The organism is Streptomyces sp. NRRL WC-3605 (genome assembly GCF_001509795.1).
Lineage (GTDB): Bacteria > Actinomycetota > Actinomycetes > Streptomycetales > Streptomycetaceae > Streptomyces > Streptomyces viridochromogenes.
This window is the reverse complement of the sequence record NZ_LLZN01000076.1, coordinates 1-44,914: the sequence shown is the minus strand read 5'-3', so window position 1 is coordinate 44,914 and position 44,914 is coordinate 1. Positions and strand designations below refer to the sequence as shown.

General features: G+C 70.7%; 39 protein-coding genes and 1 pseudogene. 25 read left to right on the top strand and 15 right to left on the bottom strand.

All coding sequences use genetic code 11. The annotated features are described in order from the left end of the window. The 8 genes and pseudogenes from ADL34_RS25545 to ADL34_RS25510 form a co-directional block, all read left to right on the top strand. Positions 1–130: pseudogene (locus ADL34_RS25545) on the top strand (NAD(P)H dehydrogenase); the annotation flags it as partial. A 159-nt stretch (positions 131–289) separates the two neighbouring features. Continuing rightward, a complete protein-coding gene (locus ADL34_RS25540) occupies positions 290–583 on the top strand; it encodes a muconolactone Delta-isomerase family protein (RefSeq protein WP_062672972.1) in 294 nt (97 codons plus the stop codon). 86 nt (positions 584–669) lie between these two features. Continuing rightward, on the top strand, positions 670–1,041 hold the full coding sequence (locus ADL34_RS25535; protein ID WP_062672959.1) for an SgcJ/EcaC family oxidoreductase: 372 nt from the start codon (positions 670–672) through the stop codon (positions 1,039–1,041). A gap of 128 nt (positions 1,042–1,169) precedes the next feature. Next, on the top strand, positions 1,170–2,219 hold the full coding sequence (locus ADL34_RS25530) for an LLM class flavin-dependent oxidoreductase (RefSeq protein WP_062672957.1): 1,050 nt from the start codon (positions 1,170–1,172) through the stop codon (positions 2,217–2,219). After that, complete coding sequence (locus ADL34_RS25525) at positions 2,212–3,243, top strand: LLM class flavin-dependent oxidoreductase (RefSeq protein ID WP_062672955.1); 1,032 nt, start codon at positions 2,212–2,214, stop codon at positions 3,241–3,243. The genes ADL34_RS25530 and ADL34_RS25525 overlap by 8 nt, the downstream gene beginning before the upstream one ends. Before the next feature lie 19 nt (positions 3,244–3,262). Next, a complete protein-coding gene (locus tag ADL34_RS25520) occupies positions 3,263–3,979 on the top strand; it encodes an NADPH-dependent F420 reductase (protein WP_062672953.1) in 717 nt (238 codons plus the stop codon). 165 nt (positions 3,980–4,144) lie between these two features. Next, positions 4,145–4,747 (top strand): GPP34 family phosphoprotein, encoded by a 603-nt coding sequence (locus ADL34_RS25515; protein WP_062672951.1) that lies wholly within the window; start codon positions 4,145–4,147, stop codon positions 4,745–4,747. Between the two features lie 273 nt (positions 4,748–5,020). Then, a complete protein-coding gene (locus ADL34_RS25510) occupies positions 5,021–6,046 on the top strand; it encodes an alcohol dehydrogenase (protein WP_062672949.1) in 1,026 nt (341 codons plus the stop codon). Positions 6,047–6,186: 140 nt separating this feature from the next. Here the strand turns inward: ADL34_RS25510 and ADL34_RS25505 are convergent, their stop codons facing one another. Then, the gene (locus tag ADL34_RS25505) at positions 6,187–6,654 is read right to left on the bottom strand and encodes a MarR family winged helix-turn-helix transcriptional regulator (RefSeq protein WP_062672948.1); all 468 of its coding nucleotides are present in this window, start codon (positions 6,652–6,654) and stop codon (positions 6,187–6,189) included. A gap of 367 nt (positions 6,655–7,021) precedes the next feature. Here ADL34_RS25505 and ADL34_RS25500 point away from each other — a divergent pair, with 367 nt between their 5' ends. Then, a complete protein-coding gene (locus tag ADL34_RS25500) occupies positions 7,022–7,423 on the top strand; it encodes a MarR family winged helix-turn-helix transcriptional regulator (RefSeq protein ID WP_234375106.1) in 402 nt (133 codons plus the stop codon). 190 nt (positions 7,424–7,613) lie between these two features. After that, positions 7,614–8,069 carry a MarR family winged helix-turn-helix transcriptional regulator gene (locus tag ADL34_RS25495; RefSeq protein ID WP_062672944.1) on the top strand — a complete coding sequence of 152 codons (456 nt, stop codon included), beginning with the start codon at positions 7,614–7,616 and terminating at the stop codon, positions 8,067–8,069. Between the two features lie 140 nt (positions 8,070–8,209). Here ADL34_RS25495 and ADL34_RS25490 read toward each other — a convergent pair whose 3' ends face one another. Then, on the bottom strand, positions 8,210–9,094 hold the full coding sequence (locus tag ADL34_RS25490) for a LysR family transcriptional regulator (protein WP_062672942.1): 885 nt from the start codon (positions 9,092–9,094) through the stop codon (positions 8,210–8,212). Between the two features lie 203 nt (positions 9,095–9,297). On the opposite strand from ADL34_RS25490, the gene ADL34_RS25485 reads away from it, so the two are divergent. After that, positions 9,298–10,329 (top strand): nitronate monooxygenase, encoded by a 1,032-nt coding sequence (locus ADL34_RS25485; RefSeq protein WP_062672970.1) that lies wholly within the window; start codon positions 9,298–9,300, stop codon positions 10,327–10,329. A gap of 75 nt (positions 10,330–10,404) precedes the next feature. Here ADL34_RS25485 and ADL34_RS25480 read toward each other — a convergent pair whose 3' ends face one another. After that, positions 10,405–11,022: a TetR/AcrR family transcriptional regulator gene (locus tag ADL34_RS25480; RefSeq protein WP_062672940.1), complete on the bottom strand. Its 618-nt coding sequence runs from the start codon at positions 11,020–11,022 to the stop codon at positions 10,405–10,407. Positions 11,023–11,233: 211 nt separating this feature from the next. Here ADL34_RS25480 and ADL34_RS25475 point away from each other — a divergent pair, with 211 nt between their 5' ends. Beyond that, entirely contained in the window at positions 11,234–11,890 is a 657-nt protein-coding gene (locus ADL34_RS25475; protein WP_062672938.1) for a DsbA family protein, read from the top strand. Positions 11,891–12,026: 136 nt separating this feature from the next. On the opposite strand, the gene ADL34_RS25470 is transcribed toward ADL34_RS25475, so the two are convergent. Genes ADL34_RS25470 through ADL34_RS25455 form a run of 4 tightly spaced genes read right to left on the bottom strand, consistent with a single transcriptional unit; the run spans position 12,027 to position 17,191 of the window. Then, the gene (locus ADL34_RS25470) at positions 12,027–13,946 is read right to left on the bottom strand and encodes a glycogen debranching N-terminal domain-containing protein (RefSeq protein ID WP_079034408.1); all 1,920 of its coding nucleotides are present in this window, start codon (positions 13,944–13,946) and stop codon (positions 12,027–12,029) included. Next, positions 13,943–15,307, bottom strand: a complete 1,365-nt coding sequence (locus ADL34_RS25465; protein ID WP_062672936.1) for an MGH1-like glycoside hydrolase domain-containing protein — start codon at positions 15,305–15,307, stop codon at positions 13,943–13,945. The genes ADL34_RS25470 and ADL34_RS25465 overlap by 4 nt, the downstream gene beginning before the upstream one ends. Beyond that, the gene (locus ADL34_RS25460; RefSeq protein WP_062672934.1) at positions 15,304–16,104 is read right to left on the bottom strand and encodes a sugar phosphate isomerase/epimerase family protein; all 801 of its coding nucleotides are present in this window, start codon (positions 16,102–16,104) and stop codon (positions 15,304–15,306) included. Before ADL34_RS25460 ends, ADL34_RS25465 begins: the two co-directional genes overlap by 4 nt. 40 nt (positions 16,105–16,144) lie before the next feature. Beyond that, entirely contained in the window at positions 16,145–17,191 is a 1,047-nt protein-coding gene (locus ADL34_RS25455; RefSeq protein WP_062672932.1) for a zinc-dependent alcohol dehydrogenase, read from the bottom strand. A gap of 124 nt (positions 17,192–17,315) precedes the next feature. On the opposite strand from ADL34_RS25455, the gene ADL34_RS25450 reads away from it, so the two are divergent. Genes ADL34_RS25450 through ADL34_RS25430 form a run of 5 tightly spaced genes read left to right on the top strand, consistent with a single transcriptional unit; the run spans position 17,316 to position 22,796 of the window. Next, positions 17,316–18,719: an ABC transporter substrate-binding protein gene (locus ADL34_RS25450; RefSeq protein WP_062672930.1), complete on the top strand. Its 1,404-nt coding sequence runs from the start codon at positions 17,316–17,318 to the stop codon at positions 18,717–18,719. Positions 18,720–18,749: 30 nt separating this feature from the next. Further along, on the top strand, positions 18,750–19,769 hold the full coding sequence (locus ADL34_RS25445; RefSeq protein WP_062672928.1) for a carbohydrate ABC transporter permease: 1,020 nt from the start codon (positions 18,750–18,752) through the stop codon (positions 19,767–19,769). Continuing rightward, positions 19,766–20,650 (top strand): carbohydrate ABC transporter permease, encoded by an 885-nt coding sequence (locus ADL34_RS25440; RefSeq protein WP_062672927.1) that lies wholly within the window; start codon positions 19,766–19,768, stop codon positions 20,648–20,650. Before ADL34_RS25445 ends, ADL34_RS25440 begins: the two co-directional genes overlap by 4 nt. A 17-nt stretch (positions 20,651–20,667) precedes the next feature. Continuing rightward, on the top strand, positions 20,668–21,867 hold the full coding sequence (locus ADL34_RS25435) for an ROK family transcriptional regulator (RefSeq protein WP_062672925.1): 1,200 nt from the start codon (positions 20,668–20,670) through the stop codon (positions 21,865–21,867). A 35-nt stretch (positions 21,868–21,902) separates the two neighbouring features. Further along, entirely contained in the window at positions 21,903–22,796 is an 894-nt protein-coding gene (locus tag ADL34_RS25430) for a Gfo/Idh/MocA family protein (RefSeq protein ID WP_062672923.1), read from the top strand. A gap of 29 nt (positions 22,797–22,825) precedes the next feature. Here the strand turns inward: ADL34_RS25430 and ADL34_RS25425 are convergent, their stop codons facing one another. From ADL34_RS25425 to ADL34_RS25410, 4 genes are all read right to left on the bottom strand, one after another. After that, entirely contained in the window at positions 22,826–23,941 is a 1,116-nt protein-coding gene (locus ADL34_RS25425) for an NAD(P)/FAD-dependent oxidoreductase (RefSeq protein WP_062672922.1), read from the bottom strand. Between the two features lie 540 nt (positions 23,942–24,481). Continuing rightward, positions 24,482–24,850: a DoxX family protein gene (locus tag ADL34_RS25420; protein ID WP_062672920.1), complete on the bottom strand. Its 369-nt coding sequence runs from the start codon at positions 24,848–24,850 to the stop codon at positions 24,482–24,484. Positions 24,851–25,335: 485 nt separating this feature from the next. Continuing rightward, positions 25,336–25,896, bottom strand: coding sequence for an NADPH-dependent FMN reductase (locus ADL34_RS25415; protein WP_062672918.1), 561 nt, complete (start codon positions 25,894–25,896; stop codon positions 25,336–25,338). Positions 25,897–26,465: 569 nt separating this feature from the next. Then, positions 26,466–27,095: a TetR/AcrR family transcriptional regulator gene (locus tag ADL34_RS25410; protein WP_159038977.1), complete on the bottom strand. Its 630-nt coding sequence runs from the start codon at positions 27,093–27,095 to the stop codon at positions 26,466–26,468. A 135-nt stretch (positions 27,096–27,230) separates the two neighbouring features. Here ADL34_RS25410 and ADL34_RS25405 point away from each other — a divergent pair, with 135 nt between their 5' ends. The 4 genes from ADL34_RS25405 to ADL34_RS25390 all read left to right on the top strand — a co-directional run bounded on the left by ADL34_RS25405 (position 27,231) and on the right by ADL34_RS25390 (position 34,066). Continuing rightward, positions 27,231–27,860, top strand: coding sequence for a cysteine hydrolase (locus ADL34_RS25405; protein ID WP_062672966.1), 630 nt, complete (start codon positions 27,231–27,233; stop codon positions 27,858–27,860). Further along, positions 27,857–29,431, top strand: a complete 1,575-nt coding sequence (locus tag ADL34_RS25400; RefSeq protein ID WP_062672915.1) for an aldehyde dehydrogenase (NADP(+)) — start codon at positions 27,857–27,859, stop codon at positions 29,429–29,431. The genes ADL34_RS25405 and ADL34_RS25400 overlap by 4 nt, the downstream gene beginning before the upstream one ends. 67 nt (positions 29,432–29,498) lie before the next feature. After that, complete coding sequence (locus ADL34_RS25395) at positions 29,499–29,984, top strand: lipocalin-like domain-containing protein (RefSeq protein ID WP_062672910.1); 486 nt, start codon at positions 29,499–29,501, stop codon at positions 29,982–29,984. A gap of 365 nt (positions 29,985–30,349) precedes the next feature. Continuing rightward, on the top strand, positions 30,350–34,066 hold the full coding sequence (locus ADL34_RS25390) for a S8 family serine peptidase (protein ID WP_199835632.1): 3,717 nt from the start codon (positions 30,350–30,352) through the stop codon (positions 34,064–34,066). A 152-nt stretch (positions 34,067–34,218) separates the two neighbouring features. Here ADL34_RS25390 and ADL34_RS25385 read toward each other — a convergent pair whose 3' ends face one another. After that, complete coding sequence (locus ADL34_RS25385; protein ID WP_062672908.1) at positions 34,219–34,704, bottom strand: winged helix-turn-helix transcriptional regulator; 486 nt, start codon at positions 34,702–34,704, stop codon at positions 34,219–34,221. A 267-nt stretch (positions 34,705–34,971) separates the two neighbouring features. On the opposite strand from ADL34_RS25385, the gene ADL34_RS25380 reads away from it, so the two are divergent. The 3 genes from ADL34_RS25380 to ADL34_RS25370 all read left to right on the top strand — a co-directional run bounded on the left by ADL34_RS25380 (position 34,972) and on the right by ADL34_RS25370 (position 40,793). Continuing rightward, positions 34,972–35,790 carry an enoyl-CoA hydratase/isomerase family protein gene (locus tag ADL34_RS25380; RefSeq protein ID WP_062672906.1) on the top strand — a complete coding sequence of 273 codons (819 nt, stop codon included), beginning with the start codon at positions 34,972–34,974 and terminating at the stop codon, positions 35,788–35,790. A 300-nt stretch (positions 35,791–36,090) separates the two neighbouring features. After that, a complete protein-coding gene (locus tag ADL34_RS25375; RefSeq protein ID WP_324610586.1) occupies positions 36,091–39,855 on the top strand; it encodes a S8 family peptidase in 3,765 nt (1,254 codons plus the stop codon). A 293-nt stretch (positions 39,856–40,148) separates the two neighbouring features. Then, a complete protein-coding gene (locus tag ADL34_RS25370) occupies positions 40,149–40,793 on the top strand; it encodes a DsbA family oxidoreductase (RefSeq protein ID WP_062672961.1) in 645 nt (214 codons plus the stop codon). A gap of 108 nt (positions 40,794–40,901) precedes the next feature. On the opposite strand, the gene ADL34_RS25365 is transcribed toward ADL34_RS25370, so the two are convergent. Further along, positions 40,902–41,750: an alpha/beta fold hydrolase gene (locus ADL34_RS25365; RefSeq protein ID WP_062672904.1), complete on the bottom strand. Its 849-nt coding sequence runs from the start codon at positions 41,748–41,750 to the stop codon at positions 40,902–40,904. A 211-nt stretch (positions 41,751–41,961) separates the two neighbouring features. Here ADL34_RS25365 and ADL34_RS25360 point away from each other — a divergent pair, with 211 nt between their 5' ends. Then, entirely contained in the window at positions 41,962–42,453 is a 492-nt protein-coding gene (locus ADL34_RS25360) for a MarR family winged helix-turn-helix transcriptional regulator (protein WP_062672902.1), read from the top strand. A 207-nt stretch (positions 42,454–42,660) separates the two neighbouring features. Here ADL34_RS25360 and ADL34_RS25355 read toward each other — a convergent pair whose 3' ends face one another. Both ADL34_RS25355 and ADL34_RS25350 read right to left on the bottom strand, forming a co-directional pair. Further along, on the bottom strand, positions 42,661–43,509 hold the full coding sequence (locus tag ADL34_RS25355; RefSeq protein ID WP_062672893.1) for a prephenate dehydratase: 849 nt from the start codon (positions 43,507–43,509) through the stop codon (positions 42,661–42,663). 224 nt (positions 43,510–43,733) lie between these two features. Continuing rightward, entirely contained in the window at positions 43,734–44,447 is a 714-nt protein-coding gene (locus ADL34_RS25350) for an SDR family NAD(P)-dependent oxidoreductase (protein ID WP_062672891.1), read from the bottom strand. Positions 44,448–44,914 lie beyond the last annotated feature (467 nt).

The window sequence follows — 44,914 nt, the reverse complement described above, 5'->3', positions numbered from 1 at the left end:
CAACCCCTACGGCACCTCCCACGCCGACGGCCAGGGCACCAACCCCGTCGACGACACCACCCGCACCGCCGCCCGCATCCAAGCCGAACGCGTCGTGAAGATCGCCGGCACGATCAAGGCCGCTGCCTGACCCATGCCCGAGCCGGTGACGGCAACCGCCGTCACCACAGTGAGGGAGACGGACGGGAGTGTGCTCGGGCCCACGCCGTGGGGTGTGGGCCCGGTGGCACGGCTCTCGTCGTCTCGCACCTACTCGCTCTGGCCCACCCGCCTGAGGAAGGAAAAGATCATGAAGGAGTTCCTGGTCGAACTGACCACCACCGTTCCGGAGGGAACCGACCAGGCGGTGGTCGATGGGCGTCGCGCCGCCGAAGCCGTACGGGCCAGGGAGCTGACGGCGCAGGGACACCTGTTCAGGCTGTGGCGCCCCGTCGGAGAACTGCGCAGCATCGGTGTCTGGCTTGCCGACGACGAGGCGGAGCTGAGGGCGAAGGTGCTCGGCAGTCTTCCCTTGTGGCCCTGGATGAGCGCGGTGATCACGCCGCTCCAGTCCCACCCGAACGATCCCGGCCGGGCGGCCTGAGCCTTCCGGTGTGCCCGCGGGCGGCGAAGCCGGCCCGGAGTGCGGACAACCCCCACCTTCTTACGAGCCAGTACCAGGAGTACCTGATGGAAAGCACAGGGGCACAGCGAGACATCGTGTCCGGAGTCGTCGACCGGTGGAAGGCGGCCGTCGACGCGCATGACCCGCAGCAGGTGGCCTCATGCTTCACCGAGGACGCGATCTTCCAGGGCCTGCGCCCGTACAGTGTCGGGCGCTCGGGTGTGGCCGAGTACTACGACTCCCAGCCGCTCGGGCTCAAGGCGCACTACGACGTACTGGAGGTGCGCGAGCTCGCCGACGGCGTCCTGCTCGGCTACCTCGGCGTCGACTTCTCCTTCGTCGACCGCCCCACGATCAGCGTGAATCTCGGTGTCGTCCTCAAGCGTGTCGGCGATGAGTGGCTCATCGGTCATTACCAGGTGTCGAAGCTCGCGTGACGGCGCCGGGGGAGGGGGGCCGATCTGTATTTGACTCGTCAAGCAAATAGAGGCATGCTTGACGAGTCAATTACATCGGGCCTCCGAGGGTGACGGTCCCGGTGGGCGCGGCTACGGAAGGAGCGGCCATGACGGCCGGCACTTTCGAGATCGGACTCAACTCTTTCGGGGAGGTCGCCACGGACGGCGACCGCACCCTCGACGACGCCGAGGTGGTGCGCCTCCTCGTGGAGGAGGCAAGGCTCGCCGAGTCCTCCGGCATCGACGTCTTCAGCATCGGCGAGCACTACCGGCCGGGCCACGTCGACAGCGCCGTCCCGGTCCTGCTCTCCGCCATCGCCACCGCCACCGAGCGCATCCGCCTCGGCACGTCCGTGACGGTACTGAGCACCAACGACCCGGTGCGGCTGTACCACGCGTTCTCCACGCTCGACGCCGTGTCGAACGGCAGGGCCCAACTGGTCCTCGGGCGCGCGTCGGCCACGGAGTCCTTCCCGCTGTTCGGCTACGACCTCACCGCATACGAGCAGCTCTTCGAGGAGAAGCTCGACCTGTTCATGCGCCTGCAGCGGGAGGAGAAGGTGACGTGGAGCGGGGCGACCCGCGCCCCGCTCGTCGAGCAGGAGCTGCGTCCCCGGATGCCCCCCGGCGGGATCCCCACCTGGATCGGCGTGGGCGGCAGCCCCGACTCCGTCCTCCGTGCCGCCCGTTACGGCCTGCCCCTGATGCTGGCCGTCATCGGCGGCCGTCCCCAGCGCTTCCGCGGCCACGTGGACCTCTACCACCGCGCGCTCCAGCAGGCCGGACACGCTCCGCAGCCGATCGGACAGCATTCCCTCGGGCTCATCGCCGACAGCGACGAAGAGGCGATCGAGATCTGGTGGCGGTACTGGGAGCCGGTCGTCCGCCAACTCGCCGAGGAGCGCGGATTCTACAAACCGGACCGGGAGCGCTACGAGGCCGAGCTGGAGCACGGCGCGCTCTTCGTCGGGTCCCCGGAGACCGTCGCCCGCAAGATCGCCGCCGTGGCCCGGGACCTTCGCCTGAGCCGCTTCGACCTCAAGTACGACGTCATGCACCTGCCGCGTCAGGCCCGCGCCCGCACGATCGAGCTGCTGGGGCGCGAAGTCGCCCCGCGCGTGCGGGAGATCCTCAGTAAGGAAGCCTCACATGTCTGATCTCGTATTCGGCCTGGACACCTTCGGGGACGTACCCGAGGACGACGCGGGCGTGCTCGTCTCGCACGCGCGGTCGATCCGCCAGACGGTCGCCGAAGCCGTCCTCGCCGACGAACTCGGCGTCGACGTCCTCGCACTGGGGGAGCACCACCGCCCGGAGTACTCGGTCAGCAGCCCCGAGACCGTACTCGCCGGCATAGCCACCCGCACCCGGCGCATCCGGCTCTCCTCCGGCGTCACCGTGCTCAGCTCCGACGATCCGGTGCGCGTCTTCCAGCGGTTCGCGACGCTCGACGCACTGAGCGACGGGCGCGCCGAGATCATCCTGGGACGCGGCTCCTTCACGGAGTCCTTCCCCCTGTTCGGCTACGACCTCGCCGACTACGACGTCCTCTTCGAGGAGAAGCTCGACCTGTTCGTGCAGCTGCTGAAGGAGGAGCCCGTCACCTGGAAGGGGACGGTGCGGGCCGCGCTCGACGACGCGCGGGTCTATCCCACGACCGAGACCGGCCAGCTGCCGACGTGGGTCGGCGTCGGCGGCTCCCCCCAGTCGGTGGTGCGTACCGCCCGCCACGGGCTCCCGCTGATGATCGCCATCATCGGCGGCGCCCCCACGCGCTTCGCTCCCTACATCGATCTCTACGAGCGCGCGACGGCCCAGTTCGGCACCACGGCCCACCCGGTCGGGATGCACTCGCCGGGCTTCATCGCCGACACCGACGAGGAAGCCCGCGAGGCGCACTGGCCGGGGTACCGGGTGATCCGGGACCGTATCGGCGCCCTGCGCGGGTGGCCGCCGGTGCGCCGGGAGGAGTACGAGGCGGAGATCGCCCACGGCTCCATGTACGTCGGGTCGCCCGAAACGGTCGCACGCAAGATCGCCGCCGCCGTCCAGGCACTTCAGGTCGGCCGCTTCGACCTCATCTACACCTCGGGCTCGCAGTCGATCAGCCACCGCCTCCGCACGGTCGAGCTGTACGGCACGAAGGTGATCCCCATGGTCCGCGACATGCTCGCCGGCTGACCCCGCTCAGGAGACGGCAATGAACAGGAAACCTGTGCACACGATCGGCATCCTGGGCGCCGGGAAGGTGGGAACCGTGCTGGCCCGGCTGGCGGTGGCCGCCGGGCATCGTGTCCTCATCTCGGGCTCCGGCGCACCCGGCAGGATCGCCCTCACGGTCGAGGTCCTCGCCCCCGGCGCGATCGCGGTCACCGCCGCCGAGGCGGCGGACCAGGCCGACGTCGTGATCCTCGCACTGCCCCTGAGCAAGCACGGCGGCCTCCCCGTCGAGGCGCTGCGGGGCAAGCTCGTCGTCGACGCCATGAACTACTGGTGGGAGATCGACGGCGTCCGTGACGACTTCACCGACCCGCGCACGTCGACGAGCGAGATCGTCCAGGCGTTCCTGCCGGGATCGAAGGTGGTGAAGGCGTTCAACCACATGGGGTATCACGACCTGGAGGACGGGGCCGTTCCCGCGGGCACGCCCGGGCGCAAGGCCATCGCCGTCGCCGGCGACGACCCCCACGCCCTGTCCACGGTGATGGGGCTGATCGACGACCTCGGCTTCGACCCGGTCGACGCCGGCCCGCTCGCGCACGGAGTGCGCCTGCAGCCGGGCACCGAGCCGTTCGGGGCCAACGTCGACGCGGACGAGCTGCGCGCGATGCTTGACCGTTTTCCCACCACCGAGCGCGGCCGCGCGGTCGGCGAGGCCCGTTCGGCCGCGTCCGGGTCGGGCGTGGGCGCTCCATGAAGTCGTCCTGAGGTCGTCCTGAGATCGTCTTGGGGAAGCGACGCCGACGGTCGTCGCGGGCTTTTGTGCCTTTCGCTGAATTAACACACGCTATGTTCTACGTGCTGTTCAGCTGGCCGGCGTCGTCGGTGACGATCGCCTCCCCGACCGACCTGGGAGCCGTACATGACCACAGCCCAGGGCCTGGCCGTCCTCGCCGCCACCGAGGGCACCGGTCCCCGGCTGGAGCCGGGTGACCTGTCCCTCGCCCTGGCCGGTGCGGAACTTGTCGACCTCGTCGGTCTGCGGGCCGTACTCCTCCACGCCGGTCGGGTCCTGCCCGCCGCATCGCCGCGGATCAAGGACGCCGTCCTGTTCGAGGCGGCCTCCGGCATCGTCCGGGAACCGCCCTACGAGACCGTGGAGCAATGGCTGTGGCGCCGGGGCCGTGATCTGGCCGCACGCTACTGGCGGGCTCTTCAGGCGGCCACCGCGGACGGCGCCCCGGCGGGCTCCTCCCGGCATCCCTTTCGTCGGCCCCGCCCCCTGACCGCCGCCCCCGCAGGCGGCCGTGGGATCGACCGGAGGGGGGACGGACCGCCCGTCCTCGCCGCGCTCGCCGCCGCCGCGCGCATCGCCGAGGCCACGGACGAGACGCTCGCGGAGCTCGACCCGGACGAGGCCGCCGTGGTGGGCGCCGTCCACCAGGCCATCACGCAGCTGGCCGCGGAACGCCACCGCAGATCGCTCGGCGGAGCGGGCTTCGGCACTGTTCCACGGGGGTTCTGACGAAACCGTCCGCGCGGCGGGGAACGGCCGCGGCAGGTCCCATCTTTTGCCGGGCCGCCTGGGTGATGGTGGGATGGAGCGTACGCACCGGCGCCGGATCACCGGTGATCACAACTGCCGCCCGAAGAGATCTCCGCCCAGCCCGGATCCGGCCGCTGACGGTGGCGTTCGTCGCCCGACGTACCGGCTCCTCGTCGGCGCCTTCTCCTCAGCACATGGACGATCGGCAACGGTCGGCGTCTCGCGAGCGGCCCCCTGAGGACGGAGACACCTATGGATACCTATCGTGCCGCGCAGGTGACGAGTCCGAGCGGGCGTTTCGAGGTCGTCGAGCGTGAAGTGCCGCGACCGGGGCGCAACCACGTCCGCCTGTCCGTCGAGGCGTGCGGCATCTGCCACAGCGATGACTTCTTCGTGACCGGCACCATGCCCGGTGTGCGGTGGCCGCTGGTACCCGGACACGAGGTGGCCGGACGCATCGAGGAACTGGGCGAGGGTGCCGAGGACTTCGGCTGGAAGGTGGGGGACCGGGTGACAGTGGGGTGGTTCGGCGGCAGTTGCTGGCACTGCACCCCCTGCCGGCGGGGCGACTTCATCGTGTGCGAGAACCTCAAGATCCCGGGCTACGCGTACGACGGGGGTTTCGCCGAGAACATGATCGCGCCGGTCGACGCCCTGGCGCGGATTCCGGAAGCCCTGTCGGCGTCGGACGCGGGTCCCATGGCATGCGCGGGGGTCACGACCTTCAACGGGCTGCGGCGCAGCTCCGCCCAGCCGGGCGACAGGGTTGCCGTGGTGGGCCTGGGGGGTCTCGGCCATCTGGCCGTGCAGTTCGCCGTGGCCATGGGGTTCGAGACCGTGGCCGTCGCCCGCGGTGCGGAGAAGGCCGAGCTGGCCACGCGCTTCGGGGCGCACCACTACGTCGACGCCACGGGGACGACCCCGGTGGCCGAGGCGCTGCAGGCCCTGGGCGGCGCCAAGGTCGTCCTGGCCACGGCGGGCAACTCCGACGCCATCGCGGCGACCGTCGACGGCCTGACGTCCCGAGGCGAGCTCGTGGTCATCGGAGTCTCGCCCGAACCCCTCGGCATCACGCCGCTGCAGCTCATCCTGTCGGGCCGGGTGGTGCGGGGCCACCCCTCCGGTACCGCGCAGGACGTGCAGGACACCATGGACTTCAGTGCCCTGCACGGTATCCGCCCCACGGTGGAAGCCGTGCCCTTGAGCGACGCGGATTCCGCCTACCAGAAGATGCTCTCCGGCGCGGCCCGCTTCCGCATGGTCCTCACGAACTCCTGAGCGCACCCACCGGGCCACCCGGACCGGGGAGTCCGGGTGACGTGGTCGGCGGGGGCCTACGCGCCGGGGCGGGTGCGCGCGGCTGCGCCGCTGGGCGGGCCTGCTCAGCGGCGCGTCTGCTCAGGGCGTGGTCTGCCCGATCAGCCGGCGACCTTCCCCAGCGCGGCGGCGAGGGTCTTGAGGTCGATCCCGTTCAGATGGTCGAGGAAGTGGCAGCGCAGGGCGGCCAAGTTGCTCGGCCACGCCTCTTCCAGACGGGCGAAGCCGGAGTCGGTGAGGGCGGCGCGGTAGCTGCGCTTGTCGCGGTCGCATCGCACGCGCTCGATGTAGCCCTCCTTCTCCAGCCGGTGCACGACCCGTGTCGTTCCGCTGAGTGACATGTCGCAGGCGGCGGAGAGATCCCCCATGCGCATGCGCCGGTCGGGGGCTTCGGACAGATGCATCAGGGCCAGGTACTCCGTAGCGGACATCTGCTGTTCCTGGATCATGACGGCGTCGATGGCGCGCGGCAGGGCGTTGATCAGAAGGGGGAGCGCTCGGACGACGGCCTCTTCGGCCTCTGTCAGTGGTCGCACCGCGTGTCGCGCCGGCGCGGGCTTCGACGTCATGAGGTCTTCCTGTCTGTTCGGCGAGGAAGCTGGTCCGTCGCCGGCCGCCGTGGCGTCTTCGAGTTGCCGCTTCTCGCCGGGCGGTCTCGAGCGGGGCCCGCTCTTGGGCACGACACGGCGATGGGCGGGCGGCGCCGGATCTGGGTGTAGCATGACATAGATTGCTTGACGTAGCAAATATGAGGGTATGGGTCCTCCGTGCCGGGGGCTCCGGTGGACGGTTCCCGGACCGGCCCAGGCCTGTGGTAAGCAACCCCTTGATCGCATTCCCGACGAACAGAAGTGTGGAGCCATGCCAGGCATCGCAGCGCAGCCGGACCCGGATGAGAGAGAACTGCGGCCCCTCGACGCCGAGGAAGAGGCTGTGGTGAGAGCGCTGAGTCGCGTCATCTACGCTCTGCCGCGGGCGATCGACGCAGACATGATCCGGGAGCAGCGCCTGTCCCTCATCGAGTACCTGGCCCTGGCGAACCTCTCGGAGGCCCCCGACCGGCAGATGCGTATGAGCGACCTCGCCGCCGCCGTCGAGATGTCGCTCAGCGGCATGACGCGGCTGGTCACCCGGCTGGAGAGCCAGGGCCTCGTCCAGCGCGTCAAGTCATCGCTCGATGCCCGGGGCTCGAACGCCATCCTCACCGACGAGGGCTTCGCGCGGCTGGAAGCCGCGTGGCCGTCCAACCTGGCGTCCGTGCGCCGTCACTTCCTGGATCATCTGACGGGCCTCGACCTCGGGCAGCTCGCGGTGGCCCTGCGGAACATCGCCACCTGAAGCGGGCCCGCCGGCCCGCTCTTCAGGCACCGTGACGACACGACGGCTGCTCGCCCAGGCGCCAGGGCGGGCGAGCAGCAAGGACTCGAGTCCCCTGTCCACGCACTGCTTGCGGTGGGAAATAGTCCCTCGGTGAATCGTCTCTTTGCCGGTCAATCGATCGGATTGCTGCGCCAATTAGACTGAGCCCATGGCAGACGCGACCACGATCGTTCCCCTCAACCCGGACGAGGAGAAATTCCTCCGGGCTCTCGGCAAGGTGATGGCCCTGTTGCCCCGGGTCGTCGACGCCGACATGCTCGAGGAGCTTCCGATCTCCTCCACCGAGTACACGGTCCTGGTCCATCTCTCCGAAGCGCCGCACCATCAGATGCGCATGAGCGAATTGGCCAACATGTGCGGCCTTTCGCTGAGCGGGATGACCCGGGTGGTGAACCGGCTGGAGTCCCAGTCACTCGTCACACGGCAGAAGAGCCCCGAGGACGGCAGGGCGTGGCTGGCCCTGCTCACCAACCCGGGATGGAAGATGCTGGAACAGGCGTGGCCCACGAACCTCGCCAGTGTGCGCCGTCACATCTTCTCCCGCCTGGAGGGCTGCGATGTGGCGGCGGCCGCGGAGGTGCTGCACCGTATAGCGGCACCCTGACGTCCGGCCCATGGGACCGCCCGCCGACCGGACCTCGCGCCGCACCGGGAGGACCGAAGAGGTCGCACGGTGGCACATCCGTATGCCGCTCACGCATCGGTGCCCATCACGCATCCGTTCCGCTCAGACATCCGCGCCGCTTACGTGTCCGTGCGCTCACGCATCCGTGCGGCTGACGTGCCGGCCGCTGCCAGGGAAGCGTCGACGAACCGGCGGATGAGCGTGTGGGGGCCGTCGGGCAGGTGGACCAGTCGCACGGGAACCGGCGGGGCGTCGGTGAGCGGGACGAAGCGCAGAGCGGGGTGGGGCGAGCGGTCCCTGGCGGTCTCGGGCACGATGCCGATACCGCGGTTGGCGGCCACCGTCTCCACCCACTCGTCGAAGTTCGCAGTCTCGACGATGTCCTTCGGCCGTGACTCCTCGGGCCACGACCATGGGCCGGTCGTGCCGCTGACGGTGTTCACGATCAGACGCCAGCGCCGCACCTCGCCCCAGTCGAGGTGGCTCCGGACGGCGAGGGGGCTCTCCCGGGCGCAGACGGCGAAGCGTGCCTCGTCGTACAGCCAGACGGTACGCAGCGGCTCCGGCACGTCCCTGTCGCCGCGGACCACGGCGACGTCGACGGTGCGCCGGTGCAGGGCCTCCAGGGGATCGTCGGTGCGGCTGAGCGTGACGGAGGCACCTGTGCTCTGCTCGAAGTCCTTGACGGTCCGCTGCGCCCAGGGAGCCGGCAGGAGCCAGCTGAAGCCGAGTCGCAGCACGCCCAGTCGGCGTGCCGAGGTGAGGGCGTGGTCGAAGGAGGCGATGACTCGTTCCGCCTGGTGCAGGAACTCCGCTCCGGCGTCGGTCGGGTCCACGCGGCGTGACGTGCGCTCCAGGAGGCGGACTCCCAGGGTCGCCTCCAACTGAGCGACCGTGCGGCTCAGCGCCGGCTGGGTGACCAGCAGTTCCTGGGCGGCACGGGAGAAGGACCGGTGGCGCGCCACGGCGGCGAAGGCCCGGAGGTGGCGGATCTCGACCTCCATGGCCCACTCCCTCGGGGATCGATGCCTGTCGTGCATAGTCGCAGCTTAATCGGCATGGCCGCGGCCCTCCTCCGCCGCGTAAGACGTCCTACGCTGGCGACGTGAGCGATATCCGGCGTACGTCGTGCCGGTCTGGTCGCTCCAGCGGTTGGAGGGCGGTGAGCGCACTCGCCCGCTCCGTGCGTCCGGAGGAGATGTCCGTCATGAGCCGATTGCTGTCCGACCTTGGTGTGGAACTCCCTGTTCTCGCGGCACCCATGGCCGGCGGGGGAAGCTCTTCCGAGCTGGTCGTGGCGGCCGCACGGGCGGGCAGCATGGGTTTCGTGGCCGCCGGCTACAAGTCGGCCGCCCTTCTCGCCGAGCAGATGCGCACAGTCCGGGAACAGGACGCCCTGTTCGGGGTGAACGTGTTCGCACCCAATCCGGTCCCCGTGACGGTCGACGCCTACAGCCGCTATGCCCGCGCGGTGCAAGCCGAGGCGGACCGGTACGGGCTGAGCCTGTCGGACAGTGCTCCCAAGGAGGACGACGACGACTGGGCGGCGAAGATCGACCTGCTCCTCGGATCGCCGGTCCCGTGGGTGTCGTTCACGTTCGGCATCCCCGATGCCACGGCCGTCCAGGCGCTGCGGCGAGCAGGAACCACCGTCCTGCAGAGCGTCACCACGGTCGAAGAGGCCCGCCTCGCGGCGCGGGCCGGTGTGGACGCCCTGGCCGTGCAGGCACCTGCGGCCGGCGGTCACTCGGCCACGCTCAGCCCCGACCGCCCGCTCGTCCCCGTCTCGCTGCCCGATCTGGTGGCGCACGTGCGCGGCGAGGTCTCCCTGCCGCTCATCGCCGCCGGAGGCATCGGCACGCCCGCCGACGTGGCGGCCGCGCTCCACGCCGGAGCGGAGGCCGCCATGGTCGGCACAGTCCTGCTGCGTACGGACGAGAGCGGGGCCTCGGCGCCCCATCAGCGGGCCTTGGCGGACCCGGCGTTCGACACCACCGTGCTGACCCGTGCCTTCACGGGACGGCCCGCACGAGGACTGCGCAACCGTTTCACGGAGCGCTACGAATCCTCGGCCCCCACCGGATACCCGGCCGTGCACCACCTCACCGCCCCGCTGCGCAAGGCGGCCGCCGCGGCAGGCGACCCGGAACTCATGCATCTGTGGGCGGGCACCGCGTACCGCCGTGCCGTGCACGAGCCGGCGGCGCGAACGCTGCGGCGGCTCGCCGGGGAGTCGTGAGGATCGGCGGTACTGACCAGGCCGGTCGGCGCCGGTTCGGTCGGCCGGTCAGCCCGGCCTCAGCAGTGACCCGCCTCAGGCGAGTTCGGCGACCTGGGGGCCATTGGCGCGGAGCAGGGCGAGGCAGTTCGGCCACAGGCTGCTGAGCTGCGAGGTGTTGTTGTAGAGCTTCGCGAAGAGCACCTGGCCCTCGAGCTGTGCGACGACGGACCGAGCGGCTTCGCGTGGTGCGGCGACCGCGATCTCACCCCGCTCCAGGGCCTCGGCGATGGTCGCCTCGACCATGTCCACCTGCGCTTCGAAGATCTGCTGAAGGCGTTCGCGTACGGCGTCCGTCTGGTTGCTCATCTCCAGGGTGAGGTTTCCGAACATGCACCCGGAGACCACCCCGCAGCTGTCCTGCCCGTTCCGCTGGCGGTTCTCGGTGGCCACGAAGAGCTGCCTCAGCCGCTCCAAGGGCGGGGCGTCACCGCTCAGAATGCCCTCCCAGTCCCGCTTCTCCGCCGCCCACTGCTCGTCGATGACGGTGAGGGCGAGGGCTTCCTTGGACTCGAAGAAGTAGTAGAAGCTCCCCTTGGGCACCTCGGCCGTCTTGCAGATCTCGGCCACGCCCAGCGCCGAATAGCCCCGCTGCTCGAGCAGTGACCGAGCAGCGGTGAGGATCTTGTTCCTGGCATCGCTCGTTCGCCCCATGCGTGGAGTATACGACCGATCGGCTACACGTGGACGGCCGAGGTGTGGGCGTCGGTGTCCTTGCGTATTTCGGGAGGGCTTCCTGCGCTGAGCAAGCCGGACGGGCGATGCGCAAGCCGACCGGTCGTCTATGCGTTAAAGTGGGGAGGTGGCCGGCCCGCATACCGCAGGACGGCGACGCACCGGAACGCGACGGCCCTTGGAGAGTCCCGTGAACGCAGCACCGACCACCCCCGAGTCGCCCACCACCGTGGACTTCTGGTTCGACCCCGTGTGTCCGTGGACCTGGCTGACGTCCCGCTGGATTCTGGAAGTGGCCAAGAGCCGCCCGATCGAGGTGTCCTGGCACGTGATGAGCCTGTCCGTCCTGAACGAGAACCGCCTGGACGAACTGCCCGAGCGGATACGGGTCCTGATGGGCGAGGCATGGGCGCCGGTGCGGGTCCTCGTCGCCGCGAGCCTCAGCCACGGCCCCCAGGTGCTGGAACCCCTCTACACCGCTCTCGGCACCCGCTACCACCTGCAGCAGCAGCCCAAGAACAGGGCGACGCTGGAAGCCGCCCTGCGGGACGTCGGACTCCCCGTGGACCTGGCCGACGCCGGCGACACCGACCGCCACGACGGCGAACTGCGCGCTTCCCACCGCAGGGGCATCACGCTGGTCGGCGAGGACGTGGGCAGCCCGATCATCGCCGTACCCGGCTCCGGGGCGCAGAGCGAGCCGGTCGCGTTCTTCGGGCCCGTGGTGAATCCCACGCCCAGGGGGGAGGAGGCGGCCCGGCTGTGGGACGGCGTGCTCGCCGTGGCCTCGGCGCCGGGCTTCTACGAGATCAAGCGGACCCGCACCGCAGCCCCTGACTTCAGCTGACCTCCGGGTCGGCCCCCAGGGTGCCCGCCCGGCCGAGGACCGGGCGGGCATCCCGCACGGCCCGGGTCCCCTGCCCCCGGGCGTTCAGGTGCTCGGCGCGAGGGGACCTGGCGAGGAACCGGCCCCGCGGATCCGCTCAGGTCCGGTCGAGTGCGGTCCTCAGCGCCAGCGGGGTCGCGGCCGCCCAGGCCTGTGGTGAGCAGGAGTGGGGGTACGGGACCGGCCCGGCGGTGGCCGAGCGGTCGTAGCCCGCGAGAACCTCGGGCAGGCGGTACGCGTGCCGGGCGGCCGCCGTGACCAGGCCCTCGGCCAGAGTGCGAAGTTCCTGGGTGAGACCCTGCCGGGCGAGTCCCAGCGCGATGACCGCGTTGTCGTGGGGCCAGGCGCTGCCGCGGTGGTAGGACAGCGGGTGGTAGGGCCGCTGACCCGCGGCGAGGGTGCGGACGGCCCAGCCGGAGAAGAAGTCCGGCTCCAGCAGTCGCCGTCCCACGCGCCGCGCGCGCTGCGGGTCGAGGATGCCCGACCAGAGGAGGTGTCCGGCGTCGGAGGCCAGCGCGTCCACCTGACGGCCGGCCCCGTCCAGCGCGAGGGCCGGGAAGTCGGCCTCCGCCATCCAGAAGTCCGCGGCGAAGCGCTCCCGCAGCCGGGCCGCGGTCTCCCGGAGCCGGCCCGCGTACGCCTCGTCCCCCCAGACGCCGCCGGCGAGCTCGGCCGTGCGCAGCAGCGCGTCGTAGGCGTAGCCCTGCGCCTCGGACACCGCGATGGGGCCCTCGGCCTGGGTGCCGTCGCTGAAGCAGATGGCGCCCGCGGAGTCCTTCCAGTTCTGGTTGACCAGTCCGTTGGGATCGGGGCTGTAGACGAGGTAGCCGTGCTGCTCCAGGCCGCCGTCGGTGAGCATCCAGTCGACGGCGCGCCGTGCATGCGTCTCCAGGCGCTTCGCGAGCGCCGGGTCGCCGGTCGTCTCGTGGTGGGCGTGGAGCAGGACGAGGAAGAGCGGGGTGGCGTCGACGGCGCCGAAGTACCGGCCGTAGGGGACCTGCCGGAAGTGGGCGAGTTCCCCGTGCCGGGTCTCGTGGACGATGCGTCCGGGCTGCTCGCCGCTGAAGGCGTCGTGGCGCTCTCCCTGGGTGGCGGCGAGCGCGCTCAGGACGGCGGCCGCCGTCTCCGGCCGGTACGGCAGCAGGAAGTACGACGTGAGCAGGGAGTCGCGGCCGAAGAGGGTGAGGAACCACGGGATGCCCGCGGCGGGAACGTGCACGCCCTCGCCGTCCACACCGGTGGCCGGGATCGTCAGCAGGTCGATGTCGGCCAGGCCGCGCACGCAGGCGAGGGAGAGGTCGTCGGTTCCCTCCACTTCCACGGACGTCCGCTGCCGCGCGGCCCGTTCGGCGGGGGCGGTGCGCGGTGGCCGGCGGTGGGGCCGGGCGTGGACGGTCAGGCGCAGCTCGGCCGAGCCGTGGGCGGCGAGGGGGACGAGCCAGCTCAGCGTGCGGGCGGTGGCCCGGGTACCGGACCGTGCGGTGGTGACCGTGTCGGGGGTGGGACGACAGACGACCTCGGTTTCGGCGTGCCAGTCCTCCCTGCGGTAGGACAGGCGAACCCCGTCCGCCGTCGCGCGGATCTCGTGCTCGGCGCCGGGCTTGCCGTAGCGGCGGCCGTCGGCGCGGAGTTCGAAGAGGTCGGCGAAGTCGGCGTCGACGGTCAGCTCGACGTGCGCGCTCACCGCGTCGGGGCGGTTGCTCACCAGGCTCAGGTGTTCGGTGAACGTGTCCGCGCCGACGCTCTGCCGCCGGAAGACGGTGTAGGCGGGCGGATGGTCCCGGGTGCCCTCGGGGGTCAGCACGCAGGCGGCCGTGTCGTCGGTCTCGGTCTCGGCCGGCACGAGGGCGACGGGGTCGGTGCCGTCGACCGTGAGCTGCCAGCGGCTGAGGTGCCGGGCGTCCTGGACGTACAGCCCGTCGGGGGCGCTGCCGCGGCTGCCGGTGATCGCACCGTCCGTCGTCAGACGGACGAACGTGGCGTCCCGGACCAGCTGGATGCGGGCGTCGGTGGTCATGGCCGGAACTCCTCGTGGTCGGCGCAGAGCATGTCGAGGGCGAGGGCGGCGGTCCAGGAGAACCGGCGGGCGCCGCGGCCCTCACCGGTGGACGGATCGATGTACTCGGCGAAGTCCGAGCGCGTCGCCTGCTCGAGGAAGCCCGAGCGGATCCGCTCGGCGTCCTGCCGGAGGCCGTGGGCGCGCAGACCCCGGTGGATCAGCCACGCCGTGTTGAACCATGCGGGTCCGCGCCAGTAGCGGTGCGAGTCGAAGGCGTGGCCGGTGAGGTCGTAACTGGGGACGAGTTCCGTGGCCGGGGCGTGGAAGCGAGGGCCGAGGAGCGTGGCGCGCAGGCGCCGGACCACGTCCTCGGGCAGGTGCGGAACGAGCAGCGGGATCAGCCCGCTCACGCTGTCCTCGCCGACCAGGGTGTCGTCATGCAGGTCACGCACCCGGAACAGGCCGGCCTCCGCGTCCCAGAGCCGCTCCACCAGCGTGCGGGTGAGCCGGCCGGCCCGCTCGGTGTACCGCTCGCCCGGCATGCCCAGCTCGTGTGACATGGCGGCCAGGGCCAGTTCGCTCGTGATCAGCAGGGCGTTGAAGGAGGGGTCCTCCACGGCGAAGCCGTGCCGGGCTCCCCGGTCGTCGTAACCGGCTTCCCGGTAGTCGGCGGCCAGCCGGACGTATCGGCCGTAGTCCAGGTCGGTGGGCCGGTCGGCGGGATGGCCGTGGACGAGATCGGCCCGCCGGAACGTGCCGGCGGTGGCGGGTTCCACGCGCGCCAGGGCCCGGTCCCAGCAGGGGCTGTTGTCCATGCCGGGTTCCCACGGGTGGACGAGGGCGGCGAGTCCCCGGCCACCGAGGTCGCGGCGGCTCAGCAGGTACTCGTGCCAGGCGGCGAGACGGGGCTGGACCCGGGCGAGGAAGCCTCTCCGGCGGGACTCCGCCGGGTCGGCCACGTGCACGAGCCAGGCCGCCAGAGCGTGCACCGGCGGCTGGACGATGCCCGAGGTCTCGGGGGCCGGTGGCGCGCCCGCCGCCCGCCCGGCCGTGGAGGACTGCCAGAAGTCCGGGCTGGGGAAGTACGCGTCGGCGGCCACCGCGGGGTTGAAGACGATGTGCGGGATGCGGCCGTCGGACCACTGCGCGGCCAGCAGGGATTCCAGCTCCCGCTGGGCGCGGCGCGCGGAGAGGTGACGCTGGCCGATGGCGATGAACGCCGAGTCCCAGCTCCACTGGTGGGGGTAGAGGGCGGGGGAGGGAACGGTGGAGGCGCCGGTCCAGTTGTCCATCAGGACCCGCGCCGCGCCGCGCCGCAGGGTCAGGTCCACGGGCGCGGCGGGCACGGGCCGGTCGAGGAGGCCCTCGAGGGAATTCACGCGCCGGACCTCTTGAGGAAGCCCGGGACGGAGCGGACGGCCTCGAGCGGGTCACCGGTCAGGCGGCACTCCAGGGCGAGGTGGCCGTCGTAGCCGATGGTGTGCAGGGCGCCGAGCCAGGCGTGCCAGTCGAGGTGTCCGGCACCGGGCTGGAAGCGGTTGGAGTCGGAGACCTGCGCGTGGCCGATGACGTCCGCGTGGGCGAGGATCGCGGCGGCGGGGTCGGTCTCCTCGATGTTCATGTGGTAGCTGTCGATGCCTATGCGGACGGAGGGCAGGCCGACGGCGCGGATCAGGTCGGCTGCCTGCTCGAGCCGGTTGACCATGTGGTCCTCGTAGCGGTTGAGCGGCTCCAGGAAGAGCGTGACGCCCTCCTTGCTGGCGTGCTCGCCGAGTTCGGTGAGGCCGGCGAGGAGCACCTCACGGTCCTCCTCCTCGGTGCGCGGCGGCTCGAAGGGAGGCAGCCGGCGGGAGAACATGCCGTACGAGGCGGGGGTCTGGGCGCCCACTCCGCCGATCTCCGCTATCACGGTGAGCTGGGACTTCATCTGTGCCACGGCGTCGCGGCGCAGGTCGTCGTCGAAGGCGCCGAGGAAGTGCAGCATGTCCACGCAGACGGTCGGCATGACGACACCGTCCTTGCGGGCCCGACGGAGTTCGTCGAGGCGGGAGGCGAAGTGGAACTCGCCCTTGCCGCGCAGCTCGATGGCGTCGTAGCCGGCCTGCTGGGCGAAGTCCCACTTGGCCTGGAGGGTGTCCCCGGGCAGGAGTTGTTCCTGGACGGCGGTCTTGAGCATGGGGGGCCTTTCGGAAAAGTCCGGTCTTCGGAGTCCGGTCTCAGAACTCGAGGACGACCTGCAGGGCGTCGGCGGGACGCTCGTCCAGCAGCACATAGGCGTCGGCGGCCTCGGCGACCGGGACGACATGGCTCACCAGCGCGGACACGTCGATCTGTCCCTCGGCGACCAGACGCAGGAAGGTCTGCTGGAGGCGTTCGACCGTCCAGCGGTGCGACAGCTGCGGGGGCACGCCCCCGATCTGGGAGCAGATCAGCTGGACCCGGTTGTGGTGGAACTCGTCGCCGAGGCGCAGGCCGATGCCGTCGCCCTGGTAGAAGCCTGAGGCCACCACGCGACCGCCGACGGCGACCGAGCGCAGGGCCTCGTGCAGGGCGGGGTAGGCGCCGCTGATCTCGATGGCCAGGTCGGCGCCGAGGCCGCCGGTGGCTTCGCGGACGCGTTCGGCGACGGAGTCGGTGCGCGCGTTCAGGGTGTGGTGGGCGCCGTAGAGCTTGGCGGTCTCCAGGCGGCCGTCGAGAGCGTCGACGGCGGTGACCCGTGCGCCGTTCAGCTGGGCGAGCCGGGTGGTGAGCAGGCCGATGACGCCCTGTCCGAACACGGCGACGTCCTCGCCGACGTGGATGTCGCCGGCCAGCACGGCGTTGTACGCGATGGCGCCGACGCGGGCGAACGCGCCCGCGAGCGGCTCCAGTCCGGCGGGCAGGGTGTGGCCGACCATGCGCTCGGCGGGGACGATGCCCTCGCTGCGATGGCCCCATATGCCCCAGACCAGGTCGCCGGGGACGGGCATACCGGGGGTGCCCACGAGTGCGGGGGACACCTCCAGGACCTCGCCGACCTCTGAGTAACCCCAGCCGGCCACCGGGTACTCGATGCCGGCCGCGCCCTCGCGGAAGAGCCGCGCCTCGGGGTCCCAGGTCCGCGTCAAGTACGGGTTGGTGCCGCGGTACGCGGTCAGCTCGGTGCCCGCCGAGATGCCTGAGTAGCGGGTGCGCACCCGCAGATGGCCGGGCGGCAGCTCGGCACTGGCGTGCTCGGCCACCTCGACCTGACGGGGGGCGGTGAATTGGACAACGCGTTCCACGGGGGACTCCGGAGGGTTGCGAACCAGGTTGTGGCGACAATATCTCGAAGTTATGTCTTGTCAACACGCAAAACTGATGCTGAGATGCGTCACAGGTTTACATAAGTCGGAACGAGGACACGCGATGCGCATCAGGACCCTGAGGTCGAGGACGACCGCGGTCGGCGTCACTGCAGCCGTGGGAATCGGCCTGCTCTCGGGCTGCGCCGGAAGCACCGGACCCGGCACACCCGACCGCGAGATCACCGTCTGGTCCCAGGAGAACCTCCCCGACCGCGTCGCGGCGACGCAGAAGGTCATCGGAGGGTTCGAGAAGAAGACCGGGATCAAGGTGCATCTCGTCGGGGTCGACGAGGCGCAGATGCCGCAGCTGATCATGTCGGCCGCGGCCTCCGGGAAGCTGCCCGACGTCATCGGCGCCGCCCCGATGGGGCAGGTGTGGCAGATGTACAGCAACGGGCTGCTGAACACGGACATCCCGAAGCAGATCGTCGACGAGCTGGGACGGGACACCTTCAACGCCAACGCGCTGGAACTCACCTCCGACGGCGCCACCAGCCTGGGTGTGCCCTCGGACGCCTGGCTCCAGCTGCTGGTCTACCGCAAGGACCAGCTGGAGAAGAAGGGCCTGGCCGTCCCCGACACCTACGCCAGGACACTGGCCGCCGCCAAGGCGCTCACCACCAAGGGCCGCGACGGCATCTCGGCCGCCACCGACCCCAGCGACGCCTTCACCTCGCAGAGCTTCGAGAGCATCGCCCTCGCCAACGACTGCCAGCTCGTCGACGACCGGCACGAGGTCGCCCTCGACTCCCCGCAGTGCGAGACGGCCTTCAAGACCTACGACCAGCTCACCCGCGCCTACGGAGCCCCCGGCACCCAGACCGTCGACTCCACTCGCGCCACCTACTTCGCCGGCCGATCCTCCATGATCATCTGGTCCTCGTTCCTGCTCGACGAGCTGGCCGGGCTGCGCAAGGACGCCCTGCCCAGCTGCCCCCAGTGCAAGGACGACCCGCAGTACCTCTCGGACCACAGCGGCATCGTCACCGCGATGAAGGGCCCCGACGCAAAGGAGGCAGCGCAGTTCGGCGAGATCACCTCCTGGGTGACCACGAAGACCGCGGAGACCGCGGCGTCACAGGAGTTCATCGAGTACATGATGGGCACCGGCTACGAGTCCTGGTTCGGCCTCGCACCCGAGGGCAAGATCCCGGTCCGCAAGGGCACCGCGGACGACCCCCGGCGCTACCTCGACGCCTGGCGCCACAGCGACATCGGCGTCGACACCCGCAAGCCGCTCGACGAGGTCTTCCCCAAGGCCCTGCTCGACCAGCTCGCCGACGGAGTCAGCAACATGCGCCGCTGGGGCATCACCCAGGGCGAGGGCGCACTGGTGGGCGCCACCAACGGCGAACTGCCGGTGCCCAAGGCCATCGGCGCCATGTCCGGCGGTCAGACCAGCCCCACGCAGGCCGCACGGGAGGCCGACGAGGAGGTCGCCGCCCTGAAGAAGTCCCTGCAGTAGCCGCCCACCTGCACTTCACGAAGGTCCCTCATGACTACAGCCCCAGCCGGCGCACCGCAGCGCCCGCACACCACCCCCCGGCCGTCAGCGCGCTCCGCCTCCTCGGCACGGCGCCCGATGACCGCCAGCCGCCGCGAGAACCGCGCGGGCCTCGCGTTCGTCTCGCCCACCTTCCTCGTGGTCCTCGTGGTGGTGGTCCTGCCCATCGCCTGGACCGTGCTTCTCGCCTTCCAGAAGGCCAGGCTCGTCGACATCCAGGGCATGGGCCTGTTCGGCAACTGGTCCCTGGACAACTTCACGCAGGTCTTCGACTCGGCCGGCTTCTGGTCCAGCCTGTCCACCACCCTGGTGTACACGGCAGGCGCGACCTTCGGCTCCATAGGCCTGGGCCTGATCGCAGCACTGGCGCTGCGCAAGCCCTTCCGGGGCCGCGGACTGCTGCGCGCCGCGATGCTGCTGCCCTACTGCGCGCCCGTCGTCGCGGTCGCCTTCGTCTGGGAGGTCGCGCTCAGCCCGCAGTACGGCATCGTCAACGACTGGGGCCGGCGCCTGTTCGGCTGGGACGACCCCATCGCGTTCCTGTCCACCCGCGCCTACGAAGTGCACCTGCTGGGCCTGCACTTCGACATCCCGCTCGCCCTGCTGACCGTCATCGCCTTCGAGACCTGGCGGTACTTCCCGTTCGCCTTCCTGTTCATCCTGGCCCGGCTCCAGGCGGTGCCCGACGGCCTGGAGGAGGCCGCGCTGGTCGACGGCGCCACCCCCACCCAGCGCTTCCGGCACATCCTGCTCCCGCAGCTGATGCCCGTCATCGCCCTGCTGTGCGTGCTGCGCTTCATCCTGACGTTCAACAAGTTCGACGACGTCTACCTCCTCACCGGCGGCGGCGCCGGCACCGACGTCGCCGCCGTACGCGTCTACGACTTCCTCACCGCCCGCTACGACGTGGGCGCCGCGGCAGCCCAGGCGCTCGTCCTGGCCGCCTGCCTGGTGATCCTGCTCGGCCTCTACTTCAAGTTCTTCGCCAACAAGGTCCAGGAGGAAGCGTGACCCGCAAGACGGCCCTGACCCGGGCCCAGTTCGAGGACCGGTTCTTCGGCGTCCTCCGCTGGTTCGTCATCGCGTTCCTCGTGGTGATCACCGTGATCCCCTTCTACTACATGGTGCTTCTGTCGCTGAAGCCCATCGACGCCCTCCTGCTCGACCCCGGCTCGCTGTGGATCTCGGCCAAGGACTTCACCCTCTCCACCTACGAGGACGTCCTGCGCTCCACGGACGACGGCGGACAGGGCTTCCTGAACTTCCTGCTCAACTCGGCGCTCGTGTCGCTGGGTACGGTGATCCTGACCCTCGTCGCCGCCGTCCCCGGCGCCTACGCGGTCAGCCGGCTGAAGTTCTTCGGCCACCGCCAGATCAGCGCGATCTTCCTGGCCGTGTACCTCTTCCCGACGACCCTGCTGGCCGTCCCGCTGTTCGTCATCTTCGCCAAGATCGGGCTCTCGTCGAACCTGGTCGGCCTGGCGATCGTCTACGTGGCCCAGACCGTGCCCGTGACGATCTACATGCTGAAGAACTACCTCGTCACCATCCCCGCCTCGATCGAGGAGGCCGCGGCCCTCGACGGAGCGTCCCGGCTGCAGACCATGCGCAAGGTGATCCTGCCGCTCGCGCTGCCGTCCCTGATGGCGACCGGCCTGTACGTCTTCATGATCGCCTGGAACGAGTTCCTGTTCGCCCTGCTGTTCCTCGCCGCCGATCCGGACAAGTGGACCGTCTCCCTGGGCCTGGCGCAGCTGTCCAACGGCATCGAGGTGCCCAAGACCGTCCTCATGGCGGGCTCCGTCGTGCTGACGATCCCTGTCGTACTCCTCTTCTTCGCCGCCGAACGCCTTCTGACCGAGGGACTGACCAGCGGCGCCGACAAGAGCTGAACCGTGGGAGAGAGCCGATGACATCGAACCAGGCCAGCGCGGGGGAGCTGCTCCAACTCATCCGTGCCGGCCGCGCGCACACCCGCGCCGAGCTCCAGCGTGCCACCGGGCTCTCCCGCTCCACCGTCGGGCAGCGCCTCGACCTGCTGAACCGGGCCGGCTGGCTGCGCCACACCACGGGCACCTCCACCGGCGGCCGGCCGTGCGACAGGATCGAGTTCGATCCGGGCCACGCCTCCGTCATCGCGGTGGACCTGGAGACCCGGCACGCCCGCGCCGCGGTCCTGGACCTCGCGGGGACCGTCCTCGCCGAGCACACCGGGGACCTGGACATCACCCAGGCGCCGGATCAGGTCCTCGACCGGGTGGCCCACTGGCTGCCCGATCTGATCGGGGCGGCCGGCATCACCCCGGCCGGCGTCTGCGGCATCGGTCTGTCCGTGCCGGGACCCGTCGACTGGGAGGTGGGCCGCGTCGTCCAGCCGCCGATCATGCCCGGCTGGGACCAGTACCCCATCCGCGAACGGCTCCAGGAGGTCTACGCCGAGCACGTGGGCGAGAGCGGTGAAGCCGGGCCGGTCCCGGTCTTCGTCGACAACGACGCCAACCTCATGGCGCTGGCCGAGCAGCAGGGCCACTACCGTGACTGCGGCTCCTTCGTCCTCGTCAAGGTCTCCACCGGTATCGGCGCCGGCGTGGTGATCGGCGGCGACGTCTACCGGGGCATCGACGGAGGCGCCGGCGACATCGGCCACATCCGTCTGCACGATCGTCCCGATGCGCTGTGCATGTGCGGCTCCTACGGCTGCCTGGCCGCCGTCGCCAGCGGCAGGGCGCTGGCCCGGGCCCTGTCCGAGCAGGGCCTGCCGACGACCTCCGGCTCCGACGTGCGGCGTCTGCTCGCCGCCGGCAACCCGGAGGCGATCCGGCTCGCCCAGGAGGCCGGACGCGTGGTCGGCGACGTGCTGGCGACCGTGGTCACCCTCCTCAACCCGGGCGTCCTCATGATCGCCGGAGACCTCGCGGGCACTCCCTTCACCACCGGGGTGCGCGAAGTCCTCTACCGGCGGGCCATGCCCCGCACGACCGCCAACCTCAGCATCGTCTCCCCGCGCCTCGGCGACCGTGCGGGGCTCGTGGGCGCCGCCGCCATGGTCGTCGGACTGCTCTATTCCGCCGAGCACGCCGACGACCGCCTCAGCCGGTCTACACCGTGACCGCCCACCCCACCGAAACCACGAAGGAAGCACCCGTGACGACCGAACCCCCGCCCTGGCCCCACCGACCCGTCGAGGTCGGGCTCGTGGGCGCCGGCCCGTGGGCCCGCGCCATGCACGCCCGTGTCCTGGCCGCCGGCCCCGAGACGCGGCTGGCCGCCGTGTGGGCCCGCCGCACCGACGCCGCGCGGGAGGCCGCGGCGCCGCACGGGGCGGAAGTGGCCGCCGGCTTCGACGAATTGCTGGACCACTGCGAGGCCGTCGCCTTCGCGGTACCGCCCGCCGTGCAGGCCGAGCTGGCCCCGCTTGCGGCGAAGGCGGGTAAGGCCGTCCTCCTCGAAAAGCCCCTGGGTCCCGACCTGACCGCCGCCCGGCGAGTGGCGGACGCCGTCGCCGAGGCGGGAGTCGTCTCCCAGTTCGTCCTCACCAAGCGCTACCACCCCACGACCCGTGCCTTCGTCGACGCCGCGCGCGCCCTGGACGTCCGCGGCGCCCGCTCCTGCTATCTCCACGGGGCCTTTCTCGCCGGGGAGATGGCCACCGGCTGGCGTCTCGAGCACGGTGCGCTGCTCGACCTCGGCCCTCACCTGATCGACCTCCTCGACACGGCCGTCGGCCCCATCACGGGTATCCGCGCCACCGGCGACCCCCGCCGGTGGATCGAGCTGACCTGCGAACACGCCAACGGCGCGGTGAGTCAGGCGTCCCTGTCCGGGTCCGTCAAGGTGGAGCGAGTGATCACCCGCGTAGAACTGTTCGGCCCCGACCGGCCCTTGATCTACGACACGGCCGAGATCGACCACGAGGAGTGCTGGCCCGTCCTGCGCCGCGAGTTCGCGACCGCGGTGCGCACCGGGACGTCCGCCGAACTCGACGCCCGGTACGGACTGCGCCTTCAGGAGCTCCTGGACGGCATCGTCTTCGACTGAGCCGGCTCGAGGAGCCTATTCGTCGGCGGTCACGCCTCGCGGCGACGACCCAGGAGCTTCTCCATGATCGGTATCGCCAGGTGCCTGCCCTTCAGCGCGGACGTGGCCCTGTTGCCCAGGACGAGGACGTCGCGGCCGAGGGCCGGCACCAGGGTGGTGCCGGCGTCGGGGCCGAAGGGCACGGAGAAGGCGCGTACCGGTGCGGGCCTGTACGGGCGCGGCATGTGGCCGTGCCTGCCGTGGTCGAGGAGGGCGCGGATGTTGTGGGCCGTCGCCTCTCCCTGCGCGACGGCCGAAGGACTGAGCTTCGCCTCCGACACGTCGTTGACGTCGCCGATGGCGAAGACGTCCCGCCGGCCCACGACGCGCAGATGTTCGTCCACCTTGACGTGGCCGCGTTCGTCGAGCCAGTCGCCCCGTCCGGCCAGTCTGAGCCACAGGGTGTTGGGGGTGGTGCCCGTCGTCCAGAAGACCACGTCGGCGTCGAGGGGGTGGCCCGCCTGGTCCCGTAGCCCCGTGCCGACGCCACCGGCGGAGGACACGAAGGTGTCGAGGAGGACCCTGACGTCGTGCCGTTCCAGCCAGGAGCGCGCCCGGCGGCCCATGCGGCCGGTGCCGTTCTGCGATAGCAGTCTCTGGCTGGAGTGTGCGAGGGTGACCGTCGCCCCTGCGTTGGCCAGTCGAAGTTCCGCGGCCAGTTCCACCCCGGAGGGACCTCCTCCGATCACCAGCAGGCTCCGGGCCCTGGCGATGCGGCGCTGGTGGCCGCGGAAGGACGCCGCCGCCTCGGCGACGGTGTTCCCGGTGAAGCGGGCGGGCTCCTCGTAGTCGGCTCCGGTCGCGATGACCAGTACGTCGTACGGCACACGGTGTCCGGTGGCGAGTACGACCTGGCGCTCTTCCGTGTCGATGCGTACGGCCTTGTTCCGCACGACACGGCCGTTGGCCAGGAGGGAGTCGTACGGGATGAACGGGGCGTAGGTCCAGTTCGTGTCGGCGCTCGCGCGCAGGGAGGCGACGCGGTGGAAGAAGGCCTCCTTGAGGTCGATCAAGGTGACGTCCGCGTCCGTGTCCAGCTCGCGCGCCAGGCGAACCCCGGCGTAGCCCCCGCCGACGATGACGACGTGTCGGGTGTTCGTGGTCATGACGAGCGCGTTTCCTTCGGCCGGGGATGTGGGGGGTCGAGGCGTGACTTCCGCCGGGCGTCTCGGGACCGAGGGCCTCGTCCGGAGCCTTCACAGCCCGCGCCTGTGTGCTCGGCGTGCGACGCGGAGCCGGAGCCGCGGAGGTGTTGGCGTCGGTGGGCGTGCGTCACCAGGCGCTGGCCCCTCCGTCGACGGGGTGGTTGGCCGTCGCGGTGTGGTGCCCGCTGACGCCGTTCGTGGCGTCGGGTGATGTCCGCATGTCGTCCGGAGGGTGGGGGAGCCGCCGACTGTCGATTTTCCTTGACGCTGCAAGTATAGCGCGAAGCGGTTGCATTCTCAAACGATTCCCGGCTGCGTCTCCGGCGAGGTGGGGCATTTCGTTCGGGCGGGCGGCGTGCCGCCTTCGAGTCCGTTCGCGGCGCGAATTTCCGCCGGCTCATGCAAAAGCGGACGCACCCGTCAAGGCGTGCGTCCGCGGCCGGGTGCGTTCGAGCATCCCGGAGGAGCATCATGGCAGGGCCATGACAGATAGAACGAGGGTCACTGTGAGGCGGCCAGGGTGATGGCGGCCGCCACCGCTACGAGAGTGAAGAGGATGGGTGCCGTCGCGGCACCGCGGGCCTCGCTGTCCGCGTAGTCCCCCCACTTCGCGTGGTAGCCGACCGCGCCGATCATCAGGGCGGCCATACCGATGGCGGCGGCGATGCCGAGAGGCTGCCACCAGATGCCCACGACGAGGCCGACCGCCGCGGCCACCTCGGCCAGCCCGATGAAGCGGACCAGACCGGAGCTGAGGCCCTTGGCCACGAGCCCTTCCGGCACGCTGCCCTTGAGCTGTGCCTTCGGCGCGCCCGCGGCAAGAGAGAAGAGAGCGAGGAGAACGCTGAGGATGACAGCGGCGATGTACACGATGATCCTTGTCGGGGAAGAGGTGGGAAAAGGGAGAGGCACCTTGGCCGGGCCGGTCGGAGCCTGCTGACGGAACGCGTCGGAGGCCGGAACATGTCGGCAGGGCGTCGGGGCCACGTGTGGCCGCCTGGACCGCCGGCAGCCCGGAGGGTCGAACGTGAAATGGGGGCGTGGCGTTGCCGCCCCAACGAGGACGCGACGATACGCGCCGGACGCAAGGGGTCCGAGGTGAGTGGGGTGCGGGTCGGGTGCCGTACCGCGTCACCACGAAGGGCGGTCGGCGGCACCCGGCGCACGGTGTGCTCACGAGCCGGGGTGCATCGCAGACCGCAGACCGCAGACCGCAGACGGCCGACGCCGCCTGCCGACCGCCTCGCCTCACACCGCGGGAGGGCCGTACGGCGAGACGGCCCTCCCGGCCCCCGATGCGAGCAAGGAACGGTCCCGAGTGCCCGCGCTTCGCGCGCGCGGACAAGAGGGGTCCGTTACGCGGCGCGCAGCGGCGCCAGCGCCTGGCTCCAGGCCACGACCTGGTCCAGGGTCGCGTTCAGGGCCTCGACCTGGAACTCGCCCGGCTTGAGGACGCTGAAGTTCTCGAAGTCGTGGAACAGCGACAGGCCGACCTGGGCGCGGACGTCGGCCATCTGCAGTTCGCCCGCGATCAGGCGAAGGTGCTCGACCGCGCGGGCGCCGCCCATGGCGCCGTAGCTGACGAACCCGGCCGCCTTGTTGTTCCACTCGGCGTACAGGTAGTCGATCGCGTTCTTCAGCACGCCGGACGTCGAGTGGTTGTACTCCGGCGTCACGAAGATGAAGCCGTCGAAGCCGGCGATCTTGCGCGCCCACTCCTGGGTGTGCGGCTGGGAGTACTGGCCCATCGAGGGCGGAAGCTGCTCGTCCAGGTGCGGAAGCTTGTAGTCGAGGAGGTCGATCAGCTCGAACTCCGCGTCAGTGCGCTTCGACGCGATGTCGAGCACCCAGCGCGCCACGGCCTCGCCGTTGCGGCCGGGGCGGGTGCTGCCGAGGATGATTCCGATCTTGGTCATGCTGAACCCTTCACTAAGGCCACCTCGAGAAATCCGAGATGTAGTTGCTGAAGCAAGTAAACACCTCAACAAGTTGCTTCGTCAAGCAAAGCTTGAAATGGCATCCGTCGACCCCGAGTCGTGCCGGGGTGTGGCTGGGTCGGCGCGCGGGACCCCCGCGGGGCGGCGGGGGCGCCGGGTCCGCGCGACAGATACGGACGGGGTGAGGGGCCCGGGGGGTCGAGGCCTCTACGTCGAAGAGGTCCGGCGGGCGGAGTCGCTGAAGGGGTCCGGCGGCGGGAAGGAGCTGCTGAAGGGGGCCTACGAGGGACCTGCCCAGCGGGAGGGAATCGCTGAAGAGCGCCTACGCGGAACCTGCCCAGCGGGAAGGCGGGCACCGTCCGGCAGGGAGGGCGGAGGCGCGCCACGACGCCAGGGCGTCTTGGTCCCAGAGCCTCACCGGGAGGCGCCTCGTCGCTGTCGGCGTCGCAGAATCGGGCCCGGGCGCGGCCGCAGCGCCGGTGCTCGCACGGCCGTCCGACCGTAGGGGCACACCGACGGCTTCGTCGTGCCCGGTGACGGAGGAAGTGTCAGGCGTCGGTGGAAGTCTTGTCCGAGGCGCGGTCCGTCAGCTGCTCGGTCACGGTCTCCAGCAGGTCGTCGGAGAAGTCCTTGTCGGCCACGGCCCGGGACATGAGTACGGCACCGACCAGCGCGCTGAGCGTGAGCATGGCCTCCGCCCGTGCGTTCTCGGAGTCGTCGTCCAGACCCGCGATCAGGTCGAGGTAGGTGCGGACCTGATGCTCGTACGCCTGCTTGATCTGCTGGTCGCCACGTCCTGCGGCGGCGCCCAGGGTGACCAGGGCGCAGCCGGTAGCCGGTCCGTCCCGGTGCTGCTTCGCGAGGTAGGCGTCGATGAGGCCCGCGCGCGGATCCTCCGTGTTCTTGCGGGCGGACCGTTCCATCTTCACGGTCCCCTCCGACAGGGCGAAGGCCGCGGCCTGTGCGATGAGGTCGTCCCGGGAGCTGAAGTGCTTGTAGAAGCCGCCGTGCGTCAGGCCGGCCTCCTGCATGAGCTCCGCCACGCCGGGGCGACTTACGCCGTCGGTGCGGATCCGGCGCGACGCGATCCTCAGCACCCGTTCGCGGGTCGCCGCCTTATCCGCCTGCGAGTGGCCCATGACGACCCTGCCTTTCGTGGGGCGGCGCAGTGCGGACACTGCATGACTGGATGACGCTCATCATACACCCGCACCCAGGCAGACGGCCTGAACGCGACCCTCGCTTGACATTCAGGATGACGGCCATAATCCTCAATCGGGATGACGAGCGTCATCCAGATTGGAGTGGACCCGATGTCCCGGAGCTATGACCCACGGCACACGGCCGTGCTGCTGGTCGACCCGTTCAACGACTTCCTGTCCGAGGGAGGCAAGATCTGGCCACGCCTCAAGCCCGTGGCGGAGCAGGTGAATCTGCTCGACCATCTGCGCTCCGTCGTCGGTGCCGCCCGCGCCGCCGGCGCGCAGGTGATCTTCGTCCCGCATCGCCGCTGGGAGGAGGGTGACTACGAGACCTGGGCCCACCCCAACCCCACCCAGCTCGGCATCATGGAGCGGCACAGCTTCGCCCGCGGCACCTGGGGCGGCGAGTTCCACCCCGACCTCCAGCCGCAGCCCGGCGAGATCGTCGTCGCCGAGCACTGGGCGCAGAGCGGATTCGCCAACACGGACCTGGACTTCCGCCTCAAACAGCACGGCATCACCCACGTGGTGCTCGTCGGCCTGCTGGCGAACACCTGCATCGAGTCCACCGGCCGCTTCGCCATGGAGCTCGGCTACCACGTGACGCTCGTACGCGACGCCACCGCGGCCTTCCTGCCGGAGATGGTCCACGCCGCGCACGAACTCAACGGGCCCACCTACGCCCACGCCATCACCACCACCGACGAACTCGTCGCCTCGTTCGAGGGAGCACACGCATGACGCTGACCGGAGACCTCCTGATAGGCGGAGGCCGGGTACCGGCCACCGCGGGCACCATGAAGGCGTTCAACCCCGCCACCGGAGAGTTCATCGAGCCCGAGTTCGCCTTCGGTGGGCCGGCCGAGGTCGACCGAGCCCTGCGGCTGGCCGACGAGGCGTACGACAGCTACAGCCGTACCGGGCTCGAGGAGCGGGCGCTGTTCCTCGAACTCATCGCCGACAAGCTGGAGGCGGTCAAGGACGAGCTGGCCGCGCGGACCTCCCTGGAGACCGGCCTGCCCGCGGCGCAGTTCGAGGGCGAGGCCGTGCGCACCGCCGGAGTGTTCCGCAAGTTCGCCGCCGTCGTGCGCCAGGGCCGCTTCCTCCAGGCGGCCATCGACCCCGCTCAGCCGGACCGGCAGCCCACCCCGCGTATGGACCACCGGTTGCAGAAGGTGGCCCTCGGCCCCGTGGCGATCTTCGGCGCCAGCAACTTCCCGATCTCCTACTCCGTGGCGGGCGGTGACACCGCGTCAGCCCTGGCGGCCGGCTGCCCGGTCGTCCTCAAGGCCCACAACGCGCACCCCGGGGCCTCCGAGATCGAGGGCCGCATCATCCAGGAGGCGGTCGCCGAATCGGGTCTGCACCCGGGCGTGTTCGCCCTGGTACGCGGCCCCGGCAACGAGATCGGTGAAGCCCTCGTGGACCATCCGCTGGTCAAGGCCGTCACCTTCACCGGCTCCGAGGCCGGCGGGATGGCCCTGTACCGCCGCGCCCAGCAGCGCCCGGACCCCATCCCGGTCTTCACCGAGATGACCAGCGTCAATCCGACCTTCGTCCTGCCCGCCGCCCTGGCCGCCCGCGGCGCCGAGATCGGCACCGGCCTGGTGCAGCGCGGCATGTACAACGTCGGGCAGGCCTGCCTCAAGCCCGCCGTCCTCCTCGCCGTCGAGGGGCCCGGATACGCCGAGCTGCGCGAGGCGGCCGTCACCGAGGTGGCGAAGTGGGACGCACGCCCCATGCTCACGCCCGGTATCCACGACGCCTACACCCGCAACGCGCAGCGCCATCAGGACAACGGCGCCGTCCGGCTCGGCGAGGGAACCGCCCCCGAGGACGGGGCGTACGGACAGGCCCTGCTGCTCGAGGTCACCGGTGAGCAGCTGCTGGCCGAACCCACCCTGCGCGAGGAGGTCTTCGGCCCCACGCTCCTGCTCGTCAAGCTCTCCAGCTCGGAGCAACTGCTGGAAGCGGCACGCGCCTTCCGCGGCCAGCTCTCGGCCACTCTGCACGCCGACGCCGCCGACCGCACGACCGCCGAAGCGCTCCTGCCGGTCCTGGAGCGCCGTACCGGACGGATCGTCTTCAACGCCTTCTCCATCCCTCAGGAGGTGTCGTACGCCACCACCCACGGCGGCCCCTTCCCCGCCACCTCCGACAGCCGCTTCACCTCGGTCGGCATGGGCGCGATCGAGCGCTTCATCCGTCCGGTCACCTACCAGAACTTCCCCGACGAGCTGCTGCCGCAGGCCCTGCGCGATGGGAACCCCCTCGGCCTCTGGCGTCTCGTCGACGGCGAGCTCGCCCGGTAGCGAACCCGTGGACCGTCCGCCCACCGGACGGTCCCCGGAACCCCTTTCCGCCCGAAGAGGAGTACTCATGCCCCCCACAGACCCGGCCGCAGAACACGCCGACAGCAGGGCCCGCGACGCGGTCCGCATGAAGCTGCTCGGCGCCTGGCAACTCGTCGCGTACACCGCCACCAGCGCCGACGGGGAGGTCGTGCACCCCCTTGGCAACTCGCCGTACGGCCTGATCCTCTACACCCCCGAGGGATACATGTCCGCCCAACTGGGCAGCGGCGACCGGCCGCACCTGGGCGCGGCACGTCTGGAGGACGCGGCGGCCGACGAGCTGGCCCGGGCGGCGACGGGGTACGTCGCCTACGGCGGCCCGTTCGAGGTGGTCGATCCGCACACCGTGGAGCACCACGTCACCACCAGCCTCTTCCCGAACTGGATAGGGCGGAAGCAGGTGCGCAGCGTCGAGTTCGCCGGCTCGTTCCTGCGACTCGGCCTCACCACACCCACCCGGATGTGGGGTGCCGAGCGTACGGCGGAACTCACCTGGCACAGGCTGGTCTGACCGGAGAAGCCTGAGCGCAGGACTCCTCCCGGTCCGTCCCACGGCCCCGGCCGTGGGACGGACCGGCCGCCCAGTCGACTATTTCCACCAATTGCGATGTCAAGTAAATGCGGGTTTCTTACCTCTTGCGATGTGTCGCGGTGTGGCCGGTGGCGGGGGAGGGGGTGGCGGCCGGACTGGACGCGAGCGGTGGGTATGGATGGCTGCAATTAACATCCCCTTGACTTGGCAATCAGGTTCGCCTTGGATGACGGCGCGTCACTCGATGGATAGATAGTTTCAGGAACAAGTAAGTACTGACGATTATTTACACGCCCGTCGCACGGCCTGCACCGAGCAGGTCGATCCGCGCTGAGGGAGCCACTTTGCCCAACCTTCCCGTCCCGAGACCGGGCCCGGCCGCGTTCGTCGCGGCCATGGCGCTGAGCCTCGGGGTCCTGCCGGTCACCGGAGCGCTTCCCGCGCTCCCGGCCGCCGCTCGCCCCGCCACCGCGCCGGGAGCCGGCGACACCGGCGGCACGCACACCGTCACACTGATCACCGGCGACGAGGTCTCGGTCGCCGGCTCGGAGCGGCGGACCACCGTCCGGTCCGTCAAGCCCTCGGGCCGGCGGACGGCCGGGACCGCCGGCTATCACACGGTGGTCACGCAGGGGGAGACATACGTGTTCCCCGCGTCCGTTCTGCCCTACATCTCCTCAGGCCGGCTGGACAAGCAGTTGTTCAACGTGACGCGGCTGATCGCGGACGGCTACGACGACGAGCACACCGACCGCCTTCCGCTGATCGTGCGTTACACAGGCGATGCGGCCAAGGCGCGCGACCGGGTCAAGCTGGCCGGCTCCACCACCGAGCGACGGCTGGACAGCATCAGAAGCGCGGCCGTCACGGAGAGGCGGGCGCAGGCTTCGGCGTTCTGGACCGCCCTCACCCATGGCCCCGGCGCCACGCCCGCCTCCTCTAAACCGGCCTTCTCCGGCGGCGTCGCGAAGGTGTGGCTCGACGGCCGGGTGACCGCGGACCTGGCCGACTCGACCGCCCAGATCGGCGCTCCGCGGGTATGGGCGCAGGGCAACACCGGCAAGGGCGTGAAGGTCGCGGTCCTCGACAGCGGCGCGGACCTCGAGCACCCCGATCTCGCCGGGCAGGTGGACGGCACCGCCACGTTCGTCCCCACCGACGAGGACGTGACCGACACGGTCGGCCACGGTACGCACGTCGCCTCGACGGTCGCCGGCACCGGCGCCGCCTCCGACGGCCGGGAGCGGGGTGTCGCTCCCGGTGCGCGCCTGTCGATCGGCAAGGTCCTCAACCCCCGCGGACAGGGGCAGCAGTCCTGGATCATCGCCGGCATGGAGTGGGCCGCGCGTGAGGAGCGCGCCAAGGTCATCAGCATGAGCCTCGGCGGCCAGGGCGACGGCACCGACCCCCTGAGCCAGGCGGTCGACGACCTCAGCGCCGAGACCGGCGCCCTGTTCGTGGTGGCCGCCGGCAACTCCGGTCCCGGCGCGCACTCCGTCGGCAGTCCCGGCGCCGCGGACGCCGCGCTGACCGTGGGCGCGGTCGACTCCTCGGACCGCCTCGCCGACTTCTCCAGCCGGGGCCCCCGTTCGGGCGACGACGGCCTGAAGCCCGAGGTCACCGCCCCGGGTGTCGACATCCTGGCCGCCCGCTCCAAGGACAGTTCGGAGGGCACGGGCCCCTACACGACGATGAGCGGCACGTCGATGGCCACTCCGCACGTCGCCGGAGCCGCGGCCCTGCTGGCCGCCGCCCACCCGGACTGGACCGGCGGGCAGTTGAAGGAGGCGCTCGTCAGCAGTGCCCGGGCCACCGGTACCTACACCCCGTACGAGGCGGGCGCGGGGCGTGTCGACGCGGACGCGGCGGTGCGCGCGAGCGTCTTCGCCACGGCGAGTGCCTTCGGCGGCTTCCACTCCTGGCCCACCGCTCCCGGCGCGACCGACGTGCGGACGGTGACGTACACCAACACCGGTGACACCGAGGTCCGCCTGGACCTGGCCGTCGACGCCCGTGTCGCGGCCGACGCGTTCTCCGTGTCCGAGCGTCGGGTCACCGTGCCCGCGCACGGCACCCGGTCGGTCGAACTCACCACCAACATCGGCCGCATACCCGCCGACCGGCCGGTCAGCGGCATGCTCGTCGCGACCGACGGCAAGGGTGACGTCCGGGCCCGGACGCTGATCGGTGCCTCACGGGAGGGGGAGCGCCACGATCTGACGATCGTCGCTAAGGAACGGTCCGGTGAGCCGATCGCCGGTGCCTCCGTGCTCCTGTCCACGAAGAACCTGTGGTCGTCCGCGACACTCGACGACTCCGGCAGAGCCACCCTGCGCGTCCCCGCGGGCGAATACAGCGGATGGCTCTTCTCCACCGTCACCGGGGCCAACGGTTCGCATGCCCGAGGGCTGGCCCTGCTCAGCTTCCAGAACACCAGGGTGGACCAGGACCGCACCGTCACGCTGGACGGACGCGGTCTGCGGCAGGTGCGGGCGGAAGTACCCCAGACCGCCGCCCGCCTGGTGTCGCGGCTGGACGTGGCTCAGGAGTACGGCGACAGCTCCGTGTCGACCGTGCTGATGCCCGACGACACCTACGACAGCATCTGGGCGCTGCCGTCGGCTCGTCAGGACGGTGCGGGTTTCACCTTCGGTGCCCGCTTCCGCCTGGAACAGCCGGCGCTGACCCTGGCCTCGGGATCTCGTGTCTTCGACGAGATCATGACCAGACGCGGCGTCACACCGCTGCCGGCCGGCACGCATCGGCTCAAGGCCGTCTACGGCGGCGGAGGTTCGGCGGGCGAACTCGCCGCGGCTGGGGTGCGCGGCAGGGCCGTGGTGGTCCGCCGCAGCGACGACCTCACCCCCCTGGAGCAGGCGTCCGCCGCAGCGGAGGCGGGCGCACGGCTGGTGGTGATCGTCCACGACGGCGTCGGGCGGCTGCTCCCCACCCCCGACGGGGTCGTCGACCCCGGCCCCGCCCCGCTCTCGATGGCCACGCTCGATGCCGACCAGGGGGCCGGACTCCTCGCCGCGGTGCGGCGCGGCGGCGAGACCCTGACCGTGACCTCGAATCCCACCACCGACTACCTCTACGACGTGGTGCGGCACTGGAGCGGCGGCGTGCCGGCCGATCCCACGTGGCGGGAGCGGAGGCACGACCTCGTCCCCGTCGATGTCTCGTTCCGCAACTACCGCCCGGGGAGCGCGTACGAGTTCCGCTCGGACGAGCAGGGGTTCTCCGGCGTCTGGGTGCCGCTGCCGGCGCCCGCCCAGGGCAGGCGGACGGACTGGCTCAGCGCCGACATCCCGTGGCAGGACTACGCGGGCATCTTCGGCGAGATGAGCCAGCGGTTGCAGGAGTTCACCACCTACCGCCGGGGCACCACCGGACAGGTGTCGTGGTTCGGGCCCGTCCAGCGGCCCCGGATGGGACCGCTCGGCTCCATGCCCGTCCGCTACGGCGACACCATGTGGCTGCCGGTGCCGGGATGGGGCGACTCGGGTTCCGGGCACATCGGTGACTCCCATGGCAACCTCGGCGTGAAGAACCTGATGACCCTGTACCAGGGGGATCGTGAACTCGACCAGGGCAACATCGAGAAGCTGCTGCCGTCGGGGCTGGCCCCGCAGCGGCTGCCGTACCGGCTCGTCGTCGACAACGATCGGGGGAAGTGGGCCAGTCCGTACTCGCGGCACACCCTGACCGAGTGGAACTTCACCTCGCAGGAGACCGGCGCGGAGACGACACTGCCGCTGATCCAGCTGGACTACGGCGTGCGCACCGATCCGGCGGGCCGCGCCGACCGCAACGGACACCTCACCGTGACCGCCTCGCACCTCAGCGGCGTGACCGGCACCGTCAAAAAGCCGTCCGTCGAGCTCTCGTACGACGACGGTGCGACCTGGCGGCGTGCCGCTCTGGACCGCCACGGCGACGGGTGGCGGACGACGCTGCGGGCGCCGAAGCGGGCGACGTTCGTCACGGTGCGGGTCGCCGCCCGGGACGACGACGGCAACAGCGTCTCCCAGACGCTCGTCCGCGCCTTCGGGCTGCGCTGACGCAGCGCGTGTGAAGGCAGGGGCGGGACCACGGCTCGTGGTCCCGCCCCTGCCGCCATGAGTCGCGCGCGCCGCCACCCCGGCGGACAGCACGACCGCGCGTCGGTCCCCGTCGGTCGTGGAACTCGCGGGGCCCGTCCGGGGCTCCGCAGTCAGGCTGTGGGCCGGGCGGTGGCGTCCGCGACCGGGACGCCGAGGTCGACGTCGTCGATCGGGGCCTCCACTCCGTGCTCGTCCACGAAGGCGACCCGCAGGGCCTGTCCGCTCGTACGGCTGCCCCGGCGCACCAACGGGCCGTCGGGGTGCGGACAGTGCTGGTCACCCCACTGCTGCAGCGCGCCGAAGAGCACGACGAGTTCCCGCCCGGCCGGGGTCAGGTGGTAGGCCATCCGGGACCGGGCTCCCGCCTCGCGGTAGGGACGCTTCTCCAGCACACCGCCCTCCACCAGGACGCCGAGGCGCTGGGTGAGGACGTCGCTCGCCACGTGCAGCCGGTCCTTGAACTCCGAGAAGCGGGTCTCGCCGTTGAGTGCCTCGCGCAGGATCAGCAGGTTCCACCGGTCGCCGACGATCTCCAGGGCGCGGCCGATGGAACAACGAGTCTCTCCTGCGTCCGTCTCACGGCTTCTCCTCGGCATGCGACCAGTGTACCTCTGGGACGTGTTTTCCAATTCAGATGCTAGATTTGAAATCAGGTTTCAGCTGGTGGCCTCGGGAGGCCGCCCGGCTCGACACCGGCCGGCATCCGCCAGGGCCTCCCGTCGTCAGTCACCCCTGTCCGCGTGGGGCCCCGTCAGGTCCTGACCCGCGCGCCCGTCGCGGACAGCGCCGAGGGACGCCGCGGCCACCCACCCCTCCATCACCGACCCGCGTGCCACCGGCCCGCGCCACACCCGGAGACCCTCATGAGCACCCACGAACAGTTCGCCGTCGACGAGATCAGCCCTTCCTACTGGCGGGTGACCTTCTCCAACGGCGAGATCAACCTGATCGACCCCGACACCATCGAGCAGCTGGCCGCGCTGATCACCCGCATCGAGGAGGCGCCCGACCTGACGGCCGTCGTCTTCCGCAGCGCCAACCCGGACTTCTTCATGGCGCACTGGGACATGCGGGCCGACCGGTCCCGCGTCGCCGCCATGAAGCCCGCGCCTTCGGGACTCCACCCCTTCGCGGACAACCTGTACCGGCTCGCCAAGGTCCCCGCCGCCACCATCGCCGAGATCAACGGCCGTGCCCGCGGCGCCGGAAGTGAGTTCGCCCTCGCGACGGACATCCGTTTCGCCGGACCGGGCGCGATCCTGGGGCAGTTCGAGGTGGGCGTCGGATCGGTGCCGGGCGGCAATCCCACCGGCCGGCTCCCGCGCCTCCTGGGCCGTGGACGCGCCCTGGAGGTCCTGCTGGGCGGCGACGACTTCCCCGCCGATCTCGCGGAGGCGTACGGCTACGTGAACCGCGTCGTGGCCGACGACGAACTGGAGCGGTTCGTCGACGGCTTCGCCAGGCGCGTCGCGAGCTTCGACAAGGTCGCCGTCGCCCGGACCAAGGCGTTGGTGGACGTCGAGTCGCTGCCGACGGCCGAGTCGTACGGTGCCAGCCTCCAGGCCTTCTTCCAGACCTCCGGACGCCCCGAGAACGCCCACAGGGTCCGCTCGCTGTTCGAGCGCGGCCTCCAGCGCCCCGACGGCGTGGAGCTCGACCTCGGCCGTCGCCTGGCCGACTGAACCGCGATCCCGTCGCTGCTGTACGACGCCTGCCGAACCGTCCGTCGTGCGGCGTGCCCGGCGCCGTCCCCGCGAGCGGGACGGGGCCGGGCAGGCAGGGCGTCAAGTGCCGTGCCTTGAGTCTCATTTCAGGGTGGTGTACGTTCCTCGAAACTTGACGTGAGAAGTACTTGCTACTTTTATTCCCCATTTCTGATTGCCTTCTGGGCTTCACTATGCAGTGGGTGAAGGGTGTTCCAAGGGATGCTGAGACCTCGCATGACGGCGGCAATATCAACGGGATTGGCGGTGATCGCCGGAGTGACACCAGCGGCCTTCGCGGCGCAGACGGCCAAGCCCGGAGAGGCCGTCCCGGCCGCCGGCCGATCGGGACCACGCACGGCGACCGTACGGCTGATCACCGGGGATCGTGTCACCCTGACGTCCTTCCCCGACGGCCGGCACGCCGTGGCGGTGCAGCCGGCGCACGGGCGTGAGCACGTCCCCTTCCAGACATTCGAGGGCGACGACAAGTCGGTGAGCGTGGTGCCGTTCGACGCCGAGCAGTTGGTGACGGCCGGTGTCCTGGACCGGCGGCTGTTCGACGTTTCTGCTCTCGTCTCGGACGGCTTCGACGAGGCCCACAGCTCCGGCCTTCCCCTGATCGTCTCCTCCGAGCCGGTACCGCCGCGTGACGGAGCCCGGGTCGGCGCGCAGGCGGCGAAGACCGCCGCGGCGACCGCCGACCGGTTGGTCGCGCTGAACAGGTCGACCACGCCGTCCCGTGACCTGACGAGCATCGACGCGAGGTCGGCCCTGGTGGCCGGCAAAGACCTGGGCACCTTCTGGAAGACCCTCAATGTGGGCGGCGAACCGGACGCCGCCCGCGCCGCGGTCACCCCTCGCATCCTCCTGGACGGCAAGGTGAAGGCCGCGCTGGACCGCAGCACGGCACAGATCAACGCCCCGACGGCGTGGAAGTCCGGCTACGAAGGCCAGGGCGTCAAGGTGGCCGTGCTGGACACGGGCGCCGACGCGCACCACCCCGATCTGGCCGGACGGATCGCGGTGGCCGAGGACTTCTCCGGCAGCGGCAACACGGACGACCACTTCGGGCATGGCACCCACGTCGCGTCCATCGTGGGCGGCAGCGGCGCCGCGTCCGGTGGCACCCGGAGGGGCGTCGCACCGAAGGCGGACCTGCTGATCGGGAAGGTGCTCGACGACGACGGCTACGGCTCGGAGTCCGGCATCATCGACGGCATGGAATGGGCCGCAGGCGCCCACGCCAAGGTCGTCAACATGAGTCTGGGAGCGGACGGTCAGGCGGACGGCACCGACCCCATGAGCCAGGCGCTCAACGCCCTGACGGCCTCCACGGGCACGCTCTTCGTCGTCGCGGCGGGCAACACCGGCCCGGCCCCGTCGACGCTCGGCACCCCGGGAGCGGCCGACGCGGCGCTGACCGTCGGGGCCGTCGACCGGGACGATTCCCTCGCGTCCTTCTCCAGTCGCGGACCGCGCTACGGCGACGGGGCCGTCAAACCCGACGTGACCGCACCGGGCGTCGGCATCGTCGCCGCCCGCGCGCAGGGCACCACCCTGGGCGACCCCGTCGACAGCCACTACGTCTCCCTGTCGGGGACCTCCATGGCCACCCCGCATGTGGCCGGCGCCGCCGCGCTGTTGGTCCAGCAGCACCCGGACTGGTCCCCGCAGCAGCTGAAGGACGCGCTGACCAGCACCGCCTCCACGGTGACCGGCACCGGAGCGACCGAGCAGGGAGGCGGCCGCGTCGACGTGGCCGCGGCCACGGGACCGATCACCGCCACCGGCTCCCTCGCCCTCGCCCCGATGTCCGTGGGCGGCGACCGGGAACAGCGCCAGGCCACCGTCCGCTACACGAACACCGGGGACCGCCCCGTCACCCTGTCGCTCGACCTGACCATGGCCACCGTCGACGGGCGCGCCCTCGCCGACGGCGTGGTCGGTGCCGGTGCGACCGAAGTCCGGATCGCTCCGGGCGCCACGACCGACGTGCCCTTGCACACCGATCCGGCGGGGGCGACGCGGGGCCGCTACTACGGCTACCTGACCGCCACGTCGGCCGACGGCACCGTCGTCGCGCACACGACCCTCTCCCTCCAGGTGCACGCCCCCGTGCACAAGCTGAAGGTGGTCTACCGCGACCGTGCCGGCCAGGTCGTCCCGGGCTGGCTGGGGACCATCTTCGGGGCGGACGGCTTCGTGGAGTACAGCGACCGTGAGGCCGGAGTCGCCCTCGTGGAGGAGGGGACGTACTACGTGAGCAGCCAGTTCACCGACTACGCGGCGGACGGCGCCTCCGAGATCGGCAACGTCGTCGCCCCCGAGGTGAAGGTGACCGACGACACCACGGTGACGCTGAACGCGGCCGAGGTCACCGAGGTGCAGCTGCGCACGCCGAGGCCGGCCGAGCGCCAGGGCGTCCTGTGCCCGACGTACCACCGCAGGATCGACGGCAAGGACCTCTTCCAGACCGTCGCGGTCTTCGGGGGAGACCGTTTCTACACCAACGCCACCGCCGCGGTCACCGACGGGGCCTTCGAGTTCACCGTACGCACCCAGTTGGTCGCCCCGCAGCTCCGGGCGAAGGCATCCGGCGGCACGGCAGGATTCCGGCCGTACTACGAGGAACTCTCACCCGTCTTCGATGACCGGCATGAACGGTTCACCGCCGTGGCGGCCGGCACGGCCCAGGCACCGGACTTCCGCGGCACGCGAGGGCAGTTGGCCGTACTGCGGGACGACGGTTCCAGCGGCTACGACAACGCGGTCCTCGCCCGGGCCGCCGAGGCCGCCGGAGCCGAGGCCGTGCTGCTCGTGCTGCCCGACCGGTTCCCCGTGTGGACCCAGTGGCGGCCGACCGGCGAGCGGATGGCACTGCCCTTCGTGCGGGCCTCCTCGACCGACGGCGCCGCCCTGTTCGCGCGCATGGCGCAGCGCAGGACGACGGTGACCTTCACCGGCACGATGCGCAGCCCGTACCTGTACGACGTGATGGGCGTGTGGAAGAACGCGATTCCCCAGAACCCCCGTTACACCGCGTCGGAGCGCAACACGGCGGTTGTCCGTGCCACCTATCACCGCACCGGCGCCTCGGAGTGGGCGAGTGAGCAGCGTTTCGCGTGGCGGCCCTACCAGACCACCGCATGGGGGCAGTGGAACCGCTTCGTACCGGTGGGACAGGAGCGCGTCGAGTACGTGAGCGCCGAGGCCGGCACGCAGTGGCAGCACGCCGTGCAGTACAGGGTCGTCGAGACCACCGACCAGCCGCTGCAGGGCGGCATGCACGACGACCCGCACACGTATCGGCCCCGTCAGCGCACCTCGGAGCAGTGGTTCGGGGCGGTGGTACGTCCCTCCATCCCCCGCGGCGGGCACCAGCCGTCGGTGCGCAGGGGCAACGCCCTGTCGATCTACGTACCGGAGTTCAACGACGGCACCAGCCACTGGTCGTTCGCCGAACGCGGCGGTTTCGGCGACACCTCGGCGGACACGGCCACAGCGGTCCTCTACCGCGACGGAAAGCAGCTGGCACGGTCGGAGGACGGCGCCTGGGGTGACTTCGAGGTCCCCGCGAGTGAGGCCGCCTACCGGCTTGACCTGACGACGAGACGCGTCTCGGAGCAATGGCAGTTCGCCACCGGAACCGACACGTCGTGGACGTTCCGTTCGGGCTCCTCGGCAGAGACGGCTCGCCTCCCGCTGCTCCAGCTCGACTACGACGTGCCGGTCGACGCGCAGAACACGGTCGGCCGGTCCCGGACGCACAATGTCGGGCTGAGCGTCCGTATGCAGGACGGCATGGCCACCCCGCGTGGCGTCGTGCTGAAGGTGGAGGCGTCCTACGACGACGGTCGCACCTGGAGCACGGCGCGGACCGCGCGGCAGGGGGGAGACAGCCGGTTCACCGCCGTGGTGGAACGCCCGGCCCGTCTGCACCGGGACGCCTTCGTCACACTCAGGGTCACCGCGACCGACGCACAGGGCAACGGCGTGCGGCAGACCGTGTCCCGCGCCTACCTCCACCGCGGCACCGAGTGAGCCGTCCGGCCGCAGTCGTGAAGTGAGTCGATCGAGGACGAGGGGTGCCGGAAGCAGTGGGCTTCCGGCACCCCTCTTTCGTGTCGTATCGCGAGCCTCTTGAAGAAGAGGCCGTCTGAGCTGGTTCTTTGTTGGAAGACGGTCGGTCGTCTATTCTCTGGATAGAGGGGCCGGTGAGTCAGTCGAAAACGGGTCGCCACTCGCCACTGTGAGCGATCCGAGCGGGCGCCCTCGTCATTTCCGCGTCGGGGCCGGTCGGCCCGACGCCCCCGCACAGAGGGAGAGACCAGATGATGCGTGTCGAGATGTGGACCGATGTCGCGTGCCCGTGGTGCTACGTCGGCAGGGAGCACTTCGCCAAGGGGCTCGCCGCGTTCCAGCACCGTGACCAGGTGGAGGTCGTCCACCGGTCCTTCGAGCTCAACCCCCGGGCCGAGAACGGCACGGTACCGATCATCGACGCGGTCGCCGCGCAGTACGGCCGGACCCGGGAGCAGCAGGTCGCGCGGGAGGAGCAGGCCGCTGCCATGGCGAACGCCGTGGGGCTGGAGTTCCGCATCGGCGGACGTGTCTTCGGAAACACCTTCGACGTGCACCGCCTCGCGCACTTCGCCGCCACCCGGGGCCTGCAGGGCACCTTCCTGGACCTCGCCTTCCGCGTCAACTTCGCGCAGGAGGCCTCCATCTACGACCGCGAGACCCTGGTGCGTGTGGCGGTCGAGGCGGGGCTGGTGGAGGCGGAGGTGCGGAAGGTGCTCGACGACCCCGACGCCTTCGCCGACGAGGTCCGCGCCGACGAGCGACTCGCCACGGAACTGGGCGCCGGCGGCGTGCCCTTCTTCGTGCTGGAGCGGCGCTACGGCGTCAGCGGTGTCCAGTCGCCCGAGATGTTCACGCAGGCACTGGAGCAGGCGTGGGCGGACAGGTCCGCCGCCTGACAACCGGCCGACGGGGTGCGGCCGCTCCCCACGAGAGGGGGCGGCCGCACCCCGTCGGCCTGGAGCCAGGGGATCGAACCCGGTTCTCCGCGACGCCCTGCGAAGGGCTCAGTTGCCGGTCGTGGAGCGGGCGGCCTGCTCGATGATCCGGGTCACCGCGTCGGGGCGCGAGACCGTCACGGCGTGGGAGGCCTTGATCTCAGTGACGTGGGAGTGCGCCCGCTCGGCCATGAACCGCTGTGCGGCGGCCGGGATGTTGAGGTCCTGGGTGGTGACCAGGGTCCAGGAGGGGATGGACTTCCAGGCGGTGTGCGTGGCCTGTTCCTCCAGGGCGGAGGCAGCCACGGGGCGCTGGGTCGCCGCCATCAGGTCGGTGACACGAGTGGGGACGTCCGCGGCGAACTGGTCGTGGAACTTATCGGCCTTGATGTAGAGGTCGTTGCCGGTGCCGCCGCCGGGGAGCGTGAAGGGCACGGGGTTCAAGGTCGGGCCCAGCGTGCCGCCCGGGTACTTGTTGGACAGTTCCAGGGCGCTCTCGCCCTTGTCGGGGGCGAAGGCGGCGATGTAGACCAGGGCCTTCACGTTGGGCTCGTTCTCGGCGGCCTCGGTGAGCACCGCGCCGCCGTAGGAGTGGCCGGCCAGCACGACGGGGCCCTGCACACTCTTGAGGAAGCTCTTGAGGTAGTCCGCGTCGCTCTTGAGGCCGCGCAGCGGGTTGGCCGGGGCCACCACGGGATAGCCGTCCTTCTTCAGGCGCTTGATGACGCCGTTCCAGCTGGAGGAATCGGCGAAGGCCCCGTGCACCAGGACGACCGTCGGCTTCTTCTCCGAGGCGTGCCGCGCGGTCGTCGAGTCCGCGGAGGCGGTCACGGAGAGGGCGAGCGCGGCGGCTCCCGTCACGGCGCCCACGACGGCGACGCGCTTGCGAGTGGGGCGGAAGGCGGACGAGACGTTCATGAGGAACTCCCTCGAAAAGCAAGGCGGTAGACCGGGAGGCCCCCGGTCTGTCCCGCCTCGGTGGCGGCGACAGGAAGAAAGCTAGCGCACGATTGCCTCGTGCACAAGTTAAGTGGAGGCGAGTGTATAGTGTTCCCTGAAAGGTAGGGCAATGTCCGAATTGCCGGCAGCCGGGAGGCCGCCCGCCGACCTGGAAGACGAGGAGTGAGACATGAGCGCCGAGGCGAACGCGTCCGAGCCGACCGACGTCCCGCCCATGCTGGACAAGCACCTGTGCTTCACGCTGTACGCGGCCTCCCGCGCACTCACCGGCGCCTACCGGCCGCTGCTCGATCCGCTGGGACTGACCTATCCGCAGTACCTGGTCCTGGTCGCTCTCGGCGAGCACCACACGGTGTCCGTCAAGGACCTGGTAGCAGTGCTGCAGTTGGACTACGGCACCGTGACTCCGCTGATCAAGCGCCTGGAGGCGAACGGTCTGCTGAAGCGGGAGCGCCGGGCCGACGACGAGCGGGTCGTCCAGGTCGCGCTCACCGAGGAGGGGCTGGCGGTGCACCGGCGTCTCTCCAGCGTTCCGCCCGCGATCGGGGACGCCGTGGGGCTCGCGCCTGAGGAGATCGCCACCCTCCAGACCCTCGTGCGGAAGCTGACGGCCAACGTCAATCGCCACAATGCGGGCGCGACTCGGCAGCGGACGGATTGATCCGACGGTGCGATCGCGGCGGCGGGGGCGGAGGCGGGGACGGTGAGGCCGGCCTTCTGCGGCGAGTGGTCTCTCGCTCCGAGCCCTCTCCGACCTGCCTCAGGAGTGGCGTACGCGAGTGCTCTCGGCGGTGTGGCGAGATGAGCTGACGGCTGCCCCGCCGGGCAGCCGGACCATCAAGGCCGGACCATCAAGGGTGTCGTCCCATCACCCGGCCGGCTCGCGCAGTCGGTGCGGATGCGCCGGGTAGACCCCCAGGATGCGCACCTCGGACGTGAAGAAGCGCAGCTCCTGCAGGGCGAGCGCGACGCGCGGTTCGTCGGGGTGGCCCTCGATCTCGGTGTAGAAACAACTCGGGCTGAGGCCCGCACCCATCTGGTAGCTCTCGATCTTGGTGAGGTTCACCCCGCCGCTGGCGAAACCGCCGAGCGCCTTGTAGAGGGCGCTGGGAATGTTGCGCACGGCGAAGAAGAGGCTCGTCATCGTCGGCTCGTCCGACACCGGGGGAATGGCCGCCTCCCGGGACAGCACGACGAAGCGGGTCGTGTTGTCGGGATCGTCCTCGACTCCCTCGCGCAGCACGTCCAGGCCGTACTGCCGCGCCGCCGCGGGCGGGGCCAGCGCCGCGTGCCGGGGGTCGCCCAGCTCGGCCACCTCACGGGCGGCTCCCGCGGTGTCGTCGCTGACGAGCGTGCGCCAGCCGCGCTCCCGCAACAGCTTTCGGCACTGACCGAGCGCGTGCACGTGGCTGCGTACGCACTCCACCTCGTCCAGAGATGTGCCGGGCACCGCCATGAGGTCGAAGTGGATCGCGAGGAAGAACTCCCCGACCACGAACAGTCCGGACTCGGGAAGCAGATGGTGGACGTCCGCGACGCGTCCGGCGGCGGAGTTGTCCACCGGAATGACCGCCAGGTCGGCGGCCCCGAGCGTCACGGAGTCCAGGGCCTGCTCGAAGTTCGTGTGCGGCAGCTCGGCGGCCCCGGGAAACAGGCGCTGTGCGGCGGTCGCCGAGTTCGAGCCGGGTTCACCCTGATAGGCGACGGTCGTTGCCATGAGTCGCTTTCGGCCGAGGGACGAGGGCAGACGCCGACGGACGGCGCCGGGCCCACGGTAGACCGCGGGGGCGGTACGAGGCTGCACTGTCCATAACGAGAGACCGCACGGCCGGTGCCGACGCGGGCAAGGGCGACCCCGACGAGGCGCCGCGTCCTGGCGGCTGCGGGCCCGGCGTGTGTACGCCGGGCCCGCGTCGAGCCGCGCCAGGCCGGCCTCGCCCGTCAGTGGCCGGCGCTCTGGCCGCCGTCGACGTGGAGGATCTCGCCGGTGACGAAGTGGGCGTTCTCCAGGTAGACGACCGCGTCGACGATGTCGCTGACCTCGCCCATCCGCCCGACCGGGTGGAGCGCGGCGAAGGCGGCGTGGTTCTCCTCGCTGTGCATCGGCGTCTTGATGATGCCGAGGGACACCGCGTTGCTGCGGATGCCCCGGGTCGCGTACTCGATGGCCAGGGCCTTGGTCGCGGACTGGAGACCGCCCTTGGTCAGCGAGGCGAGCACCGAGTTGACGGAGGAGTTGGCCTGGTCGACCAGGCTGGTGGTGATCTGTACGACGTGGCCCGCGCCCTGACGGAGCATCTGCTCGACCGAGAGCTGGGTGAGGCGGAAGAAGCCGTCCAGGTTCACGCCCCTGACCGCCGCGTAGTCCTCCGGGGTGTACTCGGTGAACGGCTTGGCGATGAAGATGCCGGCGTTGTTGACCAGCGTGTCGATGCGGCCGAAACGCTCCATCGCGGCGCTTGCCACGCGCTCTGCGGTCGACGGGTCGGCGATGTCACCCTGCACCGTGACGATGTCCGCGTCCTCGGACGGCGTGATGGTGCGGGACGTGGCGACGACGGCGTAACCGAGCTTGCGGTAGGCGTCGACCAGGCCGGCGCCGATGCCCTGCGACGCGCCGGTGATGACGGCGACCTTCTGGCCAGAGGTGGTCATGTGTTTTCTCCAAGTGGAACGAGCCGGTTCTTCAGGACTTCCGATCAAACTAGTCGACCGGTCGACAAATTCCAAAGACGCCTCAACGCCTCCCCGGGCACGGGGCGTTCTGACCGGCGATGAGAGTCCCGGCCTATCAGGTGTGAGCCAAGAGGTCGCACGCTTGCGTCTGCCCGCACGCCGAGCACCGGAGCCGTCGCGAGGACCCGGCTGGAAGGTGCAAGCCGTCGAGGTGGGCAGTGCCGCATGTCATTCGACGTTCCTTTGACACGTCCTGTCTCGGCATCTAGCGTGAAATAGGCGACCGGTCGTCTTGTGAAGGTCGTTTTCATCGCCGCACCCGTCAAACAGTCAACGGAGATCGCCGATCATGTCTACTCCCGTCAAGCTCGCTGTCGTCTTCTACTCGTCCACCGGCACCATCACGGAGATCGCCAAGGAGCTCCACGACGCCGGGGTGAAGGCGG

Bases quoted from the DNA above. Each gene is read 5' to 3' on its own strand.
- ADL34_RS25540 (WP_062672972.1), top strand. From the start codon at position 290: ATGAAGGAGTTCCTGGTCGAACTGACCACCACCGTTCCGGAGGGAACC.
- ADL34_RS25535 (WP_062672959.1), top strand. From the start codon at position 670: ATGGAAAGCACAGGGGCACAGCGAGACATCGTGTCCGGAGTCGTCGAC.
- ADL34_RS25530 (WP_062672957.1), top strand. From the start codon at position 1,170: ATGACGGCCGGCACTTTCGAGATCGGACTCAACTCTTTCGGGGAGGTC.
- ADL34_RS25525 (WP_062672955.1), top strand. From the start codon at position 2,212: ATGTCTGATCTCGTATTCGGCCTGGACACCTTCGGGGACGTACCCGAG.
- ADL34_RS25520 (WP_062672953.1), top strand. From the start codon at position 3,263: ATGAACAGGAAACCTGTGCACACGATCGGCATCCTGGGCGCCGGGAAG.
- ADL34_RS25515 (WP_062672951.1), top strand. From the start codon at position 4,145: ATGACCACAGCCCAGGGCCTGGCCGTCCTCGCCGCCACCGAGGGCACC.
- ADL34_RS25510 (WP_062672949.1), top strand. From the start codon at position 5,021: ATGGATACCTATCGTGCCGCGCAGGTGACGAGTCCGAGCGGGCGTTTC.
- ADL34_RS25505 (WP_062672948.1), bottom strand. From the start codon at position 6,654: ATGACGTCGAAGCCCGCGCCGGCGCGACACGCGGTGCGACCACTGACA.
- ADL34_RS25495 (WP_062672944.1), top strand. From the start codon at position 7,614: ATGGCAGACGCGACCACGATCGTTCCCCTCAACCCGGACGAGGAGAAA.
- ADL34_RS25490 (WP_062672942.1), bottom strand. From the start codon at position 9,094: ATGGAGGTCGAGATCCGCCACCTCCGGGCCTTCGCCGCCGTGGCGCGC.
- ADL34_RS25485 (WP_062672970.1), top strand. From the start codon at position 9,298: ATGAGCCGATTGCTGTCCGACCTTGGTGTGGAACTCCCTGTTCTCGCG.
- ADL34_RS25480 (WP_062672940.1), bottom strand. From the start codon at position 11,022: ATGGGGCGAACGAGCGATGCCAGGAACAAGATCCTCACCGCTGCTCGG.
- ADL34_RS25470 (WP_079034408.1), bottom strand. From the start codon at position 13,946: ATGACCACCGACGCCCGCATCCAGCTGGTCCGGGACGCCACGTTCGTC.
- ADL34_RS25460 (WP_062672934.1), bottom strand. From the start codon at position 16,104: ATGCTCAAGACCGCCGTCCAGGAACAACTCCTGCCCGGGGACACCCTC.
- ADL34_RS25450 (WP_062672930.1), top strand. From the start codon at position 17,316: ATGCGCATCAGGACCCTGAGGTCGAGGACGACCGCGGTCGGCGTCACT.
- ADL34_RS25445 (WP_062672928.1), top strand. From the start codon at position 18,750: ATGACTACAGCCCCAGCCGGCGCACCGCAGCGCCCGCACACCACCCCC.
- ADL34_RS25435 (WP_062672925.1), top strand. From the start codon at position 20,668: ATGACATCGAACCAGGCCAGCGCGGGGGAGCTGCTCCAACTCATCCGT.
- ADL34_RS25425 (WP_062672922.1), bottom strand. From the start codon at position 23,941: ATGACCACGAACACCCGACACGTCGTCATCGTCGGCGGGGGCTACGCC.
- ADL34_RS25415 (WP_062672918.1), bottom strand. From the start codon at position 25,896: ATGACCAAGATCGGAATCATCCTCGGCAGCACCCGCCCCGGCCGCAAC.
- ADL34_RS25405 (WP_062672966.1), top strand. From the start codon at position 27,231: ATGTCCCGGAGCTATGACCCACGGCACACGGCCGTGCTGCTGGTCGAC.
- ADL34_RS25400 (WP_062672915.1), top strand. From the start codon at position 27,857: ATGACGCTGACCGGAGACCTCCTGATAGGCGGAGGCCGGGTACCGGCC.
- ADL34_RS25395 (WP_062672910.1), top strand. From the start codon at position 29,499: ATGCCCCCCACAGACCCGGCCGCAGAACACGCCGACAGCAGGGCCCGC.
- ADL34_RS25385 (WP_062672908.1), bottom strand. From the start codon at position 34,704: ATGCCGAGGAGAAGCCGTGAGACGGACGCAGGAGAGACTCGTTGTTCC.
- ADL34_RS25380 (WP_062672906.1), top strand. From the start codon at position 34,972: ATGAGCACCCACGAACAGTTCGCCGTCGACGAGATCAGCCCTTCCTAC.
- ADL34_RS25370 (WP_062672961.1), top strand. From the start codon at position 40,149: ATGCGTGTCGAGATGTGGACCGATGTCGCGTGCCCGTGGTGCTACGTC.
- ADL34_RS25365 (WP_062672904.1), bottom strand. From the start codon at position 41,750: ATGAACGTCTCGTCCGCCTTCCGCCCCACTCGCAAGCGCGTCGCCGTC.
- ADL34_RS25360 (WP_062672902.1), top strand. From the start codon at position 41,962: ATGAGCGCCGAGGCGAACGCGTCCGAGCCGACCGACGTCCCGCCCATG.
- ADL34_RS25355 (WP_062672893.1), bottom strand. From the start codon at position 43,509: ATGGCAACGACCGTCGCCTATCAGGGTGAACCCGGCTCGAACTCGGCG.
- ADL34_RS25350 (WP_062672891.1), bottom strand. From the start codon at position 44,447: ATGACCACCTCTGGCCAGAAGGTCGCCGTCATCACCGGCGCGTCGCAG.